We start from the raw sequence: 57,671 nt of genomic DNA, 5'->3' as shown, positions 1-57,671 counted from the left end.
TGCTGAACCCGAAGCAGCCTTGTCTCCTGCTCCACCTGTTCCGCATGCTGTAAGCATGATGATTGAACTAACTGCAAGAATCGATACCAATTTTTTCTTAAACATTTGTAGTTCCTCCCAATTTTTAGTATGGATCCAAAAAGAAAGAAGCCTAAATCAACCGCCGACTTAAAGTCGGCCGCTAATCAGGCTTCTCCACTACTCCAACCTACTGCTATTTACTTGTCTGGCTTTATCATAATCGACCAGTATTAAATGAGTGTTAAGTAGTTGTTAATATTATGAAAATTACTTCATCCAATATTTCGAATCATCTTTTCTTCTGTGGAATACGTTTCTCGCCATAAATCCGATTTCGAGGTAGATACCGCCGTTGCTCCATTTTTAAATCCATCCATGACATGGCTTCGTTCGTACACCAAACCGCCTGTAATGATTGGAATGGTTGTGAACTTCTTGAGCTCCCCGATCATTTCTGGAATTCGTGCTGGCATAACCTCAATGATGTCAGGTTCAACGTGAGTAAGGCTTTTGGATATGTTCTCCACCCCTTCCGTGTCCACTAGGAAGAAGCGTTGAATGGTAAGCAACCCCATTTTCTTCGCTGTTTTGACAACATTCGTTTTCGTGGTAATAATCCCGGTCGGTTTAATCACTTTGGCCAAGTAATCCATCCCATAGGAATCGGTACTTAAGCCGCCTATTTTCTCCAAGTGAAGGAATACAGGCAGTTGGTGCTTATTGAACAAATCGACATAGCCTTTTATAACGCCGATATGCCCAGTTAAGAGAAAGACGCCGCTTAATTGGTTTTTAAGTGAGAGGGCAATTTCGATTTGTTTTGGCTCCTTGATGGAAGCCACCATGCGGTGTGTGCTTAATCTTTCAATAAACAAACTGCCTTCATCATTCTTAAGCCTAATCATCCATCAAGACCTCCCCGGATAAGAAACTATACTTGTTCCGCTTCTATTCGTAAAGAGACTGTGCATTCCCGATCTGAATCTACACCGCGTGCGGTAGGATTATGTCTAAAATGCTTCATATTGTTGTACAACATCTCAACATTCTCTGTAAGGGCTGCATCCGTTAAATCAATAGCCGTAATACGGATTTCATCTTGCTCAACGTCCACGATCCGCAAACCATGCTGATCCAAACAAGCCGATAGTTGAACAAACGTCCAGTTATTTTGCTTAACAATAGAATCAATGTGCGTATGACCGTTAAAGTAAATCCCTACGCCCTCTTTCTTGCTTAAAATCTTCCACATATCAATGCTTGGGTGAATAGAACCTTTATCTTTATTGGAGTTAGTTGTTGTATTATGTACTGGATGATGAGCGAAAACTAAGACAGGTTTCGTCCCAGATGCTGTTATGACATCTTCAAACCATTGCATTTGCTCTTCGTCAACCCAGCCTCCCCAATCCTCGAAATCCATTTCTTTTGCTGTATCTAGAAATACGAGCACGGCCTTGTCACTTACTACTGCGTGGTAACGGTTTTGACCCGTAATTTCGAGAACTTCCCTTCTTGTTTGAGCATACAGATCATGGTTGCCCAAAGCATGATAGAACGTTCTATCACTTTTTCGTAGTAAACCATAGACTTCATTAAGCTCCGAGGAGTGCCCATAATTCGTTAAATCCCCCAAAGAGATATGAGCATCACCTTCCAATTCTAAAAAGCGTCCCAATAATGTTTCATAGAAACCATTACGTGCCTCTAACCAACCAGGAATTGTTTCATCAATTTCGTGATAATGTAAGTCTCCCATTAATACTAGCTTCATAAGATCTCTCCTTCTCTCACTTCAAATTTGATGTTACCATTCTCATAGTAATCATAATTAAGGAGTATTAAATCTATTTACAATTTCATTTATAAATTTTGTAAATTCTTTACTTGATTTTTCCAAAAGTCATGATTAACCCTATTTAATTTGTAAAATTAAACAAATATTTGCATGGGGAGAGTAGTGAAATTCCCTTGACAACCGAGTGCTTTGTAGTAATATTGAACGTAATCGAATATAATGATTTTTCTTATCAAGAGTAGGTGGAGGGACTAGCCCGATGATACCCGGCAACCGACAAACCTTTGTTTAGCAAAGGGATGCACGGTGCTAATTCTTGCGGAAACGCTTGTGAAGCGAATCTGGGAGATAAGAGCGAGGCTATGACTTTGAATTCCTATGACCTTTCTCTGTTTCCAGAGAAGGTCATTTTTGCTTTTTCGAGCTATTCCACTTGTTTAAAGGAGTGACAAGATGTCGATTGCCATAAAAAATTACATGACGACAGATGAAACAGTTGAATCTCGCCAGGATATTCCTCCCCTTCATCCTATTTTGCTGCATTCAAAAATCAAGATTACCCGAATAGAGTGTTTTCGCTATGACAACGAACTTGCAAAAAAGTTGCAGCTTGGAAATGAGGCCGATGATATCTGCGGACTAATTGCTATCACCACAGATGCAGGAGCCGTTGGCTTCAGGGAATTTGCAATTCCTTCAAGCAGCTTGAAATGCGATTTGACTACGTGGGTTGCTCTTTTTCAGCGAATAAAAGGCCTGACTTTGACCGAGACTGTGAACTATGCTGAGCGAAAACAAGAGGCCTGGGGACCCGTAAGATTAGATTTAATTGAGTCTGCCATTATGGATTTAATTGGAAAGTTAGGGTCACCCTCAGCAGACAACAAGGATCAAACAAATATCTTGGATCGGGCCTATTTATTCAACCATACGCAAGCGTATATTTCCTTCTAGTACGTATGCCCGTCAGCTCCCGTGGTGGTTAAATTAAAGTTCACTTGCATGCGCTTGAATTGAACGTACAGGAAGATGCCCGATGATAGCGTGATGATGCCTGACCAAAAAAACCAGGCCTGCACACCGAAGTTGCTCACGATCAAGCCTGCCAGCGAGAGCCCAATTGGTGCGGAGAGCAACGTGACACTCGTCACCAGAGAGATGACGCGCCCCAGAATCTCGGGTTCGAAAGACCGTTGAAGCATTGCCGCATAAGGGCCATTGAAGAACGGGGACATCATCCCCATGATGGTCGAGAGGATGACGAAGAAGATGAACAATCCTTGGCCAATCACACCAATAGCTACGCAGGTTAGGCCGATTCCGAGCATACTTAGGCAAATATACGAAATGTCCTTCAAACGAGAACCGAGCATGGACAGTAGAAACGAACCTACGATCATCCCGATACCGAATAAGCCATCAACGATGCTAGCACTATAACCCCCTCGACCAAAATGCGTCAGGGTCATCAAGGGAAATAAGGTAGGAAGCGGCATGATCGCAATACCGAAAATACCGGTGCCAATGGTAAGCAGAACAATTGGTTTCACCTGAATGAAGGCATTCCAACCGAATTTGAACTCGCTAAAAAAGGATGGTGTGGTCGGGGGTGAAACTGCCTTTGGCTGGCGAATTTTTGTAAACAGAAGCATGATATTAGCGATCAAAGCGCCAAATACATCCAGAAACAGCAGGATTCCCAGAGAGGTCGCCGAGTATACGGCAATGCCAAGCACAGGCCCTGCTATCATTGAGAACGAATTAATTAATTGCTGCCAGCCAGCCACCCTAGTCAGTTGATCTTCTGGAGCAATGAGCGGAATCGCTGCCTGGAATGAGGGAGCATGGAACGCAGATGCTGTTGAGCGGATCAGCAGGATGACATAAACAAATACCAAACTCGGATCACCCAAATAATAATAGAGGCCTAATGCTAAGCTAAAAAGAGCAATCGTCCCATCCGCTGCAATCATCGTCTTCTTGCGATTCCAGCGATCTAGCCACACGCCGATAAAAGGGCCAAGGATGACTTGCGGCAAAAATCCCGCAAGCCCGGCGATCATCAGGACAACGGCAGACTCGGTCGTTTTCGTCAAATGCCAAATGATCGAGAATTGAACCATGGACGTAGTCAGAATCGAGAAAAGCTGTCCGCTAAAGATTAGAGCAAACGTTTTTTTCCATTGCTGTTGCATGATTTTAGCCTCCAATAGTCCTCTATAACATCCTATGGAGGTATTTCACCATACAACCAACTTCCACCTTCTCCTGGGTAAAAGAAATTTCATAAAACTTAGCGGAATTCCGCTAAGTGTTTCTCTTGAAGGAACACATGCATCTTTGAAAGGAGTAAATCTTCTTGTCAGATACCGCTAAATCAAACAAAAATGGCCATCTCTGGCTCATTACAGCTGTCGCTTTGGGTACGTTGCTCAACCCATTGAACACAACCATGATTTCCGTCGCTTTTTCCAGGCTGCAGGAAGAGTTTCATGTCACGTATGCCTCGATTTCTTGGCTCATAGCAACCTACTATGTGGCTAGTGCTGTGGCACAGCCTGTCATGGGCAAGGTCGGCGATTTATTCGGTCGCAAAAAAATCTTCATGCTTGGACTCGCCCTCATCACCGTCTCCTCCATGCTGGCGCCACTATCAACGAGCTTCGGCTGGTTAATGACTTTTCGTGTCATTCAAGCGATCGGCAGCTCCGCCCTGTTCCCGAATGGCATGGGCATCATCCGCTCGGTCATCACGACGAATCAAGCGAGAGCGCTTAGTGTCATGTCGGTGTTCTCCTCGACCTCTGCAGCGCTAGGTCCATCGCTCGGAGGATTTTTAATTCAATATAGCGACTGGCCCTCTATTTTTCTCATTAATTTTCCGTTTATAATCGTTTCTTTCGTGCTTGCTCTCCGAATGATGCCTAAGGACACACCACGGAAACACTCCGCTGCGGGAGCTCTGGATATTACGGGCATCGTCTTCTTTACCGCGCTGATCTTCAGTTGGCTGTTCTTTTTCTTATCGTTCAAATCAGGTGTCAACTGGCTGTTGCTACTGCTTAGTCTAGTGCTCAGCATAGGTTTTTATTGGTATGAAGCCAAGCGAAAACAGCCATTTATCGATGTCCTGTTTCTTAAGCGGAACGTCGATGTTTGCTTCGTTTATTTGCAATTTATTTTAGTGAATATTGTATTTTACTCAATTATGTTTGGTATCCCTTCCTATTTGCAGCAGGTGCGGCATTATAACGGGCAACAAGTGGGATTGATCATGTTATCTATCTCAGGTTTTGGTATTCTAGTCACCCCCATAGTGGGCAGATGGATTGACCGTTCCGGTTCGCGAACGCCACTGCTGGTCGGTACGCTATTCGTTGTGGCTGGAACCTCCCTGTTGTTAACCATTCATGATAGCTCCACAGCGGTTTGGATCTTTATTTGCTTATCTGTGCTCGGCATAAGCAACGGATTTCAGAATCTTGGGCTGCAAACAGCCCTGTATTCCTATGTGACAACGGCGGAGACTGGCATTGCCTCGGGGATGTTCATGACTTCGCGTTTTATGGGAACAATATTATCCTCAAGCCTACTTGGAACGGTTTTCAGCAGTCAAATCACGACCGAGCACTTTCACAGCTTAATTATCGGCTGCGTTATTATCAGCGTGTTGATGCTTCTATTGTCTCTTCGTATGTTTGTTAGAGGGAGAAGCGGTGCCGAGCAAGTCCAGTCGCAGTAACTTTATCATAAGGAAACGGTACATGAGGAGGAGTGTGCGATGAATATAAGCAATAACCAAACTGTAACTTTGGGTATGGGGTGCTTCTGGAGTCCTGATGCTTTGTTCGGGCAGCTGACTGGCATCACGAGAACGCGTGTGGGATTTGCAGGAGGAACGACAGAGAACCCGAATTACAGGCAAATGGGAGATCACTCTGAGACCGTTGAAATGGATTACGATCCAAGTATCGTGAGTTTGGAGACCATCTTGCATGTGTTCTGGAGCAACCATAATCCAGTAAATATAAATGATTACAAAGGCCGGCAGTACAGATCATTGGTATTGTATCGTGACCCGATTCAGATGGATATCATCCATAAAGCCATGGCTGACAGCGAGGAACAAGGAAATGGCAGACCGGACACCGATGTTGCTCCCTTTACCGGCTTTTATCCTGCTGAGGAGAGACATCAGAAATACTATTTGAAACGGTATCCCGATGCGCTGGACAAGCTGAAGCCTCTTTTTCCAACCGATGAAGATCTGACAAACGCAACTTTGGCTGCACGGTTAAACGGACTTGCAAAAGGTTATACGAATATGGATAAAATCATCAATGAAATCCGGACTTGGCTAATTAGCAGTGATGAGCAAGAAGAGATCATTCGACTTATCAAACGAATAAAATGGTAGCGAAAGATCACCTTCAGCAATGAGAAAAAGGCAACCGATCTATGTAGATGGGCTGCCTTTTCCTGTTAATTGGTATATGTATTCTTCACACGTTTGGAATTGATAAAATAGGGGATCCATATTAAACAAGTGACAAATGATTTAACAATATTTCTACCTTGTTCCCCCATAAGTTCGTGAGTGGCCATTTCCTCCATGGAGTTTGAAATAAAATAATAGCCAATATTAGCAGCAAAATTAATCAGATAAAAATTTATCACCATATATTTCAATAATTTCTTTCTTTTCAAAATAAGGTATCCAAGGAATACGGGGAAAATCACATAAAATAAATTTAAAACTGTTTCATAGATGATAACAAAAGAATATTTCCAGTTTTCTTCATACAATTGCAACATACGTCCACTTTGGTAAACGGGCAGTATCGTATCTATCAAATAGTATAAGGAGCTCCCGAATGTTAATAAGAAACCTAACGTTACCAAGTAAAGCCAGCCACCAAAACCATATGGCTTAGCCTTGTCCTCTATGGGTGGTACTATTTCTGTGTTTGTCATTGAGTCCCCCATCTATCTTCTCCATCTGCTAACATTTTGTTTCAAAAAATGGTTCCTGTCAATCAAAAACTCCGGCACTCCTCTTCACATAAACGACAAAGACCCGCAATAAATTGCGAGTCTTTTTTGTATAGCTAGCCCTGCTGATTATATCCGTTGCCGATACCGGGAAAAGAAGGTGGCCGCGACACATACCCCGTATAGGACGCTTGCGGATGTTGCGCCGCTTGCGGTGGGTAGCTGTCATACCGCGCCTGATGTTGATGCGAGCAATCGACTGGCGGCCCGATCGTAACTGTGCCCTTGATCGGAGCTAACGCCTGCGTTATCAACGCTTGATCCAAGCAGTATGTATGAGCGAGCATGTTTCTTGGTGCCAGCTTGAGGAAGTCGGATACCGCGATGAATTCCGGTACAGGCGCATCGAAGATTGCAAGTAGATGCGTATCGTCTTCGGTAGCCATCTCCCAGTGGAACCAGCCCTGGGGAATATTAGCTACCTGGCCGGGCGTAATATTGAAGTTAAGCACCATTTTGGTGAACGGATTCAGGAGGGACACCACTGCCGCGCCTTGAATGCAATAGACGAGTTCAGATGCGTTCTGATGAACATGCGGTTCAATCACATTCGCTTTGGATAAATAAATATCGAGCAGTGAGACGTTGCCCAGCGTATTCAACTGCTGAATACCCAGCGAGTTAATGAAATTGTTCGCATCCTTTGTGAATGAACGATTGTTCTTCAGATCGTAGAAATATTGCACGTTTGGAGAAGTGAAATCCATATAGGATACAGCCATACGCTCAGCCCCCCGATTTTATTATCATCTTTACTAAGCGTATTCCACTGCATCTACCCCCATGACTAATGCACTTTATTCCGGGTCAACTTTCATTACATACAGCAAATCCATCCCCAAAAATAACATCAAAACTGGCTTGTTCGCATGCTTTTCCAATTTTTGAATACATTTAAATATTCGATAAACAGGAGGACACAAGTCATGTCACAACAGGGGCAATCGTTCATGAGAGGTACGCTGGTTTTGTCTGTCGCTGCTTTCATCAACCGTATCCTCGGTTTTATCAGCGGTATGTATATCGCTCGCGTACTGGGCGCCGAGGGAATCGGTATCTTGATGATGGCACATCCACTCGTCCCACTCGTCATTACGATTACAGAACTTGGATTGCCGGTAGCCATTTCAAAGTTGGTCGCAGAGGCCCACGCTCGTGGTGAACGGATGAAAGTGAGACGCATTCTTCATGTCTCACTTGCTGTCACGGGGTTCTTGAGCATAGCGCTCACAACCATAACGCTACTTGGATCAGAGTGGATCGCATCCATCCTCCTAAGTGACCAACGTGCTTATTACGCGATGCTCGCCATAACGCCAATCGCACCGATTGTTGCTGTCTCCGCCGTTTTAAAAGGATATTTCCGCGGCGTGCAGCAAATGAAGACGATCGCCGCTTCCGATGTTCTGGAGCATACCGTTCAAATTGCCTGCGTTCTTGCGCTGGTCCACCTATTGCTGCCATATGGCGTCGCTTATGCGGCTGCTGGAGCAATGGCTGCCTCAGTCATCAGCGAAGCGATCAGCCTCCTCTTCCTGGTGACAAGCTACAAGCTATTCGGCGAATCTAAGATGCCAGGCGAAACTTGGGCAAGCCACCTGAAACAAGGAAGAAGTACACTCGGCGAACTGCTTCAGATCGGACTTCCGACCACTGGTCACGGCATTATTCATTCGTTATACAGCACCTTCCAGCCGCTTCTTATCACAACGAGCTTAGCACTAGCAGGTGTCGGCACGGTGCTCGCCACAAAACAATTCGGCATGCTGGCCGGCTATGCATTTCCACTGCTGTTCATGCCAAGTTTCATCACGCAGTCCTTGTCCACCGCGCTCATTCCTGCAATTGGCGAGGCAGCGGCGAATAAGAACAGCCTTCTCATCCATGAGCGGATGAATCAGGCTTTGAACTTGGGGCTTCTGATTGGCGCACCAGCAACCGTTATCCTGTACGAGTGGGCGACCCCGCTAACGACACTTGTCTATAATGCGCCCGAGGCAGGATTGCTTCTGAAAATACTGGCACCGATGTTTTTCCTGCATTATTTCGACGCACCACTTCATGCGATTCTCCTCGGACTCGGTCGCGCACAAGCTACGCTGTGGAATTATGTAATAGCTACCGCATTCAAGGCTGTCACGATCTACGTTTTAGGTAGTCAACTTGGTATTATTGGTGTGGCTTACGGCATCGGTATCGGCATTGTGGTACAAACGCTGCTGAACTTCTATTCCATCTCCAACTCAATCGGATTCTATTGGAATATTCGTCCTTATGTCAAAGTTGTGATCAGCATGATGCTGATGGCAATATGCGGTCACTGGATCTATCAATATGTTACCAGCCATGGTATGTCGCAGGTCTGGTGTGTAACCACCTCTATCTTCTGTTCCTTGTTTATCTATTTCGCCGCACTCGTATTCACTGGTACATTGAATTGGAAAAGCGCGCGTCACCGATTCTCAATTCCCTGGTAGCAAAAAATAGACCCTCAGCAACCGGCTGGGGGTCTATTTTTTATATAGATTAACTTTGATAGCTAGTTGCTGCGTTTTTATCACCAACTTTAACCGTAACATCCTTCGTTTCACCATCACGAGAGATGGTTACTTTCAATTCATCACCCACAGCCGCGGCTTGCACAGCTTTGGTAATGTCCTCGGTGCTTGAAGTTGCTGTACCATTTACACTTAAAATAACATCATATTGACGAATGCCCGCCTCAAAAGCTGGCGTACCATGCTCCACTTCAGCAACTACGGCACCTTTTGTGCTGTTAATTTTTAAATCTGATAGCATGTCATCCGTAATATTTTGCATCGCTACACCAATGTAGGGTGCTGGAATCGATTCGTTATTTTTCAGCTTATCTACAACAGCACTGAACGTACTTGCGGGAATTGCAAAGCCAATGCCTTGCGCTTCAGAGTTAACAGCGGTATTGATTCCGATAACTTCACCATTCAAATTTAAAAGCGGACCGCCAGAGTTACCTGGATTGATCGCCGTATCCGTCTGCAGTAAATGCTTGTAGTTTCGAGTACCCTCGGTATCATCGATGCTGATCGTACGCTCTTTGGCGCTTAAAACACCAGTAGTAACGGAGTAATCGAAGTCATACGGGTTACCAATCGCAACTAGCCAATCCCCTACTTGCGTGTTGTCAGAGCTACCAATTTTCAAAGCAGGGAAGGCTTTATCTCCTTGAATTTGAAGCACTGCCAAGTCTAGATCGTAGCTGCTTCCAAGAAGTTTGGCCGTAAAAGGTGTATCGTAGCCTTGTACATAGACGCTAATTTCGTCCGCGCCATCAATCACATGCTCATTCGTTAAAATATAACCATTCGAGTCAAAAATAAAGCCCGATCCAATGCCATTTTCAATCGTATCTCCGCTTTGGGTGCCTTGCTCAAACGAGTTTCTTCTATTTTGCCCATTATTCGTCTGTTTTACTTTCGTCTCAATTTTGACAATGGCTGGACTCGCAGCTTTTACAATGGAGGATACGCTATTCGCCCCTGTCGGCGATAAAGATGCAGTCTGGACATTAGCGGCTGCCGAGTCAGCAGCTGCTGCGACGCTCGATTGAACGCCCCCAGCATCATACCCAAACAAATTCAGCTTATCAGACGTGAACATCAAACCACCGATAACGACCGCTCCAGCCATAAAAGCTGCAAACATGGATTTAAATTTGATATTTCCTGTTTTGTTTTCAACCTTTATATCATTTACGTTGATCATATCCTTTGTATCCTTCATGTCTTTCATATCTTCATTCATTTGATTACCACCTTTCATGTGCCGTTTGTTTGTTTAATGTTGATAATTGAAGTATAGGCGGCTAACCTGAAATCTGAATGAAGCTGGGCTGATAGTCATATGAAAGTTAACTGAAAGTATGCTGAAGATTCATTGGGACTAAGGTACGATTGTCAACGGGCATATCATGATGGCTAGAGGAGAAAACTAGGTTAGATTTTGACGGCACACTGAACCTCTATATCCATAAATGTTGAAAAAGGAACTTAATTTAAAATATCGAATATCTATTGTGATCGGTTAGTTAAATTTGATGACAGACAGGAGTTAATTACGATGATCAAAGGTTTTGGAGGCATATTTTGGAGAACTCGAAATCTTGAGGCCACAAAAAAGTGGTACAGTGACGTATTGAAAATTGAAATAGGTGATTGGAATGGTACTATGATCAAACAAGAGTCAGGAAATGAGACGATCTTTTCCTTCTTTACCGAGGACGACAGTTATTTTCCAACCGAACAACAAGTGATGTTAAATTTCCAAGTACACGATCTGGACGAAACGATTAAGCATCTTGAGCAAATTGGTGTACCTCTCGCAAAAAACAAAGAGGTCGGCGACTATGGAAAGTTTGTTTGGATTGAAGATCCTGAAGGCCGACTGATTGAGCTCTGGGAGAAATAATCGATTTAGCCATAGAAAAGGCCAAAAGAGAAAGCAAAAAAAAGAGGCTGTCCCAAGTCATCCAATGACCGCGGGACTGCCTCTTTTGGGCTTCATAAAATTTAAGCTACTCCACGCGAGCTTCTTCTTACCAGGATGAAGTAAGCGAACATCGCTGCGGCGCTCGTCATTAAAATAATCACACCTAGTGGTACAGCGGTGTGTTCACCCGCGATGCCGACCAATGGTGAGACAACGGCTCCGAGCAAAAAGGGAATGACACCGAGCAGCGCTGCTGCGCTTCCCGCCATATGTCCCTGGCTCTCCATAGCAAGCGGGAAGGCTGCCGTTGACGTAATGCCGATTGCTGCTACGAAGAAAAACAGCGGAATCACTAATGCGAAAAGTGGTCCATGAGCGATGGCCACCACTAAGACAGTTACGCTCGCTAGAATGGCAAGCCATAGACCGAATAACAGGAAGGCGTGTTCGGATACGCGATGCGACATCCGCCCTACCACTTGGGAGCCGATGATTAAGCTAATCCCATTCGATCCAAACAAAAGGGCGAATACAGTTGGCGAGGCCCCGTAAATATTTTGATAGATAAAAGGCGTTCCCGACACATAGGCAAACACTCCCGCGATCATAATTCCCTGTGCCAGCATGTAGCCGACAAACTGTCGATCTCGCAGAAGCGATCCGTAGTTCCTTAACTGCTCCATGAAATTACTTGGCCTGCGGCGATCAGCCGGCAGAGTCTCCTGTAGTTGCCATTTTGTCATGATCAAAAGGTACAATCCTAACAGTGACAGCGCGATGAAGACACCTACCCAAGTAGTGAAAGATAGAATCCCGCTACCCGTAACCGGTGCCACGAGGGGACCTAAATTACCGACAAGCAATAGCAAGGAGAAAAACTTTGTAAGCTCGTGACCGCTGTACAGATCGCGTGCGATTGCCCGGGAAATGACAATGCCCGCCGAAGCGGCAAAACCTTGAATGAACCGGAAAGCGATCAACACCCCGATATTAGGCGAGAACGCGCAAGCTAATGAGGCAACGAGATAAACAGCCATAGAGATAAGCAGCGGGTTGCGTCTACCATAGACATCGCTCAGCGAACCCATAACGAGTTGGCCGATGCCTAGACCGAGCAAACAAGCGGTGAGACTGAGCTGCACAAGCGAAGCGGTAGTACCGAATTGCTTCACAATCTCTGGGAACGCGGGTAAATACATATCGATCGTAAAAGGCCCGAGCGTCGAAAATAAACCGAGCAGCAGTGCTAATCTAAACACATGCTGATTGTTCTTGCTGGTCATAATAAAAATGATCTCCTATTCTTCATTCCATATCCGAGTCTCTAATAGAGAATCTGATGTTCATCCTAACACAAATTTGCAAATTTCGACAACAAAAGTTTAGCACCTTACATATTTACGTTTAAAACCGATTCTTCCTTTATCTACTTCCTTTTGGATTCGCTCAGAAGCTATCAGGAAGCTGCTTTTCTTCTTATCGCGTTGAACTTCTACAGGGCCAACGGCTTTTGCAATCTCAACTGCCTTGTCATGTAGCGGCAAATAGGATAATCCTACTGTATAAATGAAATTATTCATCGCATATTTCGTTCGTTCGGGCGAATCATGAATCGTACTTTTCACCCTTTCAAGCAGATCGGCAAGTTTACTTTCATCAAATTCGCTGTCCGGCTGATTTCCCAGAAGCCAACAGTAACAACTCCAGCCCGCTGACATTTTCAGCTCTTCACCGCTTAGGATCCATTTGTCAGCCACTTGTTGGGCAATATCTGCTTCTGCCAAGGTCACTGCAACCACAAAATCAGACAACATATAAAAATAAGCCCCATCCATCCAGCGGTCAAAATCCGCCTCAGTCATTGCCTTTGGCTCTGCTATAACGCCGGCAAAATACATCGCGTCGTAGTTCCCTGTATGGTAAAGCTGCTCAGCCAAAGGCTGATTGAGCTTAATTTTCTTGGCAATGGGCTTCATTTCGCCAGTAGTTACGCCAAAAAGAGGTTCATGCGCGCCATTGGATACGTAAATTTTCTTCATTCGTTCCTTGCCCAGAGCTTCAAGCTCTTGCATAACCGTTTCTAAGTTCATAGTTTACCACTTCCTTTTTTATCTCATCAGATAATAGTAATAACCTAGTTCACCGGAATGTACTCAATCATTTCTTTGTTGGCATCCTGTTGCTTCACTTACTTCTCTAACGTGCAATCTCTCATCTATTGGTGCCGCGCTGATAAGAATGACATCCCCGGTAGAGGAACTACATAGCGCTTTTTGAGCTAAACTCGGCCTAGTCACTTACCAATTGGAACTACAGGGAATTACTCACCACCAGATTAGCGTAGTTCTGCCACTCGTACCGTACACCATTATCCCAGCTCTCTTTGCTAACTTTAATATTTTTCGGAGTTTCCGACGTTAGCTTCCTAAAACGTATGATAGACATTTTCACATTCTTGAAGATTACCGTTCAATAGCATAAATCATGCATAGCTATTCAGCAATTCAACAAATACACTTGGCTCGTCAACCGCAAATCGCCGAATTCCCATGTCAAGCAGCTCGAATAAGTCTTCCTGTTCAAATTTGAACGGCAGCACTTCCAATTCCAAGCCCGCTTCTGCCAAATACTGAAGAGCCTCCACGATAAACGCCTTCTGTAGTTTGTATCGCCACGGTCGTTTCTCTTCGCCATCTGGCAGATGAAGCTGAACAATATCAAGGGAATCAAACCCCGTTTGATGTATATCGGTGAATGTCTGCATCGCTGTTTCCGAGGAACGCACAGGAATCCACAACATAGTTCTAACATCGGGAACTAACCGCTTAACGGCCTTACAGTTCTCATGACTATTATGGGCAAAAATAATCTGCTGGGCTACGCCGTTATCCCGAATCAGCCCAGCCAGCACCTCCAAATCTACCTGTTTGAAGTCCAGATAGAGCTGGCGACCGGGATGCTCGGACAAAACAGCCAAGACTTGCTCGAGCGAAGGAACCTTCTCCATACGGAACTGCTCCCCGAACTTCACGCCGGCATCCCATTGCTGAATCTGATCAAATGTGAATTCAGAGATTAGCTTGTCTTGATCCGCTTCAGGAACGGACAATGTTCGTTTCGGCGTTGCGTCATGTAGGCCGATAATAATGCCATCTGCTGTTTGCCTGATATCGATTTCCGGAATTCCCCCAAGCTCCCAAGCATAATTCATCGCTGCCATTGTGTTCTCCGGTACTTCTGAATTCGAGTTTTGGTGGGCCTGCCACTGAATAAGCTGATTCGCTAAGTGCTTCTCATTGATGAACATTGTGCGTCATTCCTCCAAATTTTCTTATTTGGACTTCATAATTCGCTCAGACAAACCCGCATACTATTTTCAAGTATACAAGAGTGGCAAGCTAAAATAATCCACTTTCTTTCGTATAAGGGAACTATTTTCATTAACTTGTCGTTTACACAATACTCATATTTCTCTTACAGGAATTATCACCCCCATATAAGCAATGAATATCTTTGTTTTTCTCCGTTTTCCTTCAAATCTTTGGTTTGTCATACACGGATGTGTTTGATACGCTTTGAATATCTCAAAGTTAGGCCTAATCCACGGAAAAGGGGACGTCCCCATGCGAGCTCAGCGATTCAAATTAACAGATACACAACGATTTTTACTTCGCAATGTGTCTATCATCGGTCTCGGACTTTTTATCAATCAAATGCTGCAAACCGTGGGCAGCATCGTACTCGCCCGGGAGCTAGGCGACCCTGATCGGTTCGGCGAGGTTAACCTGTTGCTGCAAATCTTCGGCATGTTGTCGCTATTTCTCAATTTCGGCTTCAATTCTTCCTTAATCTATGCGTTTTCGCGCAAACCACTGGAAGCGGTTCAAACGAATTTCCGTGTCGCTTTGACAGGCAGTACTCTTTTCAGCCTTTTTATCGGATTGCTGCTCACCGCATTAGCTCCGCTGTTAGCAAACTATTACCATTTGCCAGAGCTTCGAGGAGCATTGCTCCTAAGTTCGATCATGTTTATTTTTAACTCAATTCTAAACATTGGCGTTGCATCCTTCTCTGGTAACCGTGATTTCGGAACACAAGCCTTCTTTATGGTTACTACGACGGCGCTATCCACAATTGGCACCGTACTTGGCGTGCTTTTGCCGCGTGGGAGTATGAATTTACTGGAAAGTATTTCACTTTGGATGGGCGTAGGGGCACTCCTGACTGCCTTTATTATTTGCATCAAAGTTGAACGTGTGCATAAACCTCTATGGTTCGGTCCTCTTCCGATTAAGGAGGTTAAAAGCATGCTAGCGTACGGACTGCCAACCTGGGCCGGCAATATTGCGAAGGCTTTCCAGCAGCCTTTTCTCGTCATGATGGTAGGTTCAAACTCCGTATTGGCTGTTGGTTATTTAGCAAATGGGTTCCGCATTACCGGCTTTATCGGAATCATCACGTGGGCGTTCATGATTGTCACACTTCCCTTTGTCGCAGAGCAAGCTCAGGATGTTGAGGAGAGCAAACGTCGCGGTACAAGTTGTATCCGGTACAACAACATCTTACTTTATCCGTTAACCGCAATCATTTGTTTATATCCAAGTCAAATCAATGGATTTTTATTTGGCTCGGATTACTCAACAGGTGATTCCGCTACATACATCCGCCTAATGGCGCTAGGTGTCCTCTTCTCTTCTGTTGGCCGCCTTGGCGGTAGTATTATGGCCGGTATTGGCAGGACGAAATCCACCTTCTGGGTGATGATTGCCGCCGGGATTTTCGTTGTTATTTTTGTTCCTATGGTTGCTGCCAGCAGTCCTGTGCTTGCCGTTTGGATCTACACCGGAGGCTGGGCTGTGTCTGCTCTGACGATGATCGGATTTTATTACTATGAGAAGTTTGCGCTTAACTGGTGGAAAGCTTACGGCGAGCCTTTGCTGCCAACGCTTGTGATGCTCGCAATTATGGAAGTCGGCCGATTTGCGAAAAGCTGGTTCCCTCTTTTCATTTGCGTTGGACTTCTAGCTCTCCTTATTCTTACGATATGGATTGAGAGAAATCGTAAACCTAGGTCAAATACAGCGCAGCGTGCAGTTGTTGTGGAATAACCTAGCGAGAACTCCGCTATTGCTTCACTCAAGGGAACTGGAGTTCGCTATTCGGAGGAAAACAAGCTATTCCCTGTCTGAGGGGAACTGTGGGGTCTTATTTCGTCTCCATCTAGCGTATTTCGGGTGAAATCAGCACAATAGCGGACCGTAGTTCACCTTCCAGGTGGAAAGTGTGCCTTTCCAGTGATATAGCGGACTGTAGTTCCATTCCCATGAACATCCCCGAATATATGACGAAGGCTGTCCCGCGGTCATTGGATGACTTTGGGACAGCCTTTTTCTATCTCTTATTTCCCGTTACTTCTGCTCTAACATTTTCATAAGCACCTTAACTGCTTCTGCCCGTGTTGCCGTATTCGCAGGTTCGAACTTATTACCGCTGCGTCCGTCGACAATGCCCAATAAGCGAATACTTTCTACCTTACCTTTCGCCCATGCTGAGATATCTTCGTCATCGGCAAAGCCGGTCGTCGCTTGCGATGCTGGCGCCACACCCAATGCAGTTGAAATCATGGATACCATTTCAACGCGTGAAATCAAGCTGTCCGGTCGGAAAGTCTGATCCTCGTAACCTTGGATGATTCCCAAATCTACCGCTTGAGCCACCGCAGTTTCAGCCCATAGAGGGATCTCCTGCTTATCTGTGAATTCGAGCATTTTACCCTTTTTGTCTACCTTCAGCGCGTTCATCAGCATGACTGTAAATTCAGCTCTCGTAACGGAATTGTCAGGTTTGAACGTTCCGTCCGCATAACCACTGATGATTTTCTGCGTTACAGCTTGCTTAATGTCTAGTTCAGCCCAGTGTCCAGCCGTATCCGAGAAGGAAATCTCCGTACTTCCTGGACTCTTAGGTTTGTCTACAGCAAATACAGCAAACTTCGTAAAGTGTTCTACTTCCACCGTAATTTTGTTATCCACTACAGTTCCACCAATTTCAATCCATGACTTCTTGGTTTCATCGTAATAAAAAACAGATGGTTGCTGATCTTCCCCTAACTTGGCAGGATCGAACAAGAGGGATATGCTTACCGGCTTGTCGAAGTTCTGCGTGAAGTTTTTCAAAATCTCAAAAACAGAGCTTAGCAGCTTGCTGCTATCGCTAACTAATCTACTTACATTTTGCAATGCCTCAGCTGTTAATCGAAGCTCTTGCCCTGTCGCTCCTTCAGGTATGGTAATCCAAATAGCATCCTTCCAACTTACACTGCGTGTACCACCTGCTGGGATCGTTACATCTAACTTGTCAGGTACGGCAGGCGAACCCGAACTCGTGTTTGATGAACCTGTTGAGTCGGACGAGCTTCTTGGCGAGTTGGTCTGAACCGTCTTGCTAAGCCCAATACTCTCATTACCCGCAGCATCTATCGCCGTGACACTAAATGTATAGGTGGTACCTGCCGTAAGAGAACTGAGATTAAACGAATACACATTTCCAGTAACCGAGGAATAGACAACGTTAGCAACGGATGCATATACGCCATTACTAACCGAAGCATAGACATTTCCAACCACCGTGCCGCTTCCTGTCTCATAAATACGGTATTGCTTCACGCCAATATTGTCTGACGCTTCCGGCCAACTTAAAGTTAGGCTATTCTGTCCAACATTCGCAGCCTGAAGCGTACTGCCTTGCGGCCACACTGGAGCCTCGATATCAGGCGCTTGTGTCTTGAGTTGAATGGCCTGAGTCCCGACAGTTCCAAACCAATTCTTGATTGTATTAAAATCGTTAGAAAAGGCCAATGACAGCAGAAGCATGATTCTGGCATGCTGTGGATTCAAGCTGTCTCCAGCAATAATACCGTTGCCACCGCTTGGGTACATCGTGCCCGACCCGGTTCTTGTTGTGGTGACGAAAATGACGCCTTGTTTGATAGCATTACTACGCGCCGTACTCATTTTGGACGAAATTCCTCCAGCTCCAGTGCCAGCCGTCACAATCCCCTTCGCACCTTCTCCCACAAATCCCTTAATAGCACCAGCCGAACTGTCTTGGTAGCCAAAAACGATTTCAACTGCCGGAAGTTGTTCCTTTGTGATTTTCTTCAAATCAAACGGAGTTGCCCAATCGGCTCGTCCTGCTTTGAACCGTTTCGCCGTGGTGCGATATATACGTATGTTGGTCTCATCAATATAACCAAGTGCACCTAGAATCGGTGTTTCAAACGTATCCATGCGTTGTGCGTTCGTTTTGGTTACATCCCTCGCCGCTTGAATGATGTCATTCAGCATGACGACTGTGCCAAATGATTTCGTTTTACCGCTGCCTGCAAGTTTAATTGCATTATACAAATTCGCTGGACCATCTGTTCCGATGACGTCCCAGGGTCTCATTGCGCCTGTGACAACGACCGGCTTTTCGCTTCTTACCGTGAGGTCAAGAAAATAGGCGATTTCCTCCATAGTATCCGTCCCAGTGGTAACGACCACGCCGTCATAGACTTCCAACGCTTGATCCACGGCAAGTGAGAGGTCGTACAAATCCCCCATCGAATAGCTGCCTGATCCTTTATTCCCGAATTGATACGTATTCACATTCGCAATTTTGTTTTTATTCGGCAATTGATTGACAAGGTCAGACATCAGATACGTTCCAGCTTGATAGGTTTGAAAACTCGTTGCATCCCTTGCTTTCCCAGCCAACGTTCCACCGGTTGCGATCACAACAACGTTAGGCAGTTGAGCGTCCCTGTTATCGGAAAGCGGAGGAATCGGAAAAGCTGTTCCCGAAGCTTCCGCCGCACCTGCTTTTAACGGATGAATTAACAAAACGGACAGCAGGAGTACCAGAGACAAGAAATAGAGCGGGATCAGGCTTCTTTTGAGATTCGGATGATACATATCATTCATTAAACCTTACCTCCCGCTGAATTATGATGCCTCTTCCACATCTTGGGTACCATAAGTGCCAAACCAACCTTTAATCACGTTAAAATCGCTTGAAAAAGCCATAGAAAGTAAAAGCATAATTCGAGCATGCTGTGCGTTCAAGCTATCCCCGGCGATGATGCCGTTACTTGAGCTAGGATACATGGTACCTGAACCCGTACGTGTTGTTGTGACGAAAATAACGCCTTGCTTGATGGCATTGCTGCGCGCTGCGCTCATTTTCGAGGAAATGCCGCCCGCACCTGTTCCAGCAGTCACAATACCTTTGACGCCGTCGGCTACCAGACCGTTAATTGCCCCGCCTCCAGCATCTTGATAAGCAAAAGCAATCTCTACGGCAGGAAGCTTATCCTTTGTAATACTCTTCAAATCAAATGGAGTCGCCCAATCAGCTTCACCAGCTTTAAGCGCTCTAGCAGTTGCACGATAGATACTAATATTCGTTTCATCGATATAACCAAGCGCACCAAGGATTGGCGTTTCAAAAGTATCCATACGGTGAGCGTTCGTTTTGGTCACTTCTCTAGCTGCCTGAATGGTGTCATTCAGCATAAGGACAGTACCAAAAGATTTCGTTTTTCCACTACCCGCAAGCTTAATGGCATTGTACAGGTTCGCAGGACCGTCAGTTCCGATGACGTCCCAAGGTCTCATAGCACCAGTGACGACAACCGGCTTTTCACTTCTAACCGTGAGGTCAAGGAAATACGCGATTTCTTCCATCGTGTCCGTCCCAGAGGTAACGACCACACCGTCATAGATTTCCAACGCTTGATCTACCGCAAGTGATAGGTCGTACAAGTCGCCTATTGAATAGCTGCCTGACCCTTTGTTTCCAAATTGATAGGTGTTCACATTACCAATTTTATCTTTATTCGGCAATTGGGCTACCAAGTCAGACATCAGATACGTTCCTGCTTGATAAGTTTGAAAACTCGTTGCATCCGTTGCTTTGCCAGCAAGCGTTCCACCGGTTGCGATGACGATAACGTTAGGCAATTGCGGATTTCTACTGTCGGATAGCGGAGGAATCGCCGCAGCCGCACTCGCAGAAGTCGGATTCATAAATACCAACATCATACTAAAGAGAGCCAGAACAAGAAACGGGATGAGGACCTTTTTGCTGAGTTTACTTTCATGAATAAATGTCACGTAAGAAAACCTCCATGTTAGGTATTTTTGAATTTAAACGCTTAAACTCAACCCAATCTTATTTAATGTCATATTATTTATCAAATACATAACATATTAATAAAAACGCTTACATAATTATTTTTCTCTGATTATCGCGTTTTATTAATAGATTATCTATGTTTTTAATATATAGATTACATAGGGAAATCTGGTAATTCCGAACCATTTTCCATATTAATATCACATATATATTACAAACATGACATTTACATCGGTTAATCCCATATGCCATCGCATCTCCCCCAACTTGCAATTTTACAGCAGTTACATGGAAATGAGTCTGACGATGAATTTACGCACTCATTTATGTCACAAAAGTTAACTTAAATAACCAAGAAACCCTTCTACATTTACAATTCTAAAAATATTAGAATATTTGCATGCGCTTTCTTGGAATAATATACCTTGTTTATTAACAAATCGTGTAATAGAATGGTGTCCATAAGTGAAAATTAATTAAACGAGGTGATATTATCTAACATAAATTTACTTTGATATTCAACTTTAAAGATTAGTCCCAGGTTAATTCATCCAACTCTATCTATTCTTCTGTCTATTCATCTATTTATCTATCTATTTATTTATCTATCTATCTATCTATCTATCTATCTATCTATCTATTAATCTACCTATCTACGCACACGCTTAGAATTACATTCTCTTAATTCACTTAGAATTGTCCACGTTTAATAAATTCGTAATTGTAATTGGAGGCGTCCTCATGAAATCTTTATTGTCCAGAAGCTCTGTTTCAAAGGTACTTTCCACAGCCCTTATTGCAGCTACGTTGCCTATAGGAGCAATTAGCGCCGCTGCAGAAACCTCTATCCCTAACGTCAATTCAACGGCAAGTTCATCTACAGTAACAGAAAATGTCTATCAAACACCGCCTAATGTTATCGTTTTGCCACCAGGATCGGAATCCGTCATCGTAACTGGCCCATCAACAACAATCAGCGGAGCGTTATTCGATGTTGACGTAGCGTTAACCGGTGTTACCGGTAAAGTGACCGCTCAGAAGTTTATCATCGAGTTTAATGCAGCTCGAGTTGATTTCATTGATGCACAAGCTGTAGATAGTTCCACTAGTATAGTTGGACAGTACGCAGAGCTCGGTAAAGCTACAGTCGTCGCTGCCAGCATTAGCGAATCGGCCGTTAATAATAAATCACTCATTTGCCTTAAATTTAAGGCAAAAGCAAACGGCGGCGTACAGGATATTAAAGTCAGCGCAGAACTCGGCCTTGCAGATAACGGTGTGATCCAAGCCACTCATTTTGGAAGCCTCAGCCTGCAAACAAACCAAGTTACCGGCGACTTAAACGACAATGGCACACTTGATATCGGTGATTTAGCTATTCTCGCCCCTTTTTACGGTATCACATCCTCTCATACTTCTTGGTCTACAGTTGCCGGTGCCGATTTCAACCAGAACGGATCGATCGATCTGACCGATCTAGGCCTTTTAGGCAAAAAGGTATTGTATGACACCAAGGAGTTCGAACTGATGGAAGCATCAGTGATGGATATTCAAAATGCGATGAATGCCGGTAAACTAACTTCCGTCCAGCTTGTTACGAAATATTTGGCACGTATCGATACATATGATCAAAAAGGGCCTGAAATCAAGGCAATTCTCTCGGTCAATCCAAAGGCTCTCGAAGAAGCAGCAGCTCTAGACAAAGAGCGTAGCGAGAAAGGCTCTAGAGGACCACTGCACGGAATCCCAGTAATCGTTAAGGACAACTTCAATACAATCGGTATGCCAACGACAGCCGGATGTATTTGCCTCAAAGCAAACAACACTTCGACCGATGCGTTTATGATCAAGAAATTAAAGGATGCGGGCGCGATTATACTCGCGAAATCTAACCTCCATGAATTCGCCTTCGGAACGACAACACTTAGCTCGCTTGGTGGACAAACCAAGAATCCGTATGATCTGACTACAAATCCTGGCGGATCAAGCGGCGGTACCGGTGCCGCTCTTGCAGCAAACTTTGGTGTCATCGGCCTCGGAACAGATACAGGCGGCTCTATTAGGATTCCATCCTCACGAAACGCACTTGTAGGTATTCGCCCAACAATCGGGCTAACGAGCCGCGAGGGTATTATCCCCCTCGCCCATTCTCAGGACGTCGGCGGGCCGATGGCACGTTCTGTAGCTGACGCTGCGATTGCGCTTGACGCTGTGAGTGGATATGACCCGAACGATCTGGTCACTGCTCTATCAACGGGTAATACCCCAAAGAGCTACACCGACTATTTGGATAAGGACGGTTTAAAAGGAGCAAGAATCGGAGTCATACGTTCACTGTCTACCGGCAACGACGCAGCCTTCAAAGCGGCAACTGAGAAGATGACTGAGCTCGGGGCAACCGTTATTGATGTAACAATCCCGAATCAATCCAAAATCCTAGGTTATGCCAGCTTGAGCGGCACTGAATTCAAGTTCGACTTGAACGATTATCTGGCTTCACTCGGCGCCAATGCCCCCTACAAGACACTGACGGAAATCATCGCTTCCAACGATATTTTACAGAGTCAAAAAAGTTCGATGATTCAGCGAGATAACGTGACGACATTGGAAACGTTGAACTATTATAAAGATCTTTGGGAGCGTACGAAGCTCACACAACAATCGCTAACTCAAGTATTGGGCGAAAATTCGTTAGATGCCGTCCTGTATGCAACCACTTCGGGCAATGCGAATCGGTTAAGTGCCTACTCCGGTTTTCCAGCCATCAGTTTCCCAGCAGGTTATACAAACCAAGTTCCATTCGGACTTGAACTTCTGGGCAGAGAGTACGATGAAGGAACCTTGATTAAACTGGCGTATGCCTTCGAACAGGCTACCCACCTTCGTACGATGCCGGCGTCCACTCCCGCTCTAACACCCGAGGAAGAATCAAAGCTCGTATTAACACCGTAAGCAATTTTCAATGAAAGGTCGGGACCTAGATATGGCACGTATGCTGCTTGGATTTTCTTTATCCTTATGTTTAGCTGTAGGACTTTGGCTTCCACAGGTTGCGGCAGCAGTCGTCGATCCTGTATTCTCCGTAACAACTTCAACAGATTCCTTGTTGCAAAATCAATCGTTTCAGGTTGATATTAAAGGCGATTCCTTAGATGACGTATTCGCCTATGAACTTAACCTATATTATGACGAATCAAGACTCCAGTTGGATACTACTCAAAAATTTACCAACCTTACTGGCTTCGCACTTCCAATAAAGATTGTGCAGGACGGTGGTACACACGCACAACTCGTCTATACAAAGACAGGATCATTAACGGGGCTGAACGGGTCGGTCAATCTCGGCAGCTTGACCTTTAAAGCAGTAGGTTCAGGTACCACTCAGCTAGCACTAAAGAAAGTTAAGATGAGCACAAGTTCTCTTAAGGACGAGAAAACACTGACGCCGGACGTTACGGCAACAGTCATAGTAGAAACCAGAGAAAGACCGACACTTGGAAGTTTCCCTATGACTACGGCCCCCGCAGAACCGCATGTTGTTTCTGTGAAACCGGAGCAACTGCAGACCAGTGGAGTTGAGAAGATTGCCATTCTACTTCCATCTGATGCTCAGCAGATTGATTTACCTCCAAATACCGGTGAATTGTTGGGCGAAAGGAAGCTTGAAATTCAGTCAGAAAAGATCAATTTGGCATTTTCAGCCAAGTTGTTCACCCAGCTGATCAATCTTGTCAGTGAGCAGGAACGCTCCGGCAGCCAAATCACACTACGCATCGAACCACTCATCGAGCCGACAATTGGCGACGGGGTATTGAATCAAGCTAAGAAGCAACTAGGAGCGAGCGTCAAGTTAGGCAGCGCAGTTTATGACGTTAAGCTGTACGTTACGACCAAAGCCGGTCAAACCTTAAGCCTTACGAGTTTCGAACAGCCTATTCAGATTCGATTCAAGCTTGATCCCGCTGTAAATCCGAAACTTAGCAGCGTATATTACATCTCTGATAATGGAGGACTAGAGCGTGTAGGAGGAAATTACACAAGTGGTGAGTTGATTTCCGACATCTCCCACTTCAGCAAATACACCGTTCTGGAAGTATCTAAATCTTTTGCAGATGTTCCACATTCCCACTGGGCGTCGGATGTCATCCAAGAACTTGCCTCTAAACTCGTTATTACCGGCACAAGCGAACAAACCTTTGAACCCGAAAGCAAGGTAACACGCGCACAATTTACAGCACTTATTGCAAGGGCACTGGAATTGAAGATAGATAGTTCATCCACCTCATTCCAAGATGTACAGCCATCCGATTGGTTCGCCTCTGAGGTTGCAGCTGCGGTGCAAGCCGGTATCGTGAATGGCAGGGAAACTAACAAATTCGAGCCGAATGCCCTGGTCTCTCGCGAGGAAATGACAGCCATATTGATGCGATCTTACAAGCTTTTGCACGGCAAAACTGATTCAGCAGCAGCACCATCTTTCTCGGACGAAGCAGCAATCGGAGAATGGGTGTTAGCCGATGTCAAAGCAGCAGCAGCTCTAGGTTTGGTGCAAGGCCGCTCCGAGGGTCAATTCGAACCTCAAGGCTTTGCAACGCGAGCAGAAGCTGCGCAGGTATTGTACCGTTTGTTATCGAAATAGAAATAAACAAAACGAACAGGAGGGGACGCTTAGTCCCCTGCCTCCTCGCCACCTCCCTTTTATCCCAATACGCAGAACTTGTTTTTCCACGACAATAAAGGAATAATAAGAGAGTATTCAATTTTAATTAGGCGGTGTTCGAATTGGTTCAATTGGGCTCAGGTATTACAACCATTCAGCTAGGCGCAGCAAACAGCAGCAACCCCTTCATCCCGACCATCCTGTGGGACGATCAAGACGTCATTCTCATCGATACTGGCATCCCCGGCCAACTGGAGCTGATTCGTGCCGCGTTTGGGGAATTATCAATTCCTTTCGAGAAGTTGACCAAAATCATCATAACCCATCAAGACATGGATCATATCGGCAGCCTGCCGGCGCTGGTTCAAACCCTCGGTGACCAGGTTCAAGTGTTGGCCCACGAAACAGCCGTACCTTATCTAGCTGGAGAAATCCCGCTCGTTAAGAGTAAAAAGCACGCCCCGCCTGTCAAGGTCGACGTCGCGCTGCAAGACGGCGATATTCTACCGTTTGCCGGCGGCATTCGAGTTATCTATTCGCCGGGTCACACACCGGATCATACCTCTTATTATCATATTCCGAGCAAAACCCTAATCGCAGGCGATGCTCTAACAGCTAAGGACGGCGTTCTGCAATCCTATAACCCCGCCTACACACCGGATCAGGAAACAGCACTGGCATCCATCACCAAGTTCCAAGAGCTGGAACTTGAAGCAATCATCACATTCCACGGCGGTGTTTGCACCGACAATTTGCAGGAACGTCTGCAGGAAATCGTAACTGCGGGACCAGTAGTGAGCAGCTAGTTAGCTTCCTAAATAAAAGAACCTCCGTATCCACTACTTTCGTGGATGCGGAGGTTCTTTTTGTAGTTCTCTCAATACAATGCGGAATTATTTGACCGCTCCTGCCGTCATGCCTTCCATGAACTGTTTGGAAGCCAAGAAGAAAATAATCATCATCGGCACAGAAGCTAAAGTTAGTCCAGCGAATAGCATACTTAAGTCTGTCGAGTACTGCCCGAACAAGGATAACATACCAACCGGTATTGTTTTCTTCATATCATCCTGTATGAAAATGAGCGGAAAAAAGAAATCATTCCATGCCATGATAAAGTTCATAATCATTACAGTCCCTATCGCTGGGCGTATCAACGGCAGTAACACATGCCACATAACACCGAAATCAGAGGCACCATCGATACGCGCCGCTTCTTCGAGCTCCTTCGGGAGCGTCCTGAAGAAGCCCGTTAAGATAAGAATCGCGAGTGGCATTCCGATTGCCGTATACACACTAACGAGCGACCAAATACTATTCAACATCGCGAGTTTCTTCATTAAAAGAAACAAAGGTACGATCCCAAGCTTTATGGGTATCATCATACCCAAGAGGAAGAAAAAGAACAAAGCTCCATTCCAGCGGAACGGGTATCTGGCAATATAGAAGGAAGCCATAACACCAAATAGCAATATAAGAACTACGGACACAACACTTACTACAAGGCTGTTCCAAAAATAAGTGAAGAATGGTATTTGGTGCACCAATTTACTGTACGCCGCAAACGATATGGAAGTCGGCAATGACATTGGATTCTTCAAAATTTGGATATTTGTTTTCAACGAGGAGGTCAGCATCAGAAAAATCGGATACAAACTGACCAGTGCCCCCAAATACGCCGCAGCGTATTGGAGTCCCCGAACTGTTTTGTTGGTTTTCATGGTCCGCCTCCTGTCTTAATGCTGAGCCGATTGGTTCCTAGTGAAGTACAGGAACAAAGCGGAAATCGTTGCAATAATGAAAAATAGTACAACAGCCAATGCCGAACCAAGACCAAGTGCAACCGAATCTCCGCCAGACGAGCCACCGAAAGCAATGCGATAAAAGAATACAGCCAACGTGTCTGTTGAGTTATAGGGCTCACCTTGCGAGCCTTCCATCGCATAGATCAACTCGAAGGCTTCGAAAGCATGGATAAACGTAAAAACAGTGATAATGATCAGGGACTGACTCATCATCGGCAGGATGATCGAGCGGATTAATCGAAACCCTTTGACGCCATCCAACCTGGCCGCTTCAATAACTTCCGTAGAAATCGCATGTAAACCGGCAAGGAAGATCAACATTGAGAAACCAACGCCAAACCAACTATTGACGATTGTTATCGAGGTTAAAGCCGTAGCCGGATCACCCAACCAAGGCTTGGCCCATGAAACAAGGCCTATCTTTTTGAGCATAACATTCACGACGCCATTATTCGGGTTGAGCATAAGCTTCCACAAGAAACCCACCACGATGACAGACAGCAGCCTCGGCAAAAAATAGGCCATTTTCAAGAAATTAGAACCTTTAACTTTACTATAAACAAGATAAGCAAGCACAAATGCAAGTACATTCTGCACAGCCATCTCTACAGCAAAATAATAAAGATTATGGCCAAATGCGTTCCAAAACAGATGATTGAACGGTTCTTTCGTAAACAAGCTCACAAAATTGCCTACACCAACGAACTCTCCACGGACGAGACCTTTCCAATCATAAAAGCTGTAACCAAATGCGGAAAGAATCGGGTAAATAACGAACATTATATACACTGCGAGGGCAGGGACCGGGAACAGATGAACTGCTCCCTTTTTCCACCCGGACGTTTTGGCCAAGTTATTCATGTCCCCAACACCTTTTCTTTACTTATTTCTTTGGTTTAAACCATGTATCTGCACTCTTTTGAACTTCCTCTGTCACTTGCTCCGGCGTCAATTTGTTCAAATACATACCTTGGATTGAATTCTCTAATGTAGCTTTCGTCGTTGGGTTGCCTGCATTAAAATATACAACTGCAGCGTACGGCGTGGAGATTGTATCGGCATTTTTGGCGATTTTAGCCACCAACGGATCATTGGCTGCTACACCTGGAATCGTGCTTGGTTTCTGCAATTCATTCACAGCAAGCGATCCGAACTCTTTCGTCGTCAAAAATTCCATGAATTTCAGAGCTTCCTGTTTATGAGCGGACTTCGCATTGACGGAGAAAGATCCATCTACCCAAGTCGTTACTGTTTGTTTGCCATCTGCCTTCACTGGCGGAACTGGGAATACATCCATTTGCAGATCAGGATTCGTTTTCTTCATGACGGCATATTCCCAATCTCCCATAACCATCATAGCCGCTTGCTCAGTAACGAACATATTTCTCATATCGTCCATGCCGATTCCTACATAATTATCAGGGAAATAAGGCGTCAATTCTTTCAGCATTTTAATGGAACCCACATACTCCGGACTTTTGAAGTTCGCAGCCCCGCTAAGTATTTTCTTCATAAAATCAGTCCCATAAACAGACGGTCCAAGCGTCCCTTCAGTCAGCGAAAGAATCCATCCTTCTTTGGAACCAAACGCGAAAGGCGTTACTTTATTTTTCTTCAATGTATCTGCAGTTTTTAGGAGTTCATCCCATGTCTTAGGTTCTTGAAGATTATATTTTTGAAAGATTTTCTTGTTATAAAACACTTGCGTTGAGCTGAAAACGGTCGGAACACCGTATACTTTACCGTCAGTTCCCGTAGCAGCGAGCAATGTATCCTTCGAGAATACATCCATTCCTTTAACATTAGTCAATGGCTCCAAGTAGCCTGCATCTGCCAAAGCTGCACCTGCGGCATAAGGACGAAGATGAATAATATCAGGACCATTCCCACTTTGCAGACCTGTGTTCAGAGCTGTGTTGTACTCTGTATTCTTGGTCGGTTTAAACTCGATATCAATATTCGGATTTTTCTTTTTGAACTCAGCAATGATTTTTGTGTAAGCTTCTGTATCTTCTGTACGCCAGCTCCCCATTGTCAGCTTTACTTTATCCTGTGGCGCTGCTGCTGTTGTTGGTGCAGTACTTGCTGTACTTGCTGTACCAGAGGTTGCACTTGGCGTTGCGGTGTTACTGCTGCATGCTACAAGCATGGAGGATGCTGCGACCATCGTTAAAACTGCCCCACTGAATAAACGTTTCATAAAAAAAGCCTCCCTTTAATTTTCATATCTATGTTTAACCTCCAGAACGACAAGAGGACCAAACCGCTTCATGCAAAATCGGACGCAATTCTCGAATCTTGTTATTTCTCCCAAGATGAACGGCATTCGTTAGGAATACCACGCTTATCTCTTGTTCAGGTTCTATCCACAAGCTCGTTCCAGTGAAGCCTGTATGACCGAAACTACGCGAAGGCCAACTCACACCGCAACTCGGCACATAAGCTGGAGCATCGCTAACTTCCCAGCCTAACCCGCGACCTCGAACCGAAGGCCCAGTAGCTTCGCGCATTAGCGATGGAGGTAGTAAGTCGCAACTTTCCGGCGCCAACAACCATCTAGCATAACGCGTCAAATCGTCTGCCGTAGCGAACAACCCCGCACTTCCGGACACTCCACCCATCTGGAAACTCTTCTCATCATGAACTTCACCTATAATGAAAGATCCATTTACAAATTCCGTAGCAGCCACTCGCTCTATCAGCTTATCTTCCGGATTATAAACGGCATCACACATCCCAAGTGGATCAAATACATACTGCTTAACGAAGCGATCAAGCGTCTCGCCAGTTACACGTTCTACAATAATGCCAAGTAGGATCATGCCGAGATCGCTGTACCGCATATCTTCACCAGGCAAAAATTGCAGCTCCTGCGCAAAGATTTCCGCAAGCAGCGCTGGCCGCTTCTCCTCACGCGGTCTAACAGGCAAATCCGAAGGTAACCCGGATGCGTGCTGCAATAGATGACGAATGCTTACTAAAGAGTGCCGAAATGCAGGCAAGTACTTTTGTACAGGAGCATCTAACGAAATTGCACCCTTAGCTACTAGAATGAGTATCGCCGGTAGTAGTGCTGTCACCTTCGTCAAGGAGGCAATGTCAAACAAGGTATTCAAGCGAATCGGGCACTTCTTGGTACCATTAGAGAAAGAACCATAAGATTTTTGGAATCGAATACGGTTCGATATCGTGATGTCCAGAACTGCTCCAGGCAATAACCCCTCTTGCAACCAACCTTCCACCAAACGATCCACTTTATCCAATGCGTTTCCCCACACTAACTGCTTGCCGAGTCATATCCAGCGATTTCACACTTTCCTCGTAATGACAGCCAGCGATTCCTACATACAAAATATCTATAACATTCAGTTGAGCAATCCTTGATGCCATTGCCCCGCTGCGAATACTTTTCTCCAAGGTACTTATAAAAAGCTGAATATCAGCAAGTTCCGCTACCGGATTAGCTCCGAATCTAGTCAATGTAATGACCACTGCACCATTTTTCTTCGCTACAGCGAGGGAACGAATCATATCCTCTGTTTGACCCGTGTAGGAAATACCAAAAACTACATCACCAGGAAGCAGGTTAGCTGCAATGGTAGCTTGCGCATCGAACCCTGTCCCAATCTCGCACCAACGGTTAATCCGTGATAGCTTTTGCTTGAAGTCCTCTGCAATTACCCCTGAGGCTCCGACGCCGAAGACACCAATCTTCCTTGCTGCACTTAGCGTTTGTATCGCTTTCTCTACACTTTCCGGCGAGAGAACGGTCAGTGTATCTTGAATCGAAACGATATTGTTTGTTGTGACTGATTTAATGAGTTCCCCTACCGAACTGTTCGCATTTATTTCCTGATAGGCTTCTGTCGGTAATGATGTCTGTGATAAATCCCCAGCGACTCGCATCTTAAGTTCCTGAAACCCTTTAAAATGAAGCGAGCGCGAGAGCCGAATGATTGTCGCTTCACTCACACAGGCAAACTCTGCCAGCTTCTGTACCGAAAGGCTAACTACCTCTTGCGGATGTTCCAAAATATATTGTGCAACTTTGCGCTCACTTGGCGTTAAGCTTGCCATAGCAGCTTCGATGCTCACTAATCCACCCTTTAACATAGGCAACATCCTCAATGGTTTTATCGATAAATTATTTCAATGTTAATAAAGCTGACTTACTTTTCTCATTATAACGAGTTTTATTTCATTTTGTAAATACTTTATTGAAACTTTATTTCTTCGGTGTTATGTAACCTATCACTTGTAAAAACGCTTTCTTGTATTTCAGCAACTCATTTCTATCATAGAACGCTTACATTATCCCTACTAAACAAATAAAAACCCCGATATGCATCGGGATTCCTCACATTTCATTAACGAGAATCAAAAGCGTTGCGCAAGCCATCACCAACAAAGTTGAAGCACATGATCGTTAAGAAGATCATAAATCCTGGAACAATGGGCACCCAAGGAGCTTTCATCATGATCGTCAATGTCTGCGCACTCTGCAGCATATTCCCCCAGCTTGCCGTTGGAGGTTGAATACCTAAACCGAGATAACTCAGCGTTGATTCCGTCAGAATCATCGCCCCCATTTGAATGGACGCAGAGACAATGACCGGCGCAATCGCATTAGGCAGAACATGATGTACAATAATCCGAAAATCGGACATCCCTATCGTTCTGGCTGCATCTATGTATTCACGATTTTTAACCGTTAGAATCTGCCCTCTTAATAGACGGGACTTCCCCATCCAACCAAAGGCCACCAGCACAACAATGATGTTAAATAAACTTGGCTTCAGCAGTGTAACAACCGTTATTAGAATGAATAGCGTTGGAAAAGAGTTCATAATGTCAACAAAACGCATCAACACGGAATCCACTCTGCCTCCATAGTAACCTGCAAGCGAGCCTACAATAACCCCAATAATAACGTTGAACAACACCGCAAAAATACCTACTGAAAGAGAAACCCGCGCTGCATAAAGTGTCCGGCTCAACATATCCCTGCCGAGATCATCAGTCCCGAACCAATGGGACATACTTGGCGGTTTAAGACGTTGCAGCAGATCTTGTTCCGCTGGATCATGCGGGGCAATGACTGGTGCTAGCACCGCCATAATGATTAATAGAGCCAATATTATTAAACCTATTACAGCTAACCTATTGCGTTTATAACGTTCCCATGAACGGTTTTTCGGAAGGGTAACTGCCGATTTATTCGTGGAAAGCACTACATTCATAGGGTCACCCCTCTCTTTTGCTCAAACTGACACGCGGGTCAAGGATCGCATACGACATATCAGCCACCAAGCTGCCTAGTACATATAGGAAAGAAACGATTGTCGTGATGGCAAAAAGTACCGGATAATCCCGTTGGAAGGCCGCCTCCGTAAACAAACGACCCATGCCAGGGATTGAGAAAATAGTTTCGATAATCAACGCACCGCCAAAGAATCCGGAAAGGTTAAGTCCGAATAACGTGGCTAGCGGAATCATGGCATTTCGAAGACCATGAACGGAAAACACTCTACGATCAAACAACCCTTTGGCCTTCGCCGTCCGCATGTAATCTTGATTAATAACCTCCAACATACTCGAACGGATGTAGCGAGTCCAAATCGCAACCTCGACGATGGCCATTGTCGTAATGGGCATAATTAAATGTTTGATTCGATCCATAATACTAAACGGAGCATTGATTGTCTTTAAACCACCTGAAGGCAACCAACCCAGTTTTACAGCAAATAACATCATGAGTAAAATGGCGAGAAAGAAGCTCGGAATCGACATACCCGTGAACGTCAACCCGGATACGAATTGATCTAATTTAGAATTAGGCTTAAACGCACACAGGATACCAATCGGGAAAGCAATCAACATCGACAGGATGAAGCTAGTAACCGTCAGAAGCAGCGTATTGGGCAGTCGATCCCAGATCACATGGGTTACCGATTCATTTTTCAGAAAAGAAGTACCGAAGTCTCCCCGCACCATTCCACTAATCCATTGCCAGTATTGGACGGTTAAGGGTTGGTCCAAGCCATAAGCTTTCTTCATATTTTCTATGTCTGCAGCTTTAATGGTCGGATCCTCAGCCAAAGCGGAGAGTGGCCCACCTGGCGCCATATGGATGATGATGAAGATAACGATCGTGATGCCGAACAGAATAGGAATAGCGTTCAACAAACGCCTAAGTGCGTAGAGAGCCAACGACATTCACTTCTTTCTTATAAAAGATACGAACTCGATTTCAGCTTTTTTATTTGGTGAAATACCACTTTTCAATTTCCTTCAAACCATCCCGCGCCGGATTGAAACCAGTCAAATTTGCTGGATAGGCCATAATGACGGTAGGCGAGTACAGGAACGTATAAGGCTGATCTTCCGCGATAAGAGCATCAACTTTGGCAAGCAGCTCTTTCCGCTTGTTTTTATCAAACGTTCTCAAATCTTCTTCAATCAACTTATCGACTTCTCCATTCTTATAAGAAACCGTGTTCAACCCGCTTTCGATTTCAGAAGAGTGCCATATCCCTTGCGGATTCGGGTCACCCGAGATGCTCCAAGCGTAGTAAATCGATTCGAAATTTTTACTTTGGAAGTTCTTCGTGAATGCGGACGCCTCTACAATCCTAGTATTGACAGTGATACCAACTTTCTTAAGCTGCTGCTGGATAACCGTCATCGCTTTCTCACGAATTTTGTTGCCTTGAATATTCTGCATTTCAAATTCGAATTTCTTGCCGTCTTTATCCAGAACGCCATCGCCGTCAGAGTCCTTCCAACCAGCATCTGAGAACAATTTCTTTGCTTTTTCAGCATCGTAGTTGAACTTCGGTACGTCATCTGTGAAAGTCCAGTAAGACGGAGGCGTTTGCGTGTGAACGACTTGCCCCTGACCTTCAGCTACACTATCTACAATCGCTTTGCGATCGATAGCCATGGTAAGAGCTTGGCGCACCCTTTTGTCTTGGAACAATGGATTCGTTAAGTTCCAACCAACATAGGAGTAAGAAGAAGCGTTAATCCCCTTGAGAAGCTGCAATTTACCAGAAGTTTTCGCATATTGCTCAATAACCGCCAGGTTGTCAGCGGGTACGCCAATGACGTTAACCTCTCCAGTCTGCAGCTGCGCCATCATCGCATTAGCATCTGGAACAATCTTGGCCGTTATCTTTTCAATCGCTGGCTTGCCGGCAAAATAAGTATCGTTGCGTGTAAAGCGCAAGTATTGCCCTTGCTTCCACTCATCAAGCTTGTAAGGACCGGAGCCAATCGGCTTCTTGAAGAATTCTGACTTGTCCATATCTTTGATGGCCACATCTTTCAGAAGATGCTGCGGGAGAATGTTGTAAGGCATCATATCGATAAAACCTGCATGAGGCTCTTTAAAAGTAAATTTGATCGTGGATTCGTCCATCTTTTCCACTTTGGTCACCTTTTCGAAAGTCCCTTTGCGAGGCCCTTTGTAATCGGCATGAAGCGGAATGTTATAGGTGAATACGACATCATCCGCTTTTACAGGTGTTCCATCGGAAAACTTGGCATCCGTGCGAATTTTAATCGTCATTGTCAATTTGTCATCCGAGAACGTTGGCTGGCCGACCGCCAGATCCGGTATGATATCCTGTTTTTCATTAAAATCATAGAGAGAGCTGAAGACAAGATCGATGACTTCTGAGGATGTCGTCGTGGTTGCCCAGAAACGAATGAAACCCTGCGGGTCGCCCAAATAAGCTGTAATTACCTCTCCACCATCGATCTTTTCCGCCTTGGCAGCAGCAGGTGTCGGCGTCGTTGTCGGACTCGTTGAACTTTCGCTTGCAGCAGGCTTGTCAGAACTACAGGCAGATAACAATAAAACAGAGCTCAATACAGTTGCCATTGCGATACTCGATAACTTGCCGTAAGACTTTCTCAACATGTTATTTCCCCTCTCACACTCTGGTTTTATATGAAATGGCAGGAAGCATAATGACCTGGCTCAACTTCCCTAACGATAGGCTTGTCGATCTTGCATCTATCCACGGCATGCGGGCACCTGGTATGGAACGTGCATCCCTGTGGCGGATTAGCAGCACTTGGCACTTCTCCTCTTAAAATAATCCGTTCCCTCTTCCTATTCACATCAGGTTCAGGCACAGAAGATAACAGAGCTTGTGTGTACGGGTGCCTAGGACTATTAAACAATTGATCCCTGCTGGCCGTTTCTACCACTTGACCCAAATACATAACCGCCACACGATCCGAGATATGACGGACTACGCTAAGATTATGAGAGATGAATACATAGGACATGTCAGAGTGCTGTTGAAGATCATCCAGCAAGTTCACGATCTGTGCTTGAATGGATACATCCAAGGCAGAGACCGCCTCATCTGCCACGATTAGCTTGGGATTCAACGAAATTGCTCGGGCAATTGCTATCCTCTGTCTTTGGCCTCCGGAAAATTCATGGGGATAAAGTCTAGCAGATTGCGCGCTCAAGCCTACCGTTTCCAGCAGCACTTCAGCTTGCTTCATCGCATCCAACTTACTCAACCCGCCTTGCAGGAATAAGGGCTCGGCAATTGCTTTGCCAACCGTCATTCGCGGGTTGAGCGAGGCGTAGGGATCTTGAAAAACACACTGCATATCTTTGCGGATGGGCCTTAGCTCAGATGCACGCAACTCACCGATATTCGCGCCATTAAAATGGATTTCGCCGCTTGTTAAATCCAACAGACGCAAAATGAGTCTGCCTACCGTCGATTTCCCACAGCCCGATTCTCCGACAATTCCGAGCGTCTCTCCTTTGTGTACGGTCAAATTGACGCCATCCACCGCTTTAACGACGCCCTTCTTCCTAAAACTGCCCCCGAACGGAAAATGCTTCCGGAGGTCCTTCACTTCGAGTAGCGGAGCGTTCACGATTTCGATCCCCCTTCCATTTGTGTACTACACCAGCAGGCAACGGACCTGATGATCCTTGCTCACACTGCGCAGCTCCGGCATCTGTGAGCGGCACCCCGCCTGCGCCATCGAGCAGCGATCTGCAAATCTGCATCCAGCCGGGAAGGAACCTGCCGATGGCACAGTACCCGGGATCGGATTCAGCTTATCCATCGTTCCATGCATACGCGGAGTAGATCTAAGCAACCCTTTCGTATACGGATGTTGCGGATTGGCAAACAACGTTTTGACATCGGTGTTTTCCACAATTTGTCCGGCATACATCACAATAACGCGGTTCGCCATTTCGGCTACTACGCCTAGATCGTGAGTAATAAACAGGACGGACATGTCGGTTTCTTTGATTAATCCCCGGATTAGATCAAGAACCTGAGCTTGAATCGTCACATCGAGCGCAGTCGTCGGTTCATCCGCAATTAGCAGTTCAGGTTTGCAAGCCATTGCCATGGCAAGCATGACACGCTGGCGCATCCCTCCTGACAATCGGTGCGGATATTCCTTACGAATACGCGCCGGTTCAGGAAATCCGACTCGGCGCAGCCAGTCATCCGCGACGTCAGCCGCACCTTTCTGGGACACTCCCAAATGGCGAGTTATCGCCTCTGTTATCTGCACACCAATGGTCAACACCGGGTTCAAGGATGTCATTGGTTCCTGAAAAATCATGGCGATTTTCCGCCCACGAATGCGCGTCATCTCCCGCTTCTTCATGCCTATCAGGTTGCGCCCTCGAAATCGAACTTCCCCCTCTGCAATCGTGCCCATACGAGGCAGTAACTGCATAATGGACAGCGAGGTCATACTCTTCCCGCAGCCTGATTCACCAACCAATGCAACCACTTCGTTGGGGCCAATTTCAAAATCGATACCATCTACAATCGTTCTTTCGCTTTTTTTATCCTTAAACACGGTTCTAAGAGATTTAACTTCCAAGATTGCTTCGGACAAAATAGCTCTCCCTTCGTTTCGAGAATACATGATGTTAGTTAATGACCTATTCAATGTTAGCTATCATTACATATTTGTGTTACAAATAATTCCACAAGGAAATATTACCAGAATATTCATAAGTTTGTCACCAACTATTTTACCAACAGTCAATTAAAAATGAATGCGGTTACTAATGATGAAAAAATAAAAAAGCCTGACGGATAAACCCCCGTCAAGCTTGATGCAAATCCTCGAAAACCTAACACGAATCCCACCTAGGCTTTATTATGGGAACTGTGATCCTCTATTTGATGGAAAACGAGCTGTTTCCTCTCTAAGCGGAACTACAGGGCGTTATCTACCCTCCACGGCACGTTTCTCACGTGAAATCGACAAAATAAGGGAACCCAGTTCCCCTCCCTCGCTGGAATCGTGCCTTTACAGGGTAATAGCGAACTCTAGTTTCCCAAAGCCATGTGGGAGCACTTCTAACACCGCCACAATTACAATTTCAATTACAATTTCATCTATAGGTCTAATGTATTTATTTTCGCCTTACCAGTGGTGATTATTCCATTGAATACGGTGTAAACCATTAGTTTAACCCTGTCCTCGGTTAATTTCGCTCCAGTAACTAGCAAACGGTAAAACAAGGGTCCGTAAATCAGATCAATGCTGGACTCTACATCCAGTTCCTTGCCTAACTCACCGCGATCGATCCCTCTTTTCAGAATCATCCCGGACTCCGCGCGGCGCGGCTTAATATAGTATTCTCGAAAAACTTGAATTAATGCAGAATCCATCTGTCCCTGGCCGATCAGCTCGGAGATCACTTTTCCTTCTTTGCTTTCCATAAACAAAGACAAATTGACGGCATGTATCGTAACATCTTGCAGAACTGAGCCTGTATCCGGGATGGGCAGCCGACTTGCCGCAGCTTCAAAAAAGCCTTCCGCTACAACAGCGGCTTTATTGGGCCACCATTTATAGATGGTCGCTTTGCTCACACCTGCTTTTTCGGCAATTTTATCGATGGTTACGTCTTCAAAACCACCTTCCAATAGCAGCTCATAAGCTACAGTCAATATCACATGTTGAAGCTTTACATCTCTCGGGCGTCCTTTTTGAGCCATTCAACTGACCCCTTTCTATCCTTTGCCATCAGTATATATGAAATTTAGTGTATTTACAAAACGCTACGTTCAGTATATAGTGAAGTCTATTAAGTAGACGAAACGTTCACTTAATGCGGAATTCATTTTCTTAGAGGGGGAACACTTCGTATGAGCAAGTCCATTTCAAAAGCACAAAACGAGATCTCAACAACAATGATGGTTGTCTTGGCTGCGGCATGCGGCCTTATTGTAGCCAACCTTTACTATTCTCAAACCCTTGTGGGTCCCATCAGTTCAGCCCTAGGACTGCCTTCAGGAGCAGCCGGGTTGATCGTAACTTTAACGCAAATCGGCTATGTGGCGGGCTTGCTGTTCATCGTTCCGCTGAGTGATAAGATAGAGAATCGCCGGCTGATTGTGACAGCTCTGGCCATCGTGGTCCTAGCCTTGATCCTAGCCGCTGTTTCCACAGAATCCGTGCTGTTTTTGACAGCAGCTTTGCTGATCGGATCCGGCTCAGTGGTCGCACAAATCCTTGTCCCTCTTGCGGCAGCTTTGTCAAGCGAAGAGCAACGCGGCCGAGTCGTCGGCAACGTCATGAGCGGCCTTTTACTTGGCATCATGCTCGCTAGACCGATTTCAAGCCTAATTGCTGGTATTTGGGGATGGCGCACGATTTTTGTACTATCCGCCATTGGCATGGCTCTTTTAGCTCTTTGGCTGGCAAGAGTACTTCCGAAGCGAAACCCTGAAAGTACTTTAACTTATATACAGCTAGTAGCGTCCTTGATGGAACTGTTCAAAAAAAATCCAATATTGAGACGGCGCGCTTTCTACCAAGCCTGTTTGTTCGGTTCGTTCAGCCTCTTTTGGACGACCGTGCCTCTCAGATTGGCGGATGAATATGGTATGTCCCAACAAGGCATTGCTTTATTCGCCCTTGTTGGCGTGGCTGGAGCTATCGCGGCTCCTATTGCTGGAAGATTGGCGGACAAAGGTCTCACAAGGACGATAACCCTTGGTGCCATCGTAACTGCAGTCGTTTCCTTTCTGCTCATTGCCCTGCTTCATGACAATTCACTCTTTACGCTAGTGCTGCTTTTCGTCGTCGCAGTTACACTGGATATGGCGGTTTCCGGTAACTTGGTGGCCAGTCAAAGAATTATTTTTTCGCTTGGCAATGAAGCAAGAGGCAGACTTAATGGTTTATTCATGGCTATTTTCTTCATTGGCGGAGCAGTTGGATCATCTCTAGGCGGGTTAACCTATGCGCATGGCGGTTGGGTATCAAGTGCATCGATCGGGGTGGCATTGCCTTTCATCGCATTTCTGTATTTCTTTACGGAGAGCAAGTCCCGTTGAATCGAAAGTTTAAAAAGAGAGGCTTTCCCGCGGTCATTGGATGACTTGGGACAGCCTCTCTGTTCATATAAGACTTATTGCCCCGACAAAAGCTGCTGAGCTACTATATAACCTGAGCCGCCGTTCACCCCGTGACCAGGCCAGGTCGCAGCGCCAAGCATATACACATTCGGAATAACCGACTGGTGGCTTGGCTGCCCTGGCAATGGGCGGAACAGATAGCTTTGCGCCAGATCGTGTGCGCCACCGTAAGGATCTCCTGGTCCTGCGTTCGGATTGAACCGAGCGATTGTGTTTGGTGTTACGACATATTTGCCAATAATCGCACTAGGGATATTCGGAATATGTTTGCTCACAACATTCAACACACGTTCCGCAAAACGCTCCGCGAGATCCTGCGTCCAGCTGCCATCTCCTACATCGATCTGCCCAGCGGCATCCCCTCGCGGCCGAGTAGGTACTTCAAGCACCTGAATGCGCATGATCGCTTTGCCCGCGGGTGCCCGTGAGGGGTCGAGATTCGTGGAACAGTCGACGGTGAAGGTTGGGTTCGCCGGAAGCAGATCAGCCATCCCCTGCGCAATCGCTAACGTAAATCCATCCAGCCCATCTGTCAAATGCGGCTGTCCCACGCGATCAAAGCGCGCATCCGGCCAACGCGGAGGCTCGCTAAGGGCCAGATGAATCTGCACACATCCGCGGCCATATCGAAACTGTTTCGCTTGGGTGCGCAGCGTCAAAGGCGTATCACTCTCATCTAGCAGTGAGAGATACAATTGATCCGGCGTGGTCGATGCCACGACAGCTTGCTTCGCTATGTATGTTCTGCCTTCCGCTGTCCGCACACCAACAGCACGGCCATTCTCCACTAGGATACGCTTGGCCAGCGTGTCCGTAATAATCTCTCCGCCTTGATCCTTAATCAGCCGTACCAACGCCTGAACTAATTGTTCACTACCTCCTGATGGAGTTGGCATACCGCCGCCCATCAATGCCATAGCCGTGAGTGGGACCCAAATGCCACTTCCGACTTCATCCGGGGTACGGCCGAGGTGAGTAACCCAAGAGGCCAGCATAGCGCGCATCACAGGGGATTTCAGGGTATTTACCGCATGGCGAGCTGTCCCAAACAACGACCCAGCAAATGCCGAATAGCCTGAACTATGCTCATCGTGAAGCAACCTTTTCAGAATAGAAGCAGCCTCCTGGCTGGAAAGATCCATGCTGAACAAGCCGAACACATCGTTGACATGGGGATTTAACTGTTCAAAAATGCCCGCCAAAGCAGTACCGTCTCCTGGAGCCAGACGTTCCGCTTCAGCAATAAGCTCTTCGAATGAGCGCGGCAGTACGGCCGTGCGCCCATCCTCCATGGAAACTCCAGTCGGCAGGTCTGTATTCACATAATGCAACCCACGAGATTCCAGATCCTCCCTCAACTCAGCATAAGCGGGCCCTGTTGTAAAAAGAGGATGCGCCGCCGCATATACATCATGTTTGAAGCCTGGCAGCGTGAGTTCCTCGGTTCGCACGAAGCCGCCCGGGCGATCATTTTTCTCTAAAACTAGCACACTGCGACCAGCACGAGTTAAGTAGGCAGCCGTTATTAAAGCATTGTGCCCACTGCCGATAATTATAATGTCGAAGGTTTCCATTCTATCACTCCTTTGAATATGAAGCTTACGTAGAAACTTATTCAAACATTTGCTATATCATTACTTCATGTTCACCTGCGAATGGCTTCTGATAACTTATCCGGGAAATTAATCGTCATGCCGTCAACGCCACACTGGAGTGCATGCCTCATTAACTCAGGGGTGAATGCCCCCCAAGCCCTTACTTCCAGGCCATGCGACTTAGCAAGCCGTACATCCTCTTGCTCAAGACCATCCGTGCAAGGACAAATTTGCTGAGCACCGATTTCCTTCAACCGGGCGATAGCCTCCTCATCGATCTTGCGGATTAGATGTCCAATTCGGATCGACGGGTCGACAGCTCGTACAGCTTGCAAATTTTCGTATCCAAAGGAAGTGATCGTCGTTTGGGGCTCTACATCGAACTGTCTAATTAGCTCCAATACGGGCAGTTCAATATGAGAATCCTTTAGTTCTAAGGCAAATAAGACTTTTTTTCTACCAAAATAATGAAGAAGCTGCTCAAATGACACGAGTCGCTCACCCGCATAGGCTGGAGAGAACCAGGAACCTGCATCCAACTCCTGAAGCTCTTTCCACGTATATGACGAAGGAAGTCCGTGGCCGTCCGTCTTACGGTCCAACTCATGATCATGAAATAAAATGACAACACCGTCTTTCGATCGTTTTAAATCCGTTTCAATACCGTTCGCACCTTGCTCAAGCCCCTTGTAGAAGGCGGCCAGTGTATTTTCAGGTGCATATTCCGAAGCGCCCCGGTGGGCTAAATTCATAAACACAGTTAACACTCCTCCCTTATAAGTAAAAATATTGGACTTATTTATACAGTCATTGTAACCAGACAAAATCAAGTAGGTATTATCTAGTCTTAAATACTATGTAAAACTATAAATCCCCTACTAATCCAAGTGAAAAAAGCCGCTTTTTTTATGACCCAGAGTCAATTGTAAATATTTTATTAAGACAACATATTAGGACCTACTACGTTTGTCACATATTCTTGGGCCCCTATGACCATTCAGAGGTTTGCACTGAAAAACCTAAAAGAGCGCTTCCCATTTGGGTCGGAAGTCGACCACACTAATGACGATTTGCCCCAATATTCGACCAGTGGACAAAAAACGACAAATATTCAATTTACAAATATAGGCATTGAGTCCTAATGAATAAAAGTAAGTAGGAAATTACGCTCATTGTAAACAGGATTCGACAGAAGATATAATCGCGTTGGAAATAAAATTTCCAAAATAATGAAGAATGTTGTTTCTTTTTGTCAGCAAACAACATTCTAGCAAGCCCAATTGGGCGTGAAAAGGAGGAATATGAAGGAATGAATTCACCCGAGAAAAAGATTCGCAAGAAATTGACTCAGACAGCCTCATCAGCGCTCGCTCTTTCCGTGCTTCTTGGGTCCTGGAGCGGTTTTCCTGCGCCAGCAGCGGCAGCAAAAGCAGCCGAAGCTTCCCACCTTCTGACTTATGAAGGTGCAGCTTATGCCTCGTCAACCGAAGGAGGCTTGACCCCGGACAAAGCGTTCGACGGCATTACGGACTCCCGTTGGGGCAGTTCGTTCAAGGCTGGTGAGCAGTGGATCTACGTAGACCTTGGTTCCAAAGCCAAGATCGACAAAGCGGTCCTTCGCTGGGAAAATGCTTACTCGAAGTCGTACAAGATCCAAGTATCTGACGACGAAACGAACTGGAAAGACATCTACACAGACACCAAAGGAGACGGTGGCGTTGATACCATCGCCTTATCAGGTGAAGGACGTTACGTCCGTATGCTGTCGCTTGAGCGCAGCGGAGGCTACGGGGTTTCCCTTTATGAGTTTGAAGTATACGGTACTGGCGGCAGCAATCCGCTCCCTGTCGTACTTGGCGAAGATGTCGCTTTGAATAAACCGGTTACGGCTTCTTCAACAGCTACACCTGACAAAGATAAACCCCTGTTGCTGCCTGAATATGCCGTGGATGGCAATGCGACAACAAGATGGTCCTCAGCCCACACAAGCGATGAGTGGATTTATGTGGACCTTGGCAAGGAACATAACATCGGCCGTATTCGCCTGAACTGGGAAAATGCCGCTGGTCGCATCTACGATCTGCAAGTTTCGGATGATGCTCAGAACTGGAAAACGATTTACCGTGAAATCAACGGTCAAGATGGCTGGATGGATACGCAAGTTTATGCTAGTGGACGTTACGTTCGTATGAAAGGGATCTCCCGCACGACGAGCTACGGCTACTCCTTGTTCAATTTCAACGTGTACGATTATGTTGAAGGTGACCCGAAGCCGACTTACACCATTCCTGAGCTACCTACGGCATCGACAGTTGATGTTGGCAAAGGAAGCTACTTGAGCAGCGATATCAACATGCCGCAACCACGTCCTCCTGTTAATAAAACAGATGATGTGAAGGGTCCAATTCCTTCTAATGACTGGTGGCAGTCCGTTCTTATTAAAAACTTGAGTGACAGCCTCATCACGCTTCCGCTCAAATCCAAATATACGACGATGGGTCTAGGCATTCTGAACCCAGGCGCGGGTTGGGTGAATGACACAGGCAACTCCCAAGCAGCTGACGGAGCACCTGATTTCTACTTGAACGCAGGCAACATCTCACCGTCACGCATCAAGAACAAAGTAGCCGGTTATGGCGACTGGTCCGCAACCGTTCAACTGAGCGACAATGACACGGAGAAAATGAAAACGACATTCGTCAAAGGCTCGCCGTACCTGTATTCGGAATTCAGCGATCCAACGACGCCGGAGTTGAACTTCCCGGTTACCACAAGCTTCTTTGACGACAACGGGAACCCGGTTCTTTTGGCTGAAGGTGCTACTTTGAGTGCGGATCACATCGGCTTCACAGTCAATAACGTGGATGGTTCACCGCAATCGAAACCCGTGACTCTCCACTACGGCTTGTTCGCACCGCAAGGATCAGTCTTCATGAAAGTCGGCAACAAAGTCAAAGTTCGACTCGGTAGTGAACAAAACTACATGTCTCTGGCTTCCATGCCAGCTGCAAGCGATTTGAACTATTTTTATAAACACGGTTATGCCTTCATTAAAAATACAACCGTAACTCCGGGCTTCGATGAGAACACTTCTGAAGTTACGACCCGCTTCGACGTCGAGATCGATCAGAAGCGTGCAGATATGGAGCCAACAACGTTGATGGCACTGCTCCCTCATCAATGGAAGCAAACATCTTCTCCACTGACTTCACTTTCCTATGCGTCGATTCGTGGCACGCTGAAGCTTACTGAGGGGAACTCGTTTACGACGGTTGATCGTTTTAACGGTATCGTTCCTCAATTTACTGAGCCGGGAGATCCGACTTACTCACGTGAAACCTTGCTTAAGCAGCTAAGTTATCTAGACGAATCAACATCGAAGAATATCATGTCGGGCGATGCTTATTGGCAAGGTAAAGTGCTTCATCCGCTTGCAATGGGCGTCTTGATCGCCGACCAAATTGGAGACCAAGCGTACAAGAATGTGTTCTTGGAGCGTCTCAGAACGATCTTGACTGACTGGTACACCTACACCAAGGGAGAGCCAGATTACTTCATGTACTACGACCCAACTTGGGGTACTATGTACTACAAAAACAGCGAATTTGGCGCTAACACGGGCCTGACAGACCATCATTTTACCTATGGTTATTACGTCTTCGCTTCCGCCGTACTTGCAACTTACGATCAAGACTTCAAAAACAATTACGGCGAGATGGTTGAGCACCTCATCAGAGACTATGCAAACCCATCCAAAAGCGATCCGCAATATCCGTTCCTGCGTAACTTCGATCCGTACGAAGGCCATTCATGGGCTGGCGGTTACGGGGATAACAACAATGGGAACAATCAGGAAGCAGCGGGCGAGTCCTTGTTCGGCTGGGTCGGCGAATACATGTGGAGTCTGATGTCCGGTGACAAAAAATTCCGTGATATCTCCATCTACGGTTTCACGACAGAATTGAAAGCAGTAGAACAATACTGGTTCAACTATGACAACGACAACTGGCTGCCTGAGTTTGCTCACAAATCCGTTGGTCAGGTATACGGCAGCGCGTACAACTTCGGTACGTTCTTCAGCGGTGATCCTGTCAACATTTACGGCATTCACTGGTTGCCGACAGGTGAGTATCTGACAAGCTATGGTTTCGATCCTAAGAAAGCTGCAGACCTGTATAATGGTCTCGTCAAGGATAATAAAGGCCCAGAAAACGCATGGTACCACATCGTTTGGCCAATTGAATCCTTAAGTGAACCGGAAAAGGTACTGAACAAATTTACGACCGAGAATACGCAAAAGAATGAAATTTTTAACACTTACTGGTTCGTTCACAGCATGGCAACTCTCGGAACTCGCACCAATGACATTTGGGCAAGCGGCTGGACCGGAGCTACCGTCTACAAGAAAGATTCAGCTTACTCCGCGATGATCTGGAATCCGAAGAACGAAGCGGTTACAGTGACATTCCATAATGCAGCCGGCGTAACGGGTTCCGCAAAAGTTGGACCGAAATCACTTGTGAAAGTAGACCCGACGAAAGTGACAGATTTGGATGGCCATACACCTCCACAACTGGCAGCTGATACGACACAAAACGTGATTGGGCAACCGATTGAGATTACTTTCGCCGATCATCTGAAATGGCGCGAGTCCATCAGCTCAGTTCTTGTAAACGGAACAGCAATTGATGCTACTCAGTATAGTGTGCAAGGCGGTAAGATCACCTTGAACAGCGCTGCGTTCCCAGTGGAAGGCAGCTACACGATCACCGTTCAATCAGCTAGTTATCCAGATACAAGCGCACAACAAATCGTCATCACGAACTCGACGGTTAATCTGGCCCTGAACAAACCGACCTTCACGTCGGATAAAACGAAAAACCCAGCCTCCTACGCAGTTGACGGTAAACTGGATACGCGCTGGGAATCCGATTTCAGCGATCCGCAATTTATCGGTGTCAACCTGAACTCGGAGTATAAAATCAGTCATGTCCGCTTGAACTGGGAGAATGCCGCTGGTAAAAGCTACACGGTTCAAACTTCTGTAGACGGTCAGAAATGGCAAACCGTGTACACAACCACTCGTGGTCATGAAGGAATCGACGACATCAAATTCCCGGCCGTGAATGCCAGATATGTCAAAGTAGAAGGCACAGAACGGACAACAAACTATGGTTACTCCCTATGGGAAATGGAAGTGTTCGGCACGCCGGCAGGCGATCTTGATGCTCCGAAACTGACTGCGGATACGACCATGAACCGCGCTGGCCAGTCGATCGACATCGGCTTTGAGGACTTCGCGGATTGGAGAAACGCTGTCCTTGGTGTGAAAGTAAATGGTGTGGCGGCATCTGCTGCACAATACGTAGTATCACCAGGTAAAATTACACTTAATGGCGCCTTGTTCCCTGAAGCTGGCAGCTACGAGATTGTCGTTGAAGCCAAAGGCTTTGCCAATGCAGCGATTCAGCAAACAATCGTTACAAATTCGAACGTCAACCTTGCTCTGCGCAAGTCGACGCTCACATCTGCGAATCCGAAACAAGCTGGCAAAAATGCAGTAGACGGGAACATTGCAACGAGATGGGAGTCCGATTTCAGCGACCCGCAGTATCTAACGGTCGATCTTGGTGCGGACAACACCATTTCACGAGTGCTTCTGAACTGGGAGAATGCAGCCGGCAAGAGCTACACGGTTGAAGTATCTGCAGACGGTAAGGACTGGAAAACGGTCTACACGACAACAACAGGTAAACCAGGCATCAACGAAATCGGATTCTTGCCAACTCATGCAAGATACGTGAAAGTAAACGGTACTGAGCGGACGACAGCATATGGCTTCTCGCTCTTGGAGTTTGAAGTATACGGCGGCAATGCTCCTATCTTGCCGAGCGCGCCGGAACTGTCAGCCGATACGACAGACGCGAAAGTCGGTCAGCCGATTGAGATCACCTTCGACGATGATGCAACATGGAGAGGTACGATCGCGGCTGTCAAAATTGACGATACGACGGTAAACTCCGACCAATTCAAATTGGCCGCAGGTAAAATTACCCTAGACGCTTCTTTGTTCAAGGATGCGAAAACGTACCGAATTTCCGTGCAAGCGACAGGTTACACAGAAATTTCCGTACAGCAAACAATCGCAGCAAAAGAAATTCCGGGTAATCCGAATACAGATCCAGATACGAATCCAGGAACCAATCCAGGAACTGATCCAAACACAAACCCGAATCCGCTAAATCTCGCTTATGGTAGACAGACCGCTTCTTCGCCGGACTACCATCGTTCCAGCGCTGACGCAGTCGACGGGCGATTCGATCGCCGCTGGGAGTCCGCTTTTGAAGACAACCAATGGATGAGCGTTGATCTCGGAGCTCCAAAAACGATTAACCACGTCGTCTTGGCTTGGGAGAACGCCTATGGCAAAGCTTACACCATCGATGTCTCCTTGGATGGACAAACATGGACAACCGTCTACGCTACAGAGAATGGCAACGGCGACATTGACGATCTTACATTTGCTCCAGTGAGTGCAAGATTTGTCAAGATGAACGGAATCAAACGTGGAACACCATACGGCTTCTCGTTATGGGAACTCGAAGTTTATGCTGGTGATCAAGCACCGCTTACAGGACCAGCATTGACTGCGGATACAACGGACAACATTCTTGGCCAATCGATCGACATCACGTTTGCCGACAATGCCGCTTGGAGAAACGCGATCAACGCAGTTGAACTGAACGGCGTTACCCTTCGCGCAGACCAATACAAGGTAACGGCAGGCACGATTAATCTTAACGCTGCTTTGTTCACAGAAGCTCGACCTTATGAGGTGAAGGTGCATGCAACTGGCTATGACGACGTTACGCTTGTTCAAGCCATAATACCTGCAACTAATCTTGCACTTTTCAAACAAGTCACCACTTCCGAAACTCCACTTCAAAGTGCGCAGTTCGCTGTGGATGGAAGTAAGAGCACACGCTGGGAATCACCATTCAGTGACTCGCAATGGATCTGTGTTGATCTTGGGCAATCGTTCAAAATTGGACGCGTCCTTCTGAACTGGGAGAACGCATCAGCGAAGGCTTACACAGTCGAAGTATCCACCAACGGCGAGAACTGGACGACAGTTTCCTCGACAACGTACGGAGACGGCGGCAAGGACAACATTCTCTTCACCCCTGTTGACGCCCGTTACGTTAAAGTTGCTGGCACACAGCGCAATACGCAATACGGTTACTCTTTATTTGAACTAGAAGTTTACGAATAAGTAAAAAAGGACCGTCAGGCGTAATCGCCTGGCGGTCCCTTTTAGGTTGGACGTATATCCCATCCGTAATTTTGGATTCGTGCCCCACTCAATGGGAACTGGAGTCCACTATTCGGAGAAAAACGAGCTATTTCCACTTTGAGCGGAACTACATGCACTTATTTGGCCTACAAGGCGCGTATATCGGGTGAAATCAACGAAATAACGAACCACTGTTCCCATAAACTTGAAAATCATGCATTTTCAAAGAAATAACGGTCTGTAGTTCCCCTCCCCAAAACATGTGAACAAAGACGGACTGCCAAACTTACCTCTCACTCTGATCATCACTATTGGTGACAATCAGATTACGGACCGTTTCCCGCAGACTCTCGCGCATATCGTGAGGCGTCCCTTCATCGGTCACTAACGTCTGAATCCGATTAAGCTCCATGCCAAACAGAAAACCACTGCGATTGGCTTTGGACGAATCCGCCATGAGAATGAGGTGATTACTCTGCTCAACCATCATCTGAGCAATTTGCAGAGGCTCCCACTTGGAATAGTAAATACCTTGTGTACCAAACCCCATGCAGGAAAACAGCGCTTTGTCGAAGCGATATTGACGAAGCTCGCAGTGCAGCTTATAGCCAAATGTCATACCATCTTCCCCCACCTCGCCGCCGACCATATAGACATTCAGCTTTCCCTTCTTCTGAACTAGATTCAAAGCGACCATCGCCGAGTTCGTCACAATCGTCAGATTTTTATCACCTGGAATCAAGCGCGATAGCACAAGACCAGTGGTATTGCCGTCTACAAAAACACTGTCGCCTTCCTCCAGTAAGAGTACTGCTTCGCGAGCGATGGCCTCTTTACGCTCCAGATTCAGCTGCATGCGATCATAATACGGCATGTCCCAGGTTGTCTGCTCTCTTTTAACAGCACCGCCGTACGTTCTGCGAACAATGCCTTTTTCGTCCAAAATACGTAAATCCCGGCGGATAGTTTCCACCGAGACACCATAGGTCAACATTAATTCATCGACAGATACGCTGCCGGCACGCCGCACTTCCATGATAATTTCATTTCTTCGACGAACTGAGTTCAAACGTGTATCCTCCCCTGCTGCGAGTAAAACAAGGCTTCCCCATAAGCCTTAACTGCGCTTACGTAGGAAGCCTGTCACCTATTTGTTCCTGAACTTTGTTCCTGAGCTTACTTGAATTCTTTGAGCGCTTTCGTGGAGTCAGCCTGTGCCTTTTTCAGCGCATCTGCCGGAGATAATTTACCAGCCGTCATCGCTTGCAAAGCTTCTCCAACCGCAGTATCCATCTTGTTGCGTGCAGCGCTGGATATATCGATTCTTGCATAAGGGAACACTTCATCGAAGGCCATCTTCTTCTGCGGGTTATCTGTATAGTTCTTCTTCAATAAATCCGTATTCTGTGCAGATAGCGTCGCTGGGAAATAACCTGTTTTTGCTGCATAAATCGATTGCGCCTTAGATTCAGCAAAATATTTCATGAATAACCAGCCTGCCAGCTGCTTCTCTGGTGTTGTCTTGAACAGGACTTGATTGCCGCCGTACAATTCCGTTACTTTATTTCCAATTTTACCTTGCGGAATTAGGGTGATGCCCCATTTGAACTTATCCTTCACCAAATCAAGCTTGGAGCTTGTACGAGCCGTCGTACCGATCTCCATCGCTGCTCTGCCGTTCGTGAATTCCTGTTCCGTGTCTTGAGCGAATAGAATCGCTTTCTTATCCACTAAATTCTTGATGATCCCAGCCAGTTCCAACGCCTGCGGATTGTCGTAATTAACACCGCTTTGATCCAAATTAATCGGATCAATTCCATAAGTGCGCAGCCATGTGCGGAATGTTCCGCCATTATTGGCATTCCCCATGACCAAAGCGGGAATACCCGTTTTATCCGTAATATCTAACGCCATCTTCTCAAATTCCTGCCAAGTTGCTGCCGGCTTCTCATAACCTGCTTTCTTAAGCAGATCCGTGTTGTAATATACGCCCATGGAGGAGTTGCCATGCGGCCAACTCATCGTCTTGCCATTATATTCCGGGATGCGCTGACGAGCCAATACGCCTGGCATAATGTCATCGAGATCTGATTTTTTCAACCCATTAACAGGATCGTTGATGTAGTCGTCGAGCGCTACAATTTTGTCTGCTTTCATGTATTCCAGCGTATCGCTCTCATAGGACATGGCTACTGCCGGAAGACCCCCGCCTTGCAGGGATGCACGCACCTTTTTGTTCAAATCGTCATACGAACCTTGGAACACTTCTTTGACAATAATTTTACCTTCATATTCTTTATTAAAAGCTGCGACCATCTCTTTGATTGCATCACCATAAATCGTTGCTTGAATATGCCAGAAATCGATTGTAATCGGTCCGTTCTTCCCAAGCTCAATACCTTGCGCTACTTTCGACTCTTCTTTTTTATCCGTCTGTGTGCTGGCAGGTGCTGCTTGCTGCGGTGTTCCACAACCGATGGTCGCGAGAAGCAAAAGGCTCGCCACTGAAGCTTTCCAAGCGGGAAAACGTTTCGTTATATTCATGGTTATCACTCCCTCGATTTGTATGTTGCATGAAGCATCAATACGATTAACAGGCAATGAGATAAGGTGATATAAGGTAGGCGTAGCGCGTGATCTATTTACCAACAAGCTCTGAAAGCTCAAAGCTTTCTCCAGGAGCCGGACAATACTTCCTTATGCCACCACTGTTGAACATCGTTGGGTGTAGGCTGTGCAAAGGAACGACTAATTTCGGAGCAATCCGTGTGGTTAATTCGGATATCTCCTGTGGCGATGCATGCCCTCCCGTTGCACAATAGCGATACTGAACACCGAATTCAGTGAGCCACTTCAGCAGCGTTTCGTCCGAAGGTGTCAGCGGATTACCGTCAGCATGAACGTAAATGGATGCCGACTCGCGTGAACCGAAGGTTTCCAATTCCGCTATAAGAGGTGTGTGTGGATAAGTCAGATAGACGGCATACGACGATTTATTTGCTGCAATTTCATTCAGCGTTATAGACTCATACGGAAGCTCCACTCCCTTGGAAGGTTGCGGCCCCTTTGACCATTGCGGCGTGTTCAAAAGTCGAATGACTTCCTTATCGATATCAAGCGCTTGATGTCCGGCAAGTACCGTTAGTCGTGTTGAGGATTCCTTCCACAGCACGGCTGTACTTTCGTCCATGACAAGCTGGCGACCCGCTTCCTTGGTGCGGATGATTAAATCAGCGACACGCTCCACGTTGCGAGCGAGAATGTTAACATACACCAAGCCATCCGTGTCTTCCATCGCACGGCGGCATTCGACAGCCACCTCAACTTCAAGCCGATCTTTCGGCTTGCGGAACAACGTATCCGGACGCATTCTTGTGCCCTCTGTAATTAGCAGATCAACTTCTTCGCTTTGGCAGCGTTCAATGAATCGATCCAAGCGATGCGAATTCCGTCCATGTCTACGCCAATCGGCTGTGAAGGCGATCTTGTGCTGTGGTCCGTGAATAATGAAGCCCGTAACCCCAGGACTGTCATGATCCACCTCGATAAACTCAATGCGGAAAGTATCGAAGTCAACGATCTGTCCGTCATCAACGAGACGGATATCTGCTTGCGTGCCTTCATACTCACCTGCAGCTACGACACCTTCATACACCGCGTAAGCATCACGGTGCATCCAAACGGGAAGTCCTTCACGCAGTGAAGGAAGCAGGGCCATATGGTCTTGATGGATGTGGCTCACAAAGCCATGCAGGTTCTTCACCTGAGGTAAGTGATCTTTGCCCCATACTTGCGCAAGCTCAGCCTCCCCAACATCGCCCAGTAAAGCAGGATCGTATAAACCCATCACGGGAGGTGCCATCCGTGTCAGCAGACAACTTCGGATCCCAAAGTCCGACCGGACACTGACTTCACCTTTGAAAAATCCGCGTGCCATACCAAGATCAAATACAATTCCCGTGTCTCCGCAGCTGTATAAGATGTGAACACCGCCAATCGTGGTCAACCCACCATAAAACGTTATGCGCTCCTCCAACGGATGACTCTGATTCATACGCATTTCCTCCTCTAAATGTGTTTATGTTTACTATCTTGAATATCCGTCAAAAGGGATGCTAGTTCGTCCAGGGTTGTCAATCGTACATCCCACAGCGACGGGTCAGATGATGGATACGCGGATATCCATGCCGTGCGTCCGCCTAATTTATGCACCGGATACAGATCGTTCCAAGCATGATCGCCGATCGAGAGAATTTGCTCAGGCTGCAGCCCTTCCCGTTTCATCAGCTCACTCATGAAGCGTTCCATCCCAACCGGCTTCCCGGCGCCGTATAGGATATCCGTAAACAATGCATTTACGCCGAGTGCAGCAATAAACTCACGACCTGTATTTTCCGGCGAATTGGTGAGCAGCAGCTTCGACCGTACTCCGCTTAATTGGCGAATAGCCTCATATAACCCCGCATGACGTTCAAAACTCGACGAGCCCTGAAGCATTTCCTTGCGCACCTGCTGAAATGCCTCCTGGCGCTTCGCTTCACTCACCCCATGTTTGACGGTAAAAATGTTAACTAGGCTCCATGCATCGCCGGCATAAATAGCTGGGGTTTTCGATGATTGATTAGTCTCAACCTTCACTTCTCCCCCTTTCCAATCACGGTGTTGTAATTCCAGCTGGTTCCCCAAAGTTTCCCGTGACCACGTATCCGTGATTGGATGGTACCAATCCCCGATGCTGCTTGTGTGCCGACCTTCCAGTAAATGTTCCATTTCTTCCAGAATCTCGTCCAGACTCGCTGCGTAACTTCCCTCTTTAAATAGCAGTTCCAAATATCGTTTGTAAAAAGTGCCATCCTGATAAAGCGTACCGTCTAAGTCGAATAAGACGACTTCAATCTCGTGCAGCCAATCCATGTTTTGTTCCTCCAGCATGTTTCTTTGTTGTTTTTTTCCTCTATCCTTTAAGCCCAGCCGAGGTAATCCCTTGATGAAACCAATGCTGCGCGACCAAGTACAGCACGACAATAGGAGCGATTGTAAATGTAGCCGCCGCCATCAAATGATGATAATTAGGCCCTTCTTCACTTACGAAATACAACAAACCTACTTGTAGTGGCCTGAGCGATTCACTTGATGTAATCAACAATGGCCAAAGTACACCGTTCCATTTTCCAATAAAGGCAAGTAATGCCGTCGTAATTAAGGAAGGCAGCACAAGTGGCAGCAGTACAGACCATAGATATCGCCCACTCGACATCCCATCCACTTGAGCAGCTTCCCAATACTCTTTTTGCACAGAAAGAAAAGCTTGTCTTAATAAAAATATGGTAAAAGCTTCCGCCAAAAACGGCAGCATCATCCCCATGTAGCTGTCATAGAAACCCTGTCCCCCGTTACCCGCCCAATCGTTACCCCCAGCAAAAGGAATATGCCGCATAGTCACGAAGTTAGGGACCAAAGTAACATCATAGGGAATGAGCATGGTGACCACCACGAGCATAAAGATGAGATTCCGACCGCGAAATGTAAAATGTGTAATAGCAAAAGCGATTGGCACACATACGAGTAATTGAAGCGCAGTACCAACACCAGCAATAATCACCGTATTGACAAAATAGCGCTGAAAGGTGGATTCCGGTTTCAACCATGCTTCCGCATAGTTCTTTAGATGCCACACCTCAGGCAGCCACGTTGGCGGCATGCGATTGATTTCCTCGGCGCTTTTTACCGAGGTCAGAATCATCCACACGAAAGGGAACACCACGCAGCAGGCTAACAATACCGTGCAAATCCACACGATCAACCATGTTATTTTGGAAGAACGGCTTGATCCTACTGAGCCAAACATGCTTACATCCTCCATCCTGCATTAATGCATATAGTGAACCTTTTTCTCCCCGTAACGCAGCTGCAGCCAGGTTAATCCAAGCAAGAGTACGAATAGCACCATCGAGACCGCAGAGGCATAACCAACTTGACCGTACACATAGAAGCTTCTGAAAATATATAAGGGCAGTGACATGGTGGAACCTAATGGGCCACCTTCCCCACCAGAGAAAACATAGAAAGCATTGAACGATTCGAAAGCCCCAATCACTGATACAATAATCAGTAAAAACCAGGTTGGCGACAGCAATGGGAGCGTGATATGACGGATCGTGTGCCAAGTTCTGGCTCCATCGATTCGAGCCGACTCCGTTAGATCATGCGGAATTTGCGTCAGCCCCGATAAGAACACAATAATCTGAAAGCCGAGGCTGCCCCATATCGTAAATAACATGATCACAGCAAGCGCCCAAGTCGGACCTGCGAATGCCGTTGGGATCGTTGAAGGCCAGTGTCCGCCAAAGGATTGAATCAGCTTCATTAGCATTGGATCGGGGTCCGTCAGCCATTGCTGCGGCGTTCCTCCCATGTAGCGTACAGCCCAATTCGCGAGGCCCACGCTCGGATGGAAAATCCATTTGAATACAATTGCTGCTGCAACCTGTGAAGTAATGTACGGGAGGAAAAAAAGGACGCGCAATATAGTTCTACCCCTCGTTATATGAAACAAGACATAGGCAACAAAAAATGATAGTAACAGCGACAAGGGAATCGTTCCTAAGGCGTAAAATATGGTGACGATGAAGCCTTGTCCAACAGGACCGAGCTGTAAGCCTACGGTTGGATCTTGCACTACGAGATCCTCCGTAAATATACGGATGTAGTTATCGAATCCTATGAATCGCTCCGGCACGTAACCCCACTTCCACAAACTCATCCACATGCCGAACAGAAGCGGCCAATAACGAAACAACAATAGCAGAGCCAGCGCCGGAAGGGCATAACACAATCCCGTCCACGCTTCTAGTGCTTTTCTTCGGGAGCGCGACTTGACTGTTATACGCTCCTGCAATTTTGGATTAGGCTTGTTGTCATAAGCAGCAGCTTCTTTCGTTATCACTTAGAATCTCCTCTCTTATCTGCCTTTATGTTTGCCTTACTTCATTCATTGTAGCTAGCAAATGTTTGCTGATAATTATAGATGCTTTAAGAAATTGTTGCCGTTGTTACCGATGTTTACACAATTCGTTATCCACTCTTGCCAGAACGGTCATCCTCTTGAGAACAACGGGCATATTTGGCGTTAAGGGATGCATGCTTTTTCTAATTTATGTAAAAAACCAATAAAGACCTTGGAATAATTTCCATGGTCTTTATTGGTTTTACTCTGCATTTATACAGATATGAAGCGAATCAGGCCAAGCAATGCAAAGCCCAAGAGAACGGTGCCTGCACCAATACCAGTAATGGCACTGTTAGCTACCTTTAGTTTTTTGGACAAAAATAACGAAACCAGGACAACCCCAATGAGGAGTACGGCTAACAGGTACAAACTTGCGTCATTAAAAATACTTTTTAACCAGAAAAAATGAATACCTACAATAAAAGCAATCCATGGCGCAACATAATCTTTCTTTTTTAACTTAATGAATAGGAATGCCCCGACTGCTGCTAGAAAGAACTCCAGATATACAAATATTAAATAGTTTGTGTATGCACCCGAATCCGCCAGTGCAGTAGGCTCATTCCAATTTTTCACACTTAAATAGATTCCGACCATGCCCACTATAAGAGCAATGCCAGAAGCAATCCCGATGTATAACCGCCAACTTTGTCTAGGATTCTCCTGCGCCCAACCAAACCAGCTAAAACTGAATATGCCAAAAATGGCGGTATACATCACATAATCCCTAATATAGTCCATATCTGACCTCCATTCCTTATTATATTCCCCCCACTCGCAAATTTGACCTTTATGTGATTTGCCAAAAGGAAAAACTTGTCTTGGCAAATCCGCCAAAAGCCTTTATCCTACTAGAAAGATCGTCTCTCCTTCCTTTACACAAGCTTATTTTTCAGCCATAATGAAGGGATGTCAACGATTAAAACCCTCTAGTTTATCTATGTTAGCCTAGAATGGAGAGGAAGCGTATTCATGTCGAAATCATCCTTTAAATCATCCGTCGTGTCCAGCTTCCGAATGTCATGGAACAGCTTCAAGTCGAAGCTTCTACTTAAATATGCGTTATCCTACATTCTGATGTTCCTCATTCCTTTGACTGGCGTTACGATTTTCATCTATGAAAACGCAATCAATGATTTGCGTAGAGAAATTGAACAGACGAATGTAAACCAACTCATTCAAGTCAAGTTATCGATCGACGAACGAATGAGTGAACTGCAACAGATTACAAGCCGCATTGCTTATGACAAGCATCTCAGCTCCTACATGGTGCATCATCCATACTTTGAGATGGAAGCGATCGACGCCTTGGGGAATTACAAAGTGAACAGCAGCATTCTGGAAGATTTGTTTCTTTACTTCCATAATGATGAGAATATTTACTCCTATCGCGGATTAACGAATGTGCATGTAGCATTCAGAGACTTGTACCACTACAGTAATTGGACCAACGACCAAATCTATAGCGATCTGAACAAAATTAAGCAGCCGATGATTCGCCCAGCCGAGAATGTAACCGTTAACTCGCGTAATGACTCCATGCTGACGATGCTTTTCCCGATCAAGCCAAATGACCTCTACCCCACGGCCACTGTCGTCTATATGGTGAATGAGACGAAGCTGACCGGGGTTATGGACACTATACTTAGCAACTTTTCCGGTAGCAGCTACATTTTCAATCAGGACGGGCAGCTTCTTACCTCCAATAATCATGGAAACGCGCTTCCGGGACAGGTAGTTGGATCTTTAGCCTCACTAGAACCCGGCATACATAACATGAAGCTCGATGGCGTAGAACACTCCGTTGTTTCGGTAAGGTCCAAGGAGAACAATTGGAATTATGTAACTGCGATACCTAGTCATCAATTTTTCAGCAAAGTGGTCCATATCCAGACCCTATTTCTCCTGGTGTTCTGTATCACTGTCTTATTCGGCATCATCGTAGCTATGATCTTAGCTAAGCGGCAATATCACCCGATTAGGGATTTGATCGAATTCACGAAGCAGAAGAGTTCCAACTACGACATGACGCGAAATGAATGGGACTGGATCAAGCAAACAATTCATGAATACAGCGCCCGCATTGATACCCAGGAGCCATTCGTTCGTAACCAGTGCCTGCTGTTGTTGTTCAAGCACGGCAAGCCGGATGATCCGGAGATTGAGCGTATGGTGGCGAACGCTGGCCTTGAATACCCACATGGACAAGGGTCATACGTCTCCCTCATCCTTGCCTGGGATGACAACCTCGAAGGCGAGGAGTCCTCGAACATTCGGCAGCATCTGCAAGAGATGTTCAACGAATTGGAGTTCCCGAGTCTTCAAGCCCGCGTTTATGGCGTAGAATTTTCGACGA

At 46.1% G+C, this 57,671-nt stretch carries 44 protein-coding genes and 1 riboswitch (2 of these 45 only partly in view); of the genes, 12 read left to right on the top strand and 32 right to left on the bottom strand.

Features of this window, described 5'->3' with window-relative positions:
- The 3 genes from AC58VC_RS19270 to AC58VC_RS19260 form a co-directional block, all read right to left on the bottom strand.
- Nucleotides 1-105, bottom strand: the beginning of a protein-coding gene (locus tag AC58VC_RS19270) for an ABC transporter substrate-binding protein (RefSeq protein ID WP_497370444.1). It extends 1,209 nt beyond the left edge of the window; only the first 105 of its 1,314 coding nucleotides appear in the window; it begins with the start codon at nt 103-105; its stop codon lies off the left edge, out of view.
- Nucleotides 106-293: 188 nt separating this feature from the next.
- On the bottom strand, nt 294-926 hold the full coding sequence (locus AC58VC_RS19265) for a glycerol-3-phosphate responsive antiterminator (protein ID WP_497370443.1): 633 nt from the start codon (nt 924-926) through the stop codon (nt 294-296).
- Between the two features lie 26 nt (nt 927-952).
- On the bottom strand, nt 953-1,795 hold the full coding sequence (locus tag AC58VC_RS19260; RefSeq protein WP_497370442.1) for a metallophosphoesterase family protein: 843 nt from the start codon (nt 1,793-1,795) through the stop codon (nt 953-955).
- A 250-nt stretch (nt 1,796-2,045) separates the two neighbouring features.
- Nucleotides 2,046-2,174, top strand: a riboswitch (SAM riboswitch).
- 98 nt (nt 2,175-2,272) lie between these two features.
- On the opposite strand from AC58VC_RS19260, the gene AC58VC_RS19255 reads away from it, so the two are divergent.
- Complete coding sequence (locus AC58VC_RS19255) at nt 2,273-2,773, top strand: hypothetical protein (protein WP_497370441.1); 501 nt, start codon at nt 2,273-2,275, stop codon at nt 2,771-2,773.
- Here the strand turns inward: AC58VC_RS19255 and AC58VC_RS19250 are convergent.
- A complete protein-coding gene (locus tag AC58VC_RS19250; protein WP_497370440.1) occupies nt 2,770-4,014 on the bottom strand; it encodes an MFS transporter in 1,245 nt (414 codons plus the stop codon). The two genes, AC58VC_RS19255 and AC58VC_RS19250, sit on opposite strands and share 4 nt — an antisense overlap.
- Before the next feature lie 164 nt (nt 4,015-4,178).
- On the opposite strand from AC58VC_RS19250, the gene AC58VC_RS19245 reads away from it, so the two are divergent.
- Entirely contained in the window at nt 4,179-5,561 is a 1,383-nt protein-coding gene (locus tag AC58VC_RS19245) for an MFS transporter (RefSeq protein WP_497370439.1), read from the top strand.
- A 39-nt stretch (nt 5,562-5,600) separates the two neighbouring features.
- A complete protein-coding gene (locus AC58VC_RS19240; protein ID WP_497370438.1) occupies nt 5,601-6,236 on the top strand; it encodes a peptide-methionine (S)-S-oxide reductase MsrA in 636 nt (211 codons plus the stop codon).
- Between the two features lie 65 nt (nt 6,237-6,301).
- Here the strand turns inward: AC58VC_RS19240 and AC58VC_RS19235 are convergent, their stop codons facing one another.
- A complete protein-coding gene (locus tag AC58VC_RS19235; protein WP_497370437.1) occupies nt 6,302-6,793 on the bottom strand; it encodes a DUF2569 domain-containing protein in 492 nt (163 codons plus the stop codon).
- A 134-nt stretch (nt 6,794-6,927) separates the two neighbouring features.
- On the bottom strand, nt 6,928-7,593 hold the full coding sequence (locus tag AC58VC_RS19230; protein ID WP_497370436.1) for a cupin domain-containing protein: 666 nt from the start codon (nt 7,591-7,593) through the stop codon (nt 6,928-6,930).
- Nucleotides 7,594-7,797: 204 nt separating this feature from the next.
- Between AC58VC_RS19230 and spoVB the strand changes: the two genes are divergently transcribed.
- On the top strand, nt 7,798-9,348 hold the full coding sequence (gene spoVB, locus AC58VC_RS19225) for a stage V sporulation protein B (RefSeq protein WP_497370435.1): 1,551 nt from the start codon (nt 7,798-7,800) through the stop codon (nt 9,346-9,348).
- Nucleotides 9,349-9,397: 49 nt separating this feature from the next.
- Here the strand turns inward: spoVB and AC58VC_RS19220 are convergent, their stop codons facing one another.
- Complete coding sequence (locus AC58VC_RS19220; RefSeq protein ID WP_497370434.1) at nt 9,398-10,654, bottom strand: S1C family serine protease; 1,257 nt, start codon at nt 10,652-10,654, stop codon at nt 9,398-9,400.
- A gap of 315 nt (nt 10,655-10,969) precedes the next feature.
- On the opposite strand from AC58VC_RS19220, the gene AC58VC_RS19215 reads away from it, so the two are divergent.
- On the top strand, nt 10,970-11,317 hold the full coding sequence (locus AC58VC_RS19215) for a VOC family protein (protein ID WP_497370433.1): 348 nt from the start codon (nt 10,970-10,972) through the stop codon (nt 11,315-11,317).
- Nucleotides 11,318-11,418: 101 nt separating this feature from the next.
- Here the strand turns inward: AC58VC_RS19215 and AC58VC_RS19210 are convergent, their stop codons facing one another.
- From AC58VC_RS19210 to AC58VC_RS19200, 3 genes are all read right to left on the bottom strand, one after another.
- The gene (locus AC58VC_RS19210) at nt 11,419-12,621 is read right to left on the bottom strand and encodes a multidrug effflux MFS transporter (protein ID WP_497370432.1); all 1,203 of its coding nucleotides are present in this window, start codon (nt 12,619-12,621) and stop codon (nt 11,419-11,421) included.
- Between the two features lie 99 nt (nt 12,622-12,720).
- Nucleotides 12,721-13,428, bottom strand: coding sequence for a DNA alkylation repair protein (locus tag AC58VC_RS19205; RefSeq protein WP_497370431.1), 708 nt, complete (start codon nt 13,426-13,428; stop codon nt 12,721-12,723).
- Between the two features lie 392 nt (nt 13,429-13,820).
- Complete coding sequence (locus tag AC58VC_RS19200) at nt 13,821-14,645, bottom strand: glycerophosphodiester phosphodiesterase (protein ID WP_497370430.1); 825 nt, start codon at nt 14,643-14,645, stop codon at nt 13,821-13,823.
- Nucleotides 14,646-14,961: 316 nt separating this feature from the next.
- On the opposite strand from AC58VC_RS19200, the gene AC58VC_RS19195 reads away from it, so the two are divergent.
- Nucleotides 14,962-16,446 (top strand): oligosaccharide flippase family protein, encoded by a 1,485-nt coding sequence (locus tag AC58VC_RS19195; RefSeq protein ID WP_497370429.1) that lies wholly within the window; start codon nt 14,962-14,964, stop codon nt 16,444-16,446.
- 300 nt (nt 16,447-16,746) lie between these two features.
- On the opposite strand, the gene AC58VC_RS19190 is transcribed toward AC58VC_RS19195, so the two are convergent.
- Together AC58VC_RS19190 and AC58VC_RS19185 are read right to left on the bottom strand one after the other, a co-directional pair.
- Nucleotides 16,747-19,302 (bottom strand): asparaginase domain-containing protein, encoded by a 2,556-nt coding sequence (locus AC58VC_RS19190; RefSeq protein WP_497370428.1) that lies wholly within the window; start codon nt 19,300-19,302, stop codon nt 16,747-16,749.
- Between the two features lie 21 nt (nt 19,303-19,323).
- Nucleotides 19,324-20,493, bottom strand: coding sequence for an asparaginase (locus AC58VC_RS19185; RefSeq protein ID WP_497370427.1), 1,170 nt, complete (start codon nt 20,491-20,493; stop codon nt 19,324-19,326).
- A gap of 763 nt (nt 20,494-21,256) precedes the next feature.
- Between AC58VC_RS19185 and AC58VC_RS19180 the strand changes: the two genes are divergently transcribed.
- The 3 genes from AC58VC_RS19180 (at nt 21,257) to AC58VC_RS19170 (ending at nt 25,981) form a co-directional block, all read left to right on the top strand.
- Nucleotides 21,257-23,467, top strand: a complete 2,211-nt coding sequence (locus tag AC58VC_RS19180; protein ID WP_497370426.1) for an amidase family protein — start codon at nt 21,257-21,259, stop codon at nt 23,465-23,467.
- A 10-nt stretch (nt 23,468-23,477) separates the two neighbouring features.
- Nucleotides 23,478-25,154 (top strand): S-layer homology domain-containing protein, encoded by a 1,677-nt coding sequence (locus AC58VC_RS19175; RefSeq protein WP_497370425.1) that lies wholly within the window; start codon nt 23,478-23,480, stop codon nt 25,152-25,154.
- Between the two features lie 143 nt (nt 25,155-25,297).
- Nucleotides 25,298-25,981, top strand: a complete 684-nt coding sequence (locus AC58VC_RS19170) for an MBL fold metallo-hydrolase (RefSeq protein ID WP_497370424.1) — start codon at nt 25,298-25,300, stop codon at nt 25,979-25,981.
- A gap of 87 nt (nt 25,982-26,068) precedes the next feature.
- Here AC58VC_RS19170 and AC58VC_RS19165 read toward each other — a convergent pair whose 3' ends face one another.
- The 11 genes from AC58VC_RS19165 to AC58VC_RS19115 form a co-directional block, all read right to left on the bottom strand.
- Entirely contained in the window at nt 26,069-26,893 is an 825-nt protein-coding gene (locus AC58VC_RS19165; protein WP_497370423.1) for a carbohydrate ABC transporter permease, read from the bottom strand.
- 15 nt (nt 26,894-26,908) lie between these two features.
- Nucleotides 26,909-27,838, bottom strand: coding sequence for a carbohydrate ABC transporter permease (locus tag AC58VC_RS19160; protein ID WP_497370422.1), 930 nt, complete (start codon nt 27,836-27,838; stop codon nt 26,909-26,911).
- Between the two features lie 22 nt (nt 27,839-27,860).
- The gene (locus tag AC58VC_RS19155) at nt 27,861-29,177 is read right to left on the bottom strand and encodes an ABC transporter substrate-binding protein (protein ID WP_497370421.1); all 1,317 of its coding nucleotides are present in this window, start codon (nt 29,175-29,177) and stop codon (nt 27,861-27,863) included.
- A gap of 34 nt (nt 29,178-29,211) precedes the next feature.
- Nucleotides 29,212-30,231, bottom strand: a complete 1,020-nt coding sequence (locus AC58VC_RS19150) for a serine hydrolase domain-containing protein (protein ID WP_497370597.1) — start codon at nt 30,229-30,231, stop codon at nt 29,212-29,214.
- Between the two features lies 1 nt (nt 30,232).
- The gene (locus tag AC58VC_RS19145) at nt 30,233-31,090 is read right to left on the bottom strand and encodes a MurR/RpiR family transcriptional regulator (protein ID WP_497370420.1); all 858 of its coding nucleotides are present in this window, start codon (nt 31,088-31,090) and stop codon (nt 30,233-30,235) included.
- Nucleotides 31,091-31,344: 254 nt separating this feature from the next.
- Entirely contained in the window at nt 31,345-32,217 is an 873-nt protein-coding gene (opp4C, locus tag AC58VC_RS19140; protein ID WP_497370419.1) for an oligopeptide ABC transporter permease, read from the bottom strand.
- Nucleotides 32,218-32,221: 4 nt separating this feature from the next.
- Nucleotides 32,222-33,187, bottom strand: a complete 966-nt coding sequence (locus tag AC58VC_RS19135; RefSeq protein ID WP_497370596.1) for an ABC transporter permease — start codon at nt 33,185-33,187, stop codon at nt 32,222-32,224.
- 49 nt (nt 33,188-33,236) lie between these two features.
- Complete coding sequence (locus AC58VC_RS19130; protein WP_497370418.1) at nt 33,237-34,901, bottom strand: peptide-binding protein; 1,665 nt, start codon at nt 34,899-34,901, stop codon at nt 33,237-33,239.
- A gap of 26 nt (nt 34,902-34,927) precedes the next feature.
- Complete coding sequence (locus AC58VC_RS19125) at nt 34,928-35,887, bottom strand: ABC transporter ATP-binding protein (protein WP_497370417.1); 960 nt, start codon at nt 35,885-35,887, stop codon at nt 34,928-34,930.
- A gap of 27 nt (nt 35,888-35,914) precedes the next feature.
- Nucleotides 35,915-36,907 (bottom strand): ABC transporter ATP-binding protein, encoded by a 993-nt coding sequence (locus AC58VC_RS19120; RefSeq protein WP_497370595.1) that lies wholly within the window; start codon nt 36,905-36,907, stop codon nt 35,915-35,917.
- 479 nt (nt 36,908-37,386) lie between these two features.
- Entirely contained in the window at nt 37,387-37,992 is a 606-nt protein-coding gene (locus AC58VC_RS19115; RefSeq protein ID WP_497370416.1) for a TetR/AcrR family transcriptional regulator, read from the bottom strand.
- 150 nt (nt 37,993-38,142) lie between these two features.
- Between AC58VC_RS19115 and AC58VC_RS19110 the strand changes: the two genes are divergently transcribed.
- The gene (locus tag AC58VC_RS19110; RefSeq protein ID WP_497370415.1) at nt 38,143-39,336 is read left to right on the top strand and encodes an MFS transporter; all 1,194 of its coding nucleotides are present in this window, start codon (nt 38,143-38,145) and stop codon (nt 39,334-39,336) included.
- 74 nt (nt 39,337-39,410) lie between these two features.
- On the opposite strand, the gene AC58VC_RS19105 is transcribed toward AC58VC_RS19110, so the two are convergent.
- Nucleotides 39,411-40,991 carry a phytoene desaturase family protein gene (locus AC58VC_RS19105; RefSeq protein WP_497370414.1) on the bottom strand — a complete coding sequence of 527 codons (1,581 nt, stop codon included), beginning with the start codon at nt 40,989-40,991 and terminating at the stop codon, nt 39,411-39,413.
- A 71-nt stretch (nt 40,992-41,062) separates the two neighbouring features.
- Complete coding sequence (locus tag AC58VC_RS19100) at nt 41,063-41,764, bottom strand: glycerophosphodiester phosphodiesterase (protein WP_497370594.1); 702 nt, start codon at nt 41,762-41,764, stop codon at nt 41,063-41,065.
- A 557-nt stretch (nt 41,765-42,321) separates the two neighbouring features.
- Here AC58VC_RS19100 and AC58VC_RS19095 point away from each other — a divergent pair.
- Complete coding sequence (locus AC58VC_RS19095) at nt 42,322-48,285, top strand: discoidin domain-containing protein (RefSeq protein WP_497370413.1); 5,964 nt, start codon at nt 42,322-42,324, stop codon at nt 48,283-48,285.
- 307 nt (nt 48,286-48,592) lie between these two features.
- On the opposite strand, the gene AC58VC_RS19090 is transcribed toward AC58VC_RS19095, so the two are convergent.
- The 7 genes from AC58VC_RS19090 to AC58VC_RS19060 form a co-directional block, all read right to left on the bottom strand.
- The gene (locus AC58VC_RS19090) at nt 48,593-49,375 is read right to left on the bottom strand and encodes a DeoR/GlpR family DNA-binding transcription regulator (protein WP_497370412.1); all 783 of its coding nucleotides are present in this window, start codon (nt 49,373-49,375) and stop codon (nt 48,593-48,595) included.
- Between the two features lie 107 nt (nt 49,376-49,482).
- Nucleotides 49,483-50,850, bottom strand: coding sequence for an ABC transporter substrate-binding protein (locus tag AC58VC_RS19085; protein ID WP_497370411.1), 1,368 nt, complete (start codon nt 50,848-50,850; stop codon nt 49,483-49,485).
- A gap of 94 nt (nt 50,851-50,944) precedes the next feature.
- Nucleotides 50,945-52,360, bottom strand: coding sequence for an MBL fold metallo-hydrolase (locus AC58VC_RS19080; RefSeq protein ID WP_497370410.1), 1,416 nt, complete (start codon nt 52,358-52,360; stop codon nt 50,945-50,947).
- 14 nt (nt 52,361-52,374) lie between these two features.
- Complete coding sequence (locus AC58VC_RS19075; RefSeq protein ID WP_497370409.1) at nt 52,375-53,220, bottom strand: HAD family hydrolase; 846 nt, start codon at nt 53,218-53,220, stop codon at nt 52,375-52,377.
- A 40-nt stretch (nt 53,221-53,260) separates the two neighbouring features.
- Entirely contained in the window at nt 53,261-54,154 is an 894-nt protein-coding gene (locus AC58VC_RS19070) for a carbohydrate ABC transporter permease (protein WP_497370408.1), read from the bottom strand.
- A 21-nt stretch (nt 54,155-54,175) separates the two neighbouring features.
- Nucleotides 54,176-55,252: a carbohydrate ABC transporter permease gene (locus tag AC58VC_RS19065; RefSeq protein ID WP_497370407.1), complete on the bottom strand. Its 1,077-nt coding sequence runs from the start codon at nt 55,250-55,252 to the stop codon at nt 54,176-54,178.
- Nucleotides 55,253-55,525: 273 nt separating this feature from the next.
- On the bottom strand, nt 55,526-56,152 hold the full coding sequence (locus tag AC58VC_RS19060; RefSeq protein ID WP_497370406.1) for a hypothetical protein: 627 nt from the start codon (nt 56,150-56,152) through the stop codon (nt 55,526-55,528).
- A 135-nt stretch (nt 56,153-56,287) separates the two neighbouring features.
- On the opposite strand from AC58VC_RS19060, the gene AC58VC_RS19055 reads away from it, so the two are divergent.
- A protein-coding gene (locus AC58VC_RS19055; RefSeq protein ID WP_497370404.1) for a helix-turn-helix domain-containing protein crosses the window boundary here: on the top strand, nt 56,288-57,671 show its 5' portion. 941 nt of this gene lie beyond the right edge of the window; only the first 1,384 of its 2,325 coding nucleotides appear in the window; it begins with the start codon at nt 56,288-56,290; the stop codon falls past the right edge of the window.

The sequence above is a fragment of the Paenibacillus sp. J22R67 genome (assembly GCF_059692175.1).
This window is presented reverse-complemented; position numbering and strand designations above follow the sequence as displayed.

Bases quoted from the DNA above. Each gene is read 5' to 3' on its own strand.
- AC58VC_RS19265 (WP_497370443.1), bottom strand. From the start codon at position 926: ATGATTAGGCTTAAGAATGATGAAGGCAGTTTGTTTATTGAAAGATTA.
- AC58VC_RS19260 (WP_497370442.1), bottom strand. From the start codon at position 1,795: ATGAAGCTAGTATTAATGGGAGACTTACATTATCACGAAATTGATGAA.
- AC58VC_RS19255 (WP_497370441.1), top strand. From the start codon at position 2,273: ATGTCGATTGCCATAAAAAATTACATGACGACAGATGAAACAGTTGAA.
- AC58VC_RS19250 (WP_497370440.1), bottom strand. From the start codon at position 4,014: ATGCAACAGCAATGGAAAAAAACGTTTGCTCTAATCTTTAGCGGACAG.
- AC58VC_RS19240 (WP_497370438.1), top strand. From the start codon at position 5,601: ATGAATATAAGCAATAACCAAACTGTAACTTTGGGTATGGGGTGCTTC.
- AC58VC_RS19235 (WP_497370437.1), bottom strand. From the start codon at position 6,793: ATGACAAACACAGAAATAGTACCACCCATAGAGGACAAGGCTAAGCCA.
- AC58VC_RS19230 (WP_497370436.1), bottom strand. From the start codon at position 7,593: ATGGCTGTATCCTATATGGATTTCACTTCTCCAAACGTGCAATATTTC.
- spoVB (WP_497370435.1), top strand. From the start codon at position 7,798: ATGTCACAACAGGGGCAATCGTTCATGAGAGGTACGCTGGTTTTGTCT.
- AC58VC_RS19220 (WP_497370434.1), bottom strand. From the start codon at position 10,654: ATGAATGAAGATATGAAAGACATGAAGGATACAAAGGATATGATCAAC.
- AC58VC_RS19215 (WP_497370433.1), top strand. From the start codon at position 10,970: ATGATCAAAGGTTTTGGAGGCATATTTTGGAGAACTCGAAATCTTGAG.
- AC58VC_RS19210 (WP_497370432.1), bottom strand. From the start codon at position 12,621: ATGACCAGCAAGAACAATCAGCATGTGTTTAGATTAGCACTGCTGCTC.
- AC58VC_RS19205 (WP_497370431.1), bottom strand. From the start codon at position 13,428: ATGAACTTAGAAACGGTTATGCAAGAGCTTGAAGCTCTGGGCAAGGAA.
- AC58VC_RS19200 (WP_497370430.1), bottom strand. From the start codon at position 14,645: ATGTTCATCAATGAGAAGCACTTAGCGAATCAGCTTATTCAGTGGCAG.
- AC58VC_RS19195 (WP_497370429.1), top strand. From the start codon at position 14,962: ATGCGAGCTCAGCGATTCAAATTAACAGATACACAACGATTTTTACTT.
- AC58VC_RS19190 (WP_497370428.1), bottom strand. From the start codon at position 19,302: ATGAATGATATGTATCATCCGAATCTCAAAAGAAGCCTGATCCCGCTC.
- AC58VC_RS19180 (WP_497370426.1), top strand. From the start codon at position 21,257: ATGAAATCTTTATTGTCCAGAAGCTCTGTTTCAAAGGTACTTTCCACA.
- AC58VC_RS19175 (WP_497370425.1), top strand. From the start codon at position 23,478: ATGAAAGGTCGGGACCTAGATATGGCACGTATGCTGCTTGGATTTTCT.
- AC58VC_RS19165 (WP_497370423.1), bottom strand. From the start codon at position 26,893: ATGAAAACCAACAAAACAGTTCGGGGACTCCAATACGCTGCGGCGTAT.
- AC58VC_RS19160 (WP_497370422.1), bottom strand. From the start codon at position 27,838: ATGAATAACTTGGCCAAAACGTCCGGGTGGAAAAAGGGAGCAGTTCAT.
- AC58VC_RS19155 (WP_497370421.1), bottom strand. From the start codon at position 29,177: ATGAAACGTTTATTCAGTGGGGCAGTTTTAACGATGGTCGCAGCATCC.
- AC58VC_RS19145 (WP_497370420.1), bottom strand. From the start codon at position 31,090: ATGTTAAAGGGTGGATTAGTGAGCATCGAAGCTGCTATGGCAAGCTTA.
- opp4C (WP_497370419.1), bottom strand. From the start codon at position 32,217: ATGAATGTAGTGCTTTCCACGAATAAATCGGCAGTTACCCTTCCGAAA.
- AC58VC_RS19130 (WP_497370418.1), bottom strand. From the start codon at position 34,901: ATGTTGAGAAAGTCTTACGGCAAGTTATCGAGTATCGCAATGGCAACT.
- AC58VC_RS19120 (WP_497370595.1), bottom strand. From the start codon at position 36,907: ATGTATTCTCGAAACGAAGGGAGAGCTATTTTGTCCGAAGCAATCTTG.
- AC58VC_RS19115 (WP_497370416.1), bottom strand. From the start codon at position 37,992: ATGGCTCAAAAAGGACGCCCGAGAGATGTAAAGCTTCAACATGTGATA.
- AC58VC_RS19110 (WP_497370415.1), top strand. From the start codon at position 38,143: ATGAGCAAGTCCATTTCAAAAGCACAAAACGAGATCTCAACAACAATG.
- AC58VC_RS19105 (WP_497370414.1), bottom strand. From the start codon at position 40,991: ATGGAAACCTTCGACATTATAATTATCGGCAGTGGGCACAATGCTTTA.
- AC58VC_RS19100 (WP_497370594.1), bottom strand. From the start codon at position 41,764: ATGAATTTAGCCCACCGGGGCGCTTCGGAATATGCACCTGAAAATACA.
- AC58VC_RS19095 (WP_497370413.1), top strand. From the start codon at position 42,322: ATGAATTCACCCGAGAAAAAGATTCGCAAGAAATTGACTCAGACAGCC.
- AC58VC_RS19085 (WP_497370411.1), bottom strand. From the start codon at position 50,850: ATGAATATAACGAAACGTTTTCCCGCTTGGAAAGCTTCAGTGGCGAGC.
- AC58VC_RS19080 (WP_497370410.1), bottom strand. From the start codon at position 52,360: ATGAATCAGAGTCATCCGTTGGAGGAGCGCATAACGTTTTATGGTGGG.
- AC58VC_RS19075 (WP_497370409.1), bottom strand. From the start codon at position 53,220: ATGGATTGGCTGCACGAGATTGAAGTCGTCTTATTCGACTTAGACGGT.
- AC58VC_RS19070 (WP_497370408.1), bottom strand. From the start codon at position 54,154: ATGTTTGGCTCAGTAGGATCAAGCCGTTCTTCCAAAATAACATGGTTG.